Raw genomic sequence first — 41,556 nt, forward strand, 5'->3', positions numbered from 1 at the left:
GTAGAGGTACACTTTTTCAACGCTGGCATTGGGACGCATCATGGTGATGGGCTCCTGAAGAAAATCGGGAGCACAGCATCAGCCGTCAGCTATCCGCTTGGAATGTGGGGTTCACGGAGCGGATACCCTGTTTCGGGGGGGATCGGCTATTGACGCTGCTCATTCATGGGTGAGTGATTGGCTGATGCCATCTCACGTCGGTGACACCAAATCGCGCCGCAAACTCAACAACGGCTGAGTAGCGCCCATCCCAATTCGACGATCCTTCTCGTATAACAGCGCCTGAGTTAAGCAGCGCGTAACACACGGCGTAGTGCGGACAAAGATAGTTGAAAAGTGCTCGAACACCCTGTGTTGACTCTGGAAGGTGTAGCAAATCGTAAAGCCCATGACGCATCCCCAGCACACAAAGGTAATTGACTATCGGCTCTGAGGATTGTCACTGGGCAACAACTCAAAGGACAAAAAAAAGTCACCGCTTATTGGGATGCCGCCTATGCTCGTTTTCTATGACATCAACCCGCCCATCAGGGCAAAGTCCGATTATCGACAATGAGCCTGAGCTCCCATTTCGGTAGGCAGGCGTGGAGTAGGCACGAGGTATCGAAATTTCTGCCGGTACCACCACCCCTCCTGAGTAGTCGCACCATCTGGGATCACGGAGTTGACGAACATCGTGGAACCAGCGGGCAACCGGCAGGGTTGCCATTAGGTCTGGGGGTAGTCACTGACCGACGTGGCGCTATCTCCACATCAATTTAATCGGCGATATGTCACAAATACTCTTTTTGCCGTCTAATGAATTGTCCCAGCAAAGGGACTGCAAAGGAGTATTTACCATGTCGGTTTTTATAAATCAGACCAGACTCTGCCAAACTCGACAGCATTTGATTAACGTGACTGCTTCCGAAAGGTTTTTCTATTACCTCTTTGGACTTCATTGTCACATCCTGTACGGAGAACTCACCATCGCAGTGATCAAGCTCCGCAATTACTCCGAGTAGTTCTCGCTGCCGATCGGTTGCTCTCGCCCAACGTCCCACAAAGAAGTCGCTATCCAGCTTGCGAAGAATTTCATCTGCGGGCACCCCAGGGTTTTTACCATTGCCAATTTGCTGTATGAAGACGTCATAGACTTCCCTACATATAAATTGCACAAAATAAGGATATCCTCCAGATAGAGAGGCGATTTGTTGCATAGAAGATTTTGACAGCTTAATTGGGTAGTCCTTAAGAGGGATGCTTATGGCGTCGTGTACAGCTTGTTCGCTCAGCTTGTCGAGCATCACAACCCGGAACATCCGCTCTGCATAAGTCCGTGCTTCTACGAGCTTTGGAAACAGAGTCGGTAAGCCTGTCAATGCGAGCATGAACGGAACTCCCTTACGCTGGATAGACTGGAAAACATCTAATAGCATAGAAAGTGGAAACTGGTCTTTCTGCGCATGATCCGATAAGTTTTGAGCCTCGTCATAGGCAAAAATTATCCCAGCAACGCCTAGATTCTTGATGGAGTTCCAGACAATTTCTAAGACGCGTTTCACCTTGTCTTCTACAAGGCCAGGGGTCGTCTCATATATATTTTGAAGGGTTTGATAGTTTAATGTTTGATCTACGGTTGATTCAGTTCTGGAAAAACCTATGCCTTCGGAAACTTGAAACTCTCCAACCTTTACAGCAGAAGTCACAACAGAGAGGTCCGTTAGCAAGCGAGTAGCGATGCTCCCTTCATTCAGGCTTGCGCTTTCGGATAGATCAGTACCAACCCACAACCATTTTCCTTGCTGCGCCATGGGTTTAAAAGTTTCGAGTAACACCGTCTTCCCAGTACCCCTCAGTCCTGTTAGGACTAAATTCTCGAGAATCGTTCGTTGCTGTAGAAGGCGCGCGAATTCCTTTTTTTCATCCTCCCGACCTGCGAGGTAGGGAGGCATATGCCCCGCGCCTGGCTTGAAAGGGTTTTGAAGTGCGGCCATGATTAGCTCCAGCTATAAACTTAGTAAGAATGCTAAATTTACACTCAGGGCTGGAAATGTCAAATACCGTCTAGCGGGGTTTTGACGTTTCTAATAGCTTTTCGCTTGCCATGATGAGGTATTAGACGGGTTTGACGCCTTTATCACCCGCTACAGTTCGGCTCGGTCACACAGCATGGCTGAACAGTGAGGATTCTCTCTCGGGATCTACAGCCGCACTACCCTGAAGAATCACCGCTGCTCTGCGCCTTTGGCAAGCGCCCGCCTGCCATCCTTGGTTAGCTGGTCGAGTGCCTGGCTCTCGAATGCTTCGGCCATAGCGGTGGCCTTCCTGATAAACAGCAGCGCCAGCTCGGGCGGAAACCCGCGTGCAAATCTGTTGGCGGTACTCGTTGCCAAATGCGTACCAAACAGCGTGCTGATGCACAGGAGGGAAAGGTTTGAAACCACTGCCGCTATTACCTTTCGCATAATTATCAAAAGTTAACAGCTTGCGGACACAGAGATAGGCCAGTTGCGAGCAGTAAATTCAGGCGTTTTGCCAAAAAATTGATGCGTTTTAACCTCGCTTTTGACGCGGTGTAGCTTGCTAACGTTAACAACCTGTTCGTCGTTCTTTGGCATCACATTCTGTGAGTGAGAACAGCTCTCTCACTGGCGTACAAATCGATGCTACTCAGCAAATAGGGCTTGCTGAACAGATGCGGCAACCTGCTGGGCCGTGAATATGGGGTATTCGTATTCAATGAGGGCTTTTTCACGCTTCTTGCTCAGAATTCTTGATTCTACGGAGCTGGACAGCTCGTTAATAAGTCGCTCCAGCTTTCCACCTCCTCGCATTGATTCAAAAGCGCTTCCGTGATGCTTTCGGACAACTGCCAGTGAATCGCTCAACTCGACAGAAATGTCTGCCACCTTACCCAGCAATACACGGTCCATGCTCGCACCTTCCACGGCGATAGCTGTTACTGCCGCTAGGCCAGAAAGATATTTGTCGTTGTAGCTGGTCAGGACGCCCTTTAACACGCCTGTGATCATGGCCTGATTGCCTTCCTCTGGCGCTAGGCCAATGTCATCGGTGCGGCCTAGCAGGTAGTCCGTGGTGACGCAGTAAAGGTCTGCGAATCGTAAAGTGATCTTCAGGCTAGGTGCGCGTCTTCCGTTCTCGAAAAGGCTGATCATCGTCAGGTTGGTGTAGCCAAGGCGGTCTGCCACCGCAGCCATTGTAAAACCTGCCGCATGGCGCGCTCTCTTAAGGCGCTTGGCGACAATATCCCGCAAGGTTTGATCTTCCTCTTTGACGCGGTTCGATATGGTCATGCTCTGCTCTCTTATCGGGTATGAAGGGGCCAGGCTTCAAGAGCTATCTTGATTCTCCAAACGGCCCTCGGCAAGGCATCAGTCCGCTACGTTGAGTGGCTGATGTGAGATAGCCACTTTGACACGTTGCACATTTCGCAGATTGATCAACGAACACCGATCCGGTGTAGTTCCTAGGCCCCCAAGGCCTACGGGCCTCGAAGCAACTAGCTTCCGCTGTTTCCTCATGGATTTGTGCAACTTACGCTGCCAGCCGATACCTAGGCTCACCGTTTCCACATGAGCAATCTCAAAGTGATATCGTTGGGAATTCGACGAATGACATTAAGGATTGATGCTATGTTCAAAAAGATTTTCCTGCCAATGGCTTTGCTTGCGCCTGCTTTCGTCCAGGCGAACGAAATAAGCACGTATGTTCAGGAGAATGTCGCCGGTGTATACCGCGTCAATGTCTACGGTCTTAATCAGCAGCCAGGGCCAATACGTCTAGGTTATGCGGACGGTGACAGGCTGGCGATGGATCTATGGGGCAAAAAAAAGTTTATGCAGATCCACAGCGTGGATGCCGACGTTGGCGCGGTTAATTTGGTGGACGGCAAGGGGGATCTCTCGACGCTTTCCATGCAGTACGGCAACGGTAGCATGACCTTGGAAAACGGCGTGGAGCTGCACCTGAGCATTCTTCGCAGGCTCACGGACATAGACAAGGCGGCTCTACGGAAAGACACTCCCCCCGTCGCGGCCCTCATTACAAAAACCGTTTTGGCACCCGCTGAATTAGCATTGGCCGACAAGGCTCCTACTACTCACCCGATGCCGGTAGGCCCCATCAAGGCAAGTTTCGACTGTACCAAAGCATCGACGGCAGTAGAGGGGATGATTTGTGGCAACGCCGAACTAGCCGCACTCGATGTACGGCTTGCCGCCGCATACAAAGCATTGCGTAACGATGCCCAAGACAAAGCGGCCTTGAAACAAGAGCAAGTTGCTTGGATCAAACAACGTAACGCATGCCGCGTAGCCGACTGCCTCATTACCATCTATAGCGAACGCGCAGAGGCGATGGAAAGCGCACTTGCTCATAATGCTCACTAATAAAACGCCATGGTCGGTTTGTCAGCGCCAGCGATGATTGGCGGGATGTGATCTAGCAGGCCAGACAGCAGGGTTCATAACGTCACCTGGCCCGGATTTTTGATAATCACATGTTCCTGTAATTCAAAAAACACCGGCAACAGCGGCAACAGTGGCAACAGCCCCGGAATACGCGGGCTCCAGCCGTTTCAGATGTTGCCAATCTGTTGCCGCACGTGTTTTTTGTGGCAACGGTGATAACAAAAAACCGCAGGAGGAAAGCTCCCTTATATTGAAACGTAGGTGTGTTGCCAGTTGTTGCCACTTTTTTTATAGGGTGGCAACGGCTAAGAGGCCTGCCCTGCAAGGCCGTTGCCACTGTTGCCACTGTTGCCACCAATTCTAGGTTCCTATGAACTTGGGCATTCTGGGTGAGTGGTGTTTGAGTGACGTTCATGCGCCGCCACCTTCCATGTCCAATGCTTCTTGATCGACGACATGCAGGCGAGCTTGCCCGCCACCAGGTAGCCGGTAGTTTTTTGTATTCCGCCCGATATCGCGGCGCCCCAGAGCGCCAGCCCCCTCTAGTGCCTTGATAACACGATTAAATCCATACCCGTGCGCGGCCTCGATCAGTGCGGGTTTGTTGAACAGGTACAGTCGCTTCCCCATTGATAACTCCCAGAATCCGGCCCGGTTATGTACCTTGGTGTCGGGGGTCTGGTCGTTCACGTTGGTGAATCGGCTATCACCGTGCTTGGCGATGAAGTCGCTAACGCTAGACAGGATTTGCCTGTCTTCGGCATTGCCACTGCCCACACGACTTAACCACTCGCCATAGAGCAACTGGCAGTCAGCTATGGCGCTACCCTGCGCCCAAGGCAGCAGGCTGTAGGTGATAGCCATTTCCCCAGCCAGGGCAATGACGGCGAAGCGATCCGCAACACGCCCCGCCTGAGCGTTGTCCTCGATGAAGCTGGCGCGTATACGGGCGAAGTCTTCCAGCAGGCCGGGACGGTCATCACTGGCAAGTAGCTTTTCCACGAATGCTGGCCCGATGTGGCCATGGTGGGTGCCAACAGCAACGGTCAGCAGTCGGTGGAAGTCCGCGCCCGCCAGGCCGTGCAATTCGTCGAAGGCGCGGTGGGTGCGAGTACCGGCGTTCACGTCCACCATGCGAAGTTCAGCGCCAGCATGGGCCGCATTACCGCCGATGGACGCGTGTTCAGACAGGGAGCGCTCGCCACTCGACAGCGCCAGCAGACGCCACGACAGCTTGGCCCGACCTTCACGCTCACGGGTCATGGTGCCTTTACCCTGGCCGTTGGCGAGCGAGTAGGCCATTTCCTGTACGCGCTTGGGGTCGGCGCGCTTGATTTCGTCCAGAGGGAGCATGGTGTCATTGCGGCTCGATGCCTCGATTTCCAAACCGCCTTTGGTCATGTCCCAACTGGCGGCAAAGATTCCAGGGTCGCCCCATACCGAGGAACCAATCAGTTGTGCCAGCGATTTGCCGCTAGAACTGTCGCCCACCAGGTGAACGCCACCACCCAACACACCAACCAGACTCAGCAGCGGGCCAGCCAGCGCGCAGCCAATCGCCAGCGTCAGTACCGGGTTGCCTTCGCACTTGGCCGCGACTTCAGTTTTCCAGCCCTCCAGATCTCCGCGCAGGCTGAATAGGTTCTGTCCCTTGCCGCTGGCCTGATAACGCACCTTGTCGCTACCGATGGTGCGGCCAGGCAGTACAAAGGCGCCCGACTCATGCCAGCCCGGTCGGCAAGTGGTGGCGAACACCTCGGCGGGGCGCTGCTCAAGTAAGTACTCCATGAATGCGCCACGCTTTTTCAGCGCGATGATTACGCCCATGCCGAACAGTTGGCGCCTGGCATCCTCGCCACTACCGCCGAACACCTCCATGGGGATGATCCATTCCTTGATGCCGCTTTCTGTCACCAGTCGCAGTAGACGGCCTTCGCTACCATCGTCGCTATTGGTCGTCCGGGCCACTACGGTCACGGGGCTGGCGATCCACTCGTCAGTGATTGGGCGGTCTGTTTTGTCGTCGTCGGTCTCATCATCGGCGGCGGTGCGTTTAAAGCCGTGCCAATACACACCGGGTCGCAGCTTGCGGCCTTTCTCATTGGTAACCCAGTGTTCATACACGCACCAGCAAGGTCGCTCAGGAGGCCTAATCGTCGGGATTTCACACGTCAGAAACTTGGCCGAGACCTTTGACGCTTGGCTTGCGGTAGTTTTTGCCGTGTTGGCCCCGTCAGTCGCCCCTGCCGTGCCTCCTAGGTCAATCGTCTGGCTGGCTACGTTATTCGTTGGCATGGTCGGCTTCCCAGCGGTATAGATCGTTGAAGTCCGTCAGGGTGTCGGGCGCACTGTTCGGCCAGTCGGGAAACGCCACTAATCCACCCACTGCAATGGCGGCGGCATTGGCGGCGGTGCGTCCGGGATTGCCCTCGGTGCACCGGTCGTCGTCGCCCGCAATGATAATTTCGATGTTGTGGTGTTCGGCTTTAAGCACCAGCGCCACTGGTTTTAGGTTCCCGGCATTCATGGCGCACGCGACGGTGTAGCCGTTTTCGTGAAGCGTTGCGCCCGTGGCTAGCCCCTCACAAATGACCAGCGGGTTACCTGGTGTGATGCGACCCAGCGGTGAATAGGTGCCCTTGATCCGGCCACCGAACAGGAAGCGCTTACCACCGTCCGGAGCGATCCGTTGCAGGTTGGCCAGCACGCCATCGGCATACAGCGGCACCAGCAATTCGTCACCACGCTGGCGCAGACCGTGGGGCCGTACACTTTTGGCAATCAGGTACGGGTGATCGGGATCGGCACGGTGCGCATCACGCCACCAGCGTTGAGCAAGGTTCAAGGCCTTGAGCTGGCGCCGCTGTTGCTCGGCTTCGCGCTGGCGCCGTGCCTGCTCGATCCGCTGGCGCACCTGCTCGGCTTCCCGATAATCGACGGGCTCTCGACTGCTCCAAACGCGGGAACCATTCGTTTTCCAACTGCCGAACGCACCGGACGCGATGCCGTCCAGGTACAGCACGTACCAGCCGTTAAGCGTACCGGCCTTGTCGTCAGGCACGCGGAAACGATGAATCGCACCGTCAGGCACGGGAAGCCAATCAAGCGGGCCATAGACCGACTGGAGCGCGTCACGGAAAAGGATCGTCGCGTCTATCATGCGGCCTCTTTGGCAGCGCCAGCAAAGACCCGACAGATCCGGCCATTATTCACGGCGTGCCAGTAGGTCAGATCGTCCAGTGAATCAATTAGGCAGGCCGTCACTAAGGCATTAGAGCTACGCATAACTACGCGGGCGCACTCGACGTCGGCTTCGGTTAGGAACGGCCCTATCAGCGCCCTGGGAGCTTTCGGATGGGTCACATAAAACAGCTCGGTGACTTTCTTCGGGCAAGCCTTCGGCGTTCCCGCTTTTTTGCAGGTTGTTTTGATCATTGTGGTTATTCCGTTACGAGGCTCTCGGTGCTACTCGCTCCAGAGCCGTTAGGCAGACTGGAGCGCGTCACGAAAAAGAGTTACTGCGTCAGTCATTCACTGGCCTGCGAAGGATCAACTCGGGCGATTAAGGCCTTAAACTCCTCGATGATTTCCGATAGCCAGCCTGCTCGTCCGGAGCACTGCTCTAGCTCGTAAAAATCGCGAAGCTCAGAACAGGCCTCAATCAGCAGGGCTAAGCTATCGTCGTCGATGGCTGGTGCAGTGGGGTCGCAGAAATCGTCGCCAAGAGCCTCCGGTGTCCTGCTTGTGTTAGCAGCCGTATATGGTTTGCCATTCAAAGGCCTCACGCTACCCATGACGACAACTCCTGACTGTGTTTGATGGATGCGTTGCAATGAGCAACCAAGGCGCAAGAACTGCGCACTGTAACGTCCCTGGAGTTGATATAGGCATGGCTCAGAAAAGGTACCAACTGCGGCCCGTTCACTCCGCACCGCCTTGCACTTCCGAGGCGCGAGCAATGCTCATGCGGTTCGTTGTAGCGCTTGAGGCGAGTTGGCAGGCTGGAGTTGGCGCGGAGTGCGCTTAAGGCCATGCGACGGTGAGCAAGTGCGCGGATTTTGGACGGATAGAGGCTCATGCGAAAACCCCTGGCGGGTTGGAGCTGAGGTAATAAAGCGCGATCCCGCGATGTGTGCGGCCTTGCTCGTCAGTGAGCACAAGACGGTGAGTAATAATCTTGTGGCCTAGATCCCGCAGCTCGCAAATACGGGCGCCTGGGCGGAGAATATTCAATTCGCGGATGGCAGCTAACGTATCGATAGGCCCCATTTGCAGGCGCTTCAATAGTCGCGCGCACTGAGCTGTTCCGTTGTTTGTATTCATTTTAAAAAGCGTCCCGTGCTTCGATCTTGGCCTGGAGCCACGATTGAATTTCGGACACGACATAGAACGCGGCCGCTTGGCGGGTATCACTATCCTTGAGGGGGCGCGGAAAGGTTGGGTCTTTTTTGCGGAGCTTATCCAACCCGGACCGGGACAAGTCGAGCCAGTCGCACAGCGCTGTCTGACGGATAAGGGCTTTGCTTGGAGTTTCTTTGTGCATGGGTGTGTCCATATGTATATGAGGAAGACACCCGCTATTCTCCGCATACTTACTTAGGAAGCACCCATTTTAATTAGACCTTCGACACTCCTGATTTGCCGACCTTTGACAGCAGAGCACCTATTCGCTTGTCGTGTAGATACATTCCTGCTGCATTGAACGCCGCTCGGGTGAACTCCAGTCGTCCGGGCGCTTTTTTCTGTCTGCATCCCTGCCAGATCACTAGGCAGGTACGCGCTAGGGCAATCTGGTAGGGCTTTTTCTTTGGGCCTCTCGGACACTTTTTTACAGCTGCTGCGTTGAGGGCTTCCTGTACGGATCTCCTTATAGCTCTCGGGCCATACACCTGCCCGCTGCCTTCTTCACTCGATACCCAGTCAATGTCTTCCCAGAGGATGCGATTTTGAGCGACGTAGATATCTTCACGAGTCTGTGCGTCGCATTTGCTGAGCGCATCTAAGAGTGAAGCATTATCCAAAGTAAGCATGGCCCGTAGCGAACGAAGAGTATCCTTGTGCGTTGCGGCTCGCCGTTGGCCTTTTCTGTCTTCGTTTTTGGCCATTGCTACGGAGTGAATAAGATTCCAAAGATCGTCATTACTGATCGTGTGCTCGGTGTACTTATGGGCTGCGATAATGAGCTGACGGTTCTCTTCGCCGGAAACTGTTGCTTCAGAACCGAGCCTTGACCAATGCGTCCCCCTCTTGGGCCAGTTCACGCCAGCCATATAAGAACCTGCTTCATGCGCGTTTGAACTCCATGACATTGCCTGTAGCTAGCCTGTCCAGGTGATCGGCATACCACTGCATCATGGTCGTCCGCTGGGTCAGATATTGAGCTTTGTTGTATACCCCGGCAATCCCATCTTTGACGTGCGATAACTGGGCCTCAATGTGGTTTTCGTCGAATCCGTGTTCGTTGAGGATCGTGCTGGCGATGTGTCGGAATCCGTGGCCGGTCTGCCGACCTTCATAGCCAAGTCGGCGCAGGGCCATCAGGAAGACGGTATTGGAGCGCGGCTTTGTGGTATCGCTGCGACCAGGGAACAATAATGGATACGTGCCAGTGATTTTTTGCAGATCGCTTAGTAGCTCGATGGCTTGCCGTGGCAGGGGGAACACATGTTCACGACGACGCTTCATTCGTTCAGCGGGTATCGTCCAAAGGCCGGCGTTTAGATCAAATTCAGACCATCGAGCCTCCCGCAGCTCAGACGGTCGGCAGGCGAGCAGAGACAGTAAGTGCAGACCAATACGAATGTCGGCAGCGCTCGGGTACGCTCTAATGGCTCGTAACAGGGGCGGCAGCTCGTCGATTGAAACATGCGCATAGTTCTCGGCGGGCTTAGTCAGCAGGAACTTGTGCAGCCCCTCAAGCGGGTTGTGAGTGGCACGGCCGGTGACTCGGGCTAGGTCGTATATCTCCCGGCATATGGCTCGTACTCGGCTGGTCTGTTCGACAATGCCGGTCTGTTCCATGCCGCGTAGGAACTCCATCCATTCCATTGGCAGAACGTTTTGATAGGGACGCTTACCAAAGACTGGAAACACGTGAAGTTCCAAAGCACCTATGACCCTGGTAGCCGTCCCGGCACTCCAGCCTTTGCGCTTGTTGGCGTACCACTCGCGAGCCAGATGCTCGAAAGTATTGTTGGCTGCCTCGCGCTCCGCTGCCTTTTGGGCGCGCTGGGTGGCGAGCATGCTGCCATCTTTCGTTGTTCCGTCGCGTAGCTCTGCTGCTTTCTGGCGCGCCTGTTCGCCGGTCAACTGGTGGCTACCTTTGCCATAGCTTCCCAGGCCTAGCCAGGACCATTTACCATCGGCTTTTTTGTAGCGCAGCTCCCAGGATTTCTGGCCGGTCGGCTTCACTCGCAGATACAGCCCAGCGCCATCTAGCTCCCGGTAGGTGCTGGCCTCTGGCTCAAGGCTGGCCAGAGTGGTGTCTGCCATCGGACGGCGCTTAATCTCCGAACGCTTCATGCGTGTATGCCCCAGTTTCAAATTTTAGGCGAGCATACAAGCAGGCATACACGGGGCGCAATGCTGTGTGGGTTCATTCGTAGACATGCAGACACAAGAAAGCCCGCACAGTGCGGGCTTCTCGGGGTGTTTCCGATCATGTGGGAACATGTGAAAACTTATGGTTGGTGCACCAGGCGGGATTCGAACCCACGACCACTGCCTTCGGAGGGCAGTACTCTATCCAGCTGAGCTACTGGTGCAAGCGGGCGCCATGATACTCATAAGCGCTGCGGGCGTCCATGCTGCTGAATCGCCTGTGTTTTTTGGCCGCCGAGCGGGCGGTTGTCACGTTGATCAGAAAAAATGGGCAAAAGAGCGGTTTTCGTTCTTTTTTTCGAACAGGCTATTGTCCTTTACCCCCTTTGATCCTAGGATTCGTTTGAGATTTCAAACGCTCTTGTCTGGGTGCTGAACCGCGCGAGTCCAATCCGTGCGCTATTTATGTGCTTCAGCCCGGTGAATGATTTCCCTGACGGCAGCCTATAAGGCGCCTTTCTACAATCATAATTTGCTCCGCGCCCGGCGCGGTGCTGTTAAGGAAAGCCGACATGCAGCTTAAAGACACCCAGTTGTTCCGCCAGCAAGCCTTCATCGATGGCGCTTGGGTCGATGCGGACAATGGTCAGACGATCAAGGTCAACAACCCGGCAACGGGCGAAATTCTGGGCACCGTGCCGAAAATGGGCGCTGCCGAAACCCGCCGGGCAATCGAAGCCGCAGACAAGGCGCTGCCGGCTTGGCGTGCACTGACCGCCAAGGACCGTGCGAACAAGCTGCGTCGCTGGTTCGAACTGATCATCGAAAACCAGGACGACCTGGCTCGCCTGATGACCCTGGAACAGGGCAAGCCATTGGCCGAAGCCAAGGGCGAAATCGTCTACGCCGCTTCCTTCATCGAGTGGTTCGCCGAAGAAGCCAAGCGCGTCTACGGTGACGTGATTCCGGGCCACCAGCCAGATAAGCGCCTGATCGTGATCAAGCAGCCCATCGGCGTGACCGCGGCAATTACCCCGTGGAACTTCCCGGCCGCGATGATCACCCGTAAAGCCGGCCCGGCCCTGGCCGCCGGTTGCACCATGGTGCTCAAGCCTGCTTCGCAGACTCCGTTCTCGGCGTTCGCCCTGGCTGAGCTGGCCCAGCGTGCCGGGATTCCTGCTGGCGTGTTCAGCGTTGTTTCCGGCAGCGCCGGCGACATCGGCAGCGAGCTGACCAGCAACCCGATCGTGCGTAAGTTGTCCTTCACCGGCTCGACTGAAATCGGTCGCCAGTTGATGGCTGAATGCGCCAAGGACATCAAGAAAGTGTCCCTTGAGCTGGGTGGCAACGCGCCGTTCATCGTGTTCGACGACGCGGACCTGGATAAGGCCGTCGAAGGCGCGATCATTTCCAAGTACCGCAACAACGGCCAGACCTGCGTCTGCGCCAACCGCCTGTACATTCAGGATTCGGTCTACGATGCGTTCGCTGAAAAACTGAAAGTGGCTGTGGCCAAACTCAAGATCGGCAACGGTCTGGAAGACGGCACCACCACTGGCCCGCTGATCGATGAAAAAGCCGTGGCCAAGGTCAAGGAACACATTGCCGACGCGGTGGCCAAAGGCGCCACCGTGCTGTCGGGTGGCAAATCCATCGAAGGCAACTTCTTCGAGCCGACCATCCTGACCAACGTGCCGAACAACGCAGCCGTGGCCAAGGAAGAAACCTTCGGCCCGTTGGCGCCGCTGTTCCGCTTCAAAGACGAAGCCGAAGTGATCGCGATGTCCAACGACACCGAGTTCGGCCTGGCGTCGTACTTCTATGCCCGTGACCTGGGCCGTGTATTTCGTGTGGCTGAAGCCCTGGAATACGGTATGGTCGGCGTCAACACCGGGTTGATCTCCAACGAAGTCGCGCCGTTTGGTGGCATCAAGGCGTCGGGCCTGGGCCGTGAAGGCTCCAAGTACGGCATCGAAGATTACCTGGAAATCAAATACCTCTGCCTGGGCATCTAAGCGCGGCAGACGGGAATGCAATAAGCGGAAAGGGCACGAGAGCGCTGACCCTTTCTGCGTTTCAACCGGAATTTTCTCTGTGGCCGGGAAAGCTATGGCAGTCGATCATCGCATGCTGCCGTAGTTGCCTCCCCGCCGCATTTTCCTTGAACCACGCCGCCCGATGAGCGGCGAATGAGGACTTTATGAGCAAGACTAACGCTTCTTTGATGAAACGCCGCGAAGCCGCTGTACCACGCGGTGTTGGCCAGATTCACCCGATCTTCGCCGAGTCCGCGAAGAACGCTACCGTTACCGACGTTGAAGGTCGCGAGTTCATCGACTTCGCCGGCGGTATCGCAGTACTGAACACCGGTCACGTGCACCCGAAAATCATCGCCGCCGTGACCGCGCAGCTGAACAAGCTGACCCACACCTGCTTCCAGGTGCTGGCCTACGAACCGTACGTAGAGCTGTGCGAAAAAATCAACGCCAAGGTGCCTGGTGATTTCGCCAAGAAAACCCTGCTGGTGACCACCGGTTCCGAAGCCGTAGAGAACGCCGTGAAAATCGCCCGCGCCGCCACGGGCCGTGCCGGCGTGATCGCATTCACTGGCGCTTACCACGGTCGCACCATGATGACCCTGGGCCTGACCGGTAAAGTCGTGCCTTACTCGGCCGGCATGGGCCTGATGCCAGGCGGCATCTTCCGCGCGCTGTACCCTAATGAACTGCACGGCGTGAGCGTCGACGACTCGATCGCCAGCATCGAACGCATTTTCAAGAACGACGCCGAGCCGCGTGACATCGCTGCGATCATCATCGAGCCGGTTCAGGGTGAGGGCGGTTTCTACGTCGCGCCTAAAGAGTTCATGAAGCGTCTGCGCGCCCTGTGCGACCAGCACGGCATCCTGCTGATCGCTGACGAAGTGCAGACTGGCGCTGGCCGGACCGGCACGTTCTTCGCCATGGAACAGATGGGCGTGTCTGCCGACCTGACCACCTTCGCCAAGTCCATCGCTGGCGGCTTCCCGCTGGCGGGTGTGTGCGGTAAGGCTGAATACATGGACGCCATTGCTCCAGGCGGCCTGGGCGGTACCTACGCCGGTAGCCCGATCGCGTGCGCTGCTGCGCTGGCAGTGATGGAAGTGTTCGAAGAAGAGCACCTGCTGGATCGCTGCAAGGCAGTCGGCGAGCGTCTGGTCACTGGCCTGAAAGCCATTCAGTCCAAGTATCCAGTGATTGGTGAAGTACGTGCCCTTGGCGCGATGATCGCGGTCGAGCTGTTCGTAGACGGTGACAGCCACAAGCCAAACGCACCGGCAGTCGCCGCCGTTGTAGCCAAGGCTCGCGACAAAGGCCTGATCCTGCTGTCGTGCGGCACCTACGGCAACGTTCTGCGCGTACTGGTACCCCTGACTTCGCCGGATGAACAACTGGACCAAGGTCTGGCAATCATCGAAGAGTGCTTCTCGGAGCTTTGATCTACAGTGCTCGTATGAAAGTGTGAGCTGATCGACAAAAAAACCCGCCTAGGCGGGTTTTTTTTGTACGTGAAACCCACAGCGCTGTTTCCTGTGGCCTGCATTGAATATGGTGCATGCATTGAGAGGGGAGCCTGTTTGCATGAGAGCTGTTGAGTTACCCGCTGTACCTCGAGTGCTGATTGCCGAGGCGGATCCGTGGTCGCGGGATTTGCTCCAGCAAGTACTGCTGAACGTGCGCTGCGATGCTCGCATCGATCTCTGTGCCGATGGCCAGGACGCGTTGTCGCGACTCGCGGAAAACGCCTACGACCTGGTGATCGTCGACTGGGAGTTGCCTGGTGTGGATGGCTTGAATGTGTTGCGCAGCGTTCGCCAGCGCAAGCGCAATCCGCCGTTGCCGTTCATTCTGATGAGCAGCCGCAATGACAGCACCAGCGTGCGCGAAGCCTTACCGTTGGCACCTACGGCTTACCTGACCAAGCCGTTGAACATGGAAAACCTGACCCAGCGATTGCAGGATCTGCTGCTTGATGCCGGGCAGGAAGTTTTTTGTGAAGTGCCGGCCCTGGCGGCGGGCATGACCTTGGCGGTGTATCTGGAGCGCCGGCGGACTCTGGCTGACGGTGCACCACTGATGACCGATGTGGAGGTAGCGGTCAAACGCAGCCTCAACCCCGACGGGCTTGACCTGACCGTCCTCGAAGAGGGAACGCGTACCGATCCGCAGATTACCGCCGTGCTGATCGCTGCCGCCAACAGCGCCGCCCAACACCGCGGTGCTGCCGTGCAAACCCTGGCCCAGGCCCTGCATCGCCTGGGCTGCGGGCAGAGCATGAACCTGATTCTGGGGCTGACCCTCAAGCGCACCGCGCGGCTCAGCGACCCGTACCTGGCTGACTACGCCGAGCGTTATTGGGACCTGTCGCTGCATACCGCCGAATACGCGCGGACCCTGGCCCGTCTTCTCGACCTGGACCAGGAGCGCTGTTATTGCGCGGGCATGCTGCATCGGCTGGGTGACCTGGCCTTGCTGCGTTGTTTGCAGGAATGGAAGCAGGCCGGCGGCGAGCTGGGCGAGTTGGCTGAGGTCGACGAAGCGCTGAGTGGATTTGCGGCCGCTTACGGTTCGGCGCTGCGCACCCGCTGGCGCCTGCCGCTGGAGCTGCGAGAGCTGATCGCGGCGGTCTATCAGCTCGGTGGCGGGGTTTATTCCCGCGAAGCGCTGGTGATGAACATGGCGGCTCAACTGGCGGGCCTGGGCGAGGATGAGGGGCTTGAGGCGCTGGCCAAGGGGCGCACGGCGAGGTTGCTGCAGATCGGCCTGCCGGAGTTGGTGCGGTTGCGCAAAAAATAGCCACCCCCGCCCCGCAGGAGCTGCCGAAGGCTGCGATCTTCTGATCTTTGGTTAGCCCCAAATCAAAAGATCGCAGCCTCGTTTCTCTCGGCAGCTCCTACAGGGGGGCGAATCAGCCGGGGATGATCCGGTTCTTGCCCTGTCGCTTGGCTTCATACATCGCGGCATCCGCCCGGGAGAACAGGCTGTCGACACTGTCATCCTCAGGCAAGAGGCTGGTCAGGCCCTGGCTGATGGTGATGGTGAAAGTCCGGCTGTCGTGGCTGAAACTCAGTTGTTGAATTTCCCGTTGCAGGCGCTCGGCCACCTGCATGGCCACCCCGGGCTCACAGCCTGGAAACACTGCCGCAAACTCCTCTCCGCCGATGCGCCCGAACACGTCACCACGACGCAATGCGGCGCGACCGCACTCAGCGATGCGTTGCAACACGTTATCGCCTTCCTGGTGGCCATAGGTGTCGTTCACGGTCTTGAAATCATCGATATCCAGCATCAGGAACGACAGCGGGGTGCCCTGGGTTCGCGCCCGCTCGAACTCGTGGTTGGCGCATTCAAAAAAATGCCGGCGGTTGCTGCTTTCGGTCAATTCGTCGGTAGTGGCCAGGCGTTGCAGTTCGGTTTCGAGGTGCTTTTTTTCGGTGATGTCTTCAGCAATGCCGACGATGATCAAAGGCTGGCCCGGCTCGCCCTGGCGGTTGATAAAGCACTTGTCGCTCAGCCAGCGTACCTGGCCGTCGGCGGTAACGATTCGATACTCACGGTCTTCGACCGAGCCTTTGTCCAGCACGGAGGCCAGGCTGCGCTCGGCTTCTTCCAGGTCATCCGGGTAAACGCTGTCGCGCCACTGGTTGTAGTCGGCCAGCAACGGGTCGGTGGGGCGCCCAAAAATTCGTTCGTAGGCCGGGCTGACATAGAGCACCTCGCGGGTTTCCCAGTTGAATGCCCACAGCACCGCATTGACGCTCACCAGCAGCGAGCTCAACAGCTGTTCGCGTTCACTCAAGCGCGCGACCTCGCCTCGGGCCTGCATCAGCGCCATCAGGGTCTGGGCGGCCTCTGGCCATTGCGGCGGGGAAGAATCCTGCGGGTTTTTATCGACCATCGACACTAATCTCAAAGAGCGTGCCGCGAGTTCGGCAGCGGCTGCAACGAAGACCGCCAGGGTGGCGAAGTGCTTTTGAGATAGGGGATTTGGAACTAAGTTCCCGGGGCAGGGAGAGCAGGGGGATGCACCCGCCGGGCGGTAAGCTAAGGGTTTTATCGCGTGCAGCGGTTGTTCAGGGGGCGTTTGCTGCGCAAAAAGCGAGCGGGAGCAAGCATACTCGCCACAGGAGCGCGCCTTGCTGTCGCGGAGCACCTCGGGCGAGGTGCTCTGCGTGGGGTCAGGCGTTGGCGGGGCGCAAGGAGTAGGTTTTCAGCTGGTCGGCGAAGTCACGCAGGGACTGAATCCCGCTGGCTTCAGCCTCGTGAATCCATTCCTTGATGGCTGCCAGCATGTCGTGACCATTGGAACTGGTCTTGACCCAGATCTGCTGCAAAGCCAGGCGCTTCTCGTAAATGACTTTCAGGGCCTGACTGTGCTCGAGCATGGTCTGGATCCGCACATGGTGCTTGTCATCCAGCAGGCTGGTTTCACGCGACAACAGACGCTTGGCCCGGTGAAACTGGTGGCGAACGGAGTGATCGACCTTTTCCAGCTCTTGCTTGACCAGGGGCGCGATGACCAATTTGCGGTACTGGGCCATGATCTGGAAACGATTGTTGAGGATCGCCATGGCGGTATCCATGTCCAGGTTGCCTTTGCCTTCAACCCGATGGGCAATTGGCGCGACCCGCTGAACCTTGGCCAGGCGCAGGAAGCTGAAAACCTGGATCCAGGCCCAGCCGAGGTCGAACTCCCATTTCTTCACCGACAGTTTTGCCGAGTTGGGGTAGGTGTGGTGGTTGTTGTGCAGTTCTTCGCCGCCAATCAGGATGCCCCACGGCACCAGGTTGGTGGCCGCATCGCGGCATTCGAAGTTGCGATAACCGATGGCATGGCCCAGGCCGTTGACCACGCCGGCCGCCCACACTGGGATCCACATCATCTGGATGGCCCAGATGGTGATGCCGATGGTGCCGAACAGCAACACGTCGATGACACCCATGATTGCCACGCCCAGTAGCGGAAAGCGGCTATACAGGTTACGTTCGATCCAGTCTTCCGGGCAGTTCTTGCCATAGATGCGCAGGGTCTCCGGATTTTCCGCTTCGGCGCGATACAGCTCCGCACCTTTGCGCAAAACGGTGGACAGGCCCTTGACGACGGGGCTGTGCGGGTCATCGACGGTTTCGCATTTGGCGTGATGCTTGCGGTGGATAGCGGTCCACTCACGGGTGTTCTGCGCCGTGGTCAACCACAGCCAGAAGCGGAAGAAATGTTTCAGGCCGGCATTGAGCTCAAGGGAGCGATGGGCTGAATAGCGATGCAGATAGACAGTGACGCCGATGATTGTGATGTGGGTCATCAGCAGGGTGACTGCCACCAGTGACCAAGGCGACAAGCCAAGAAAACCTTCGTACCACATAGGCTGTAGGGCCCTCGATAAAGAAAAAAACAGCCCTCGCATTATCACCAAGCGCACAGATAAAACCAGTCACCCTTTCAGATAAGAGTGGCTGGATGTTTCTTTACCCTATAATTCCAATCATTTGAGGGACATGGACGACCGAATGTCTGCCACCTATCGCGACGCCCTGCGTGCAGCGCTGCTGTATCTGCTGCTTTCCGTCCTCTGGGTTTCGCTCAGCGGTTTTGCATTAAACAGTTTCTTCGATGATTCGGCCGAGGCGTTGCACTGGCAAACGATCAACGGCTACATCTGGCTGATTCTAAGCGCGGGCATTATTTTCATTGCCCGCACGCGTTTGTTCCGCTGCCTTGGGATCGGTGCGCAGTTGCGTGAGCGTTCTGCGGATAGAGAGCGGCTGCGTCAGGCGGCGGCCGTGTTCGATTGCACCCGCGAAGGCGTGCTGGTCACAAATGACAAAGGATTGATCGTTCACGTCAACCGGGCGTTTATGCAGATCACCGGCTATCAGCGCGAAGAAGTGATGGGCCAGCAACCGAGCCTGTTCAAATCCGGTCGCCATCCGGCGAGCTTCTACCAGGCCATGTTCAAGACGCTCAACAGTGTTGGCGAGTGGAGCGGTGAAATCTGGAATCGGCGCAAAAGCGGGGAAATCTACCCGCAGTGGCAGACGATCCGTATCGTTCGCGACGATGATGGACGGGTCAGCCAATACGTGGCGGTATTTTCCGACATCAGTGCAATCAAGAACTCCGAGAATGAGCTGACCCATCTCGCCCATCACGACCCATTGACCGACTTGCCCAATCGCCTGCTGTTCACCGACCGCGCCGAACAGGCCGTGGCATCGGCACAGGTGCACAAGCGCGGCTGCGCCCTGCTGGTGATCGACCTGGATCACTTCAAGATGATCAACGACAGCCTCGGTCACACCGTGGGCGATCAGATGCTCAAGGCCGTGGCCGAGCGGCTGCTGGCGATGTTCGGGCCAGGCATTACCCTGGCCCGCCTCGGGGGCGATGAATTTGCAGTCCTGGCGGAAGGTTGCCCGCAACTGGTCCATGCGGCGGCGCTGGCCCAGCGGATCATTGACGGCTTCAAGGAAGCCTTCGTGATCGACGGCAATCAGCTGTTCATCAACGCCAGCGTGGGCATCAGCCTGTTTCCCAGCGACGCCCTGAGTGCCGCGCAGTTGCTGCGTAATGCGGACGCGGCCTTGTTCAAGGCGAAAAATGCAGGCCGCGACAGCTATGCGCTTTATACCGAAGAACTGACGGCCCAGGCCCAGCAGCGGGTCGAGACCGCGTTCGAATTACGCAGGGCGCTGGAGCAGGATGAGCTGCGGGTGTATTACCAGCCGGTCCACGACCTGAAGACCAGTCGCCTGATCGGCGTCGAGGCGCTGGTGCGCTGGGAGCACCCTCTGCGGGGTTTGGTCTCGCCTGCCGAGTTCATTCCCATCGCCGAGCGTACCGGCCTGATCGCGGAAATCGATGCCTGGGTCATGCAGCAGGCGTGTCAGCAAATGTGCCAATGGCAGCAGTCCGGCGTTGTGTTGTCGTTTGTTGCGGTGAATGTGTCTGCGCGGCTGTTTGCCCGTCGTGAGCTGTACCAGCAGGTGGCGCAGGTGCTGCGCGACACAGGGCTCAACCCGGCGTTTCTGGAGCTGGAGGTGACAGAAAGCGCGGTAATGGATGACCCGGAAGTGGCGCTGGAGCAGATGCATCGCTTGCGTGAGCTGGGCGTGCGCCTGGCGATCGATGATTTTGGCACCGGCTATTCATCCTTGCTGCGGCTCAAGCGCTTGCCAGTACAGAAACTCAAGATCGACCAGGGTTTCGTTGCCGGGCTGCCGTGGGACGACGACGACGACGTGGCGATCGTGCGGGTCATTATCGCGTTGGCCAAGAGCATGGGCATGCAGGTGCACGCCGAAGGGATCGAGCAGGTCGAGCAGGCCAGTTTCCTGCTCGAGCACGACTGCGATCTTGGCCAGGGCTACTGGTTCGCGCGACCAATGCCTGCTGCGCAGCTCGACTGGGCGCGGGCGCCGCTTATCGGTTAGACGTTCTTGTGGTCCCCTTGAAAGATTGCGCAGCATCAATCGCAGCCTCGTTTCACTCGACAGCTCCTACGGGGCGGAGGATGGGCGGTGTTCGTCATGAGTACTTCTGGTTATATAAACATTCTTAAATAGTCTTTTTAAGAATATCCGCACCTATCTACTATTGGTCTCACGCCGCAAGCAGTGCCGCCACTGCCAGGCAACCTCTCAGTCGAAGGAGCAGCACCATGAGCGCATCCCTACGTAGCGTTGACGGCCAGGACGAAGCAACCATCCTGCGCGAGATCCAGAGCGCACTGCGCGACCTGCGGTTCGGGGCAGTGGAAATCACTGTGCACAACGCTCAGGTCGTCCAGATCGAACGCAAGGAAAAATTCCGTCTGCAGCAGCCGGGCAACAAGCCGGGCTGATCAATGATCACGCACTTGGCCGAACGATCTTTGAGCCGTACCGCGATTCCATAAAATCAAAAAAAGCCAACACAATCAGAATTCCAGGAGCTTTCACCATGTCGTCGATTCGTCATTTCGCTTTGGCCGCCCTGGCCAGTGCCCTTTTTGCTGGTTCTGCGGTTGCCAAGGACTACGAGCTCCTTAACGTGTCGTACGACCCGACTCGCGAGCTGTATCAGGAATACAACGCAGAATTCGTCAAATTCTGGCAGAAAGACCACGCCGGCGATTCGGTGAAAATCCAGCAGTCCCACGGTGGCTCGGGCAAGCAGGGCCGTGCGGTCATCGACGGTCTGCGTGCCGACGTGGTGACCCTGGCACTGGCCGGCGACATCGATGAAATTGCCAAACTCGGCAAGACCTTGCCAGCCGACTGGCAGAAGCGTCTGCCGGAGGCGAGCACCCCTTACACTTCGACCATCGTGTTCCTGGTGCGCAAGGGCAACCCGAAAGGCATCAAGGACTGGGGCGACTTGGTTAAAAATGATGTGTCGGTGATCACCCCGAACCCGAAGACCTCCGGCGGCGCACGCTGGAACTTCCTCGCGGCCTGGGCTTATGGCCTCAAAGCCAACGGCGGTGACGAAGCCAAGGCCAAGGAATATGTGCAGACGCTGTTCAAGCACGTCCCTGTGTTGGACACCGGCGCTCGCGGTTCGACCATCACTTTCGTCAACAACGGTCAGGGCGACGTGTTGCTGGCTTGGGAAAACGAAGCGTTCCTGGCTCTGAAGGAAGATGGCGGCGCCGACAAATTCGAGATCGTCGTGCCTTCGCTGTCGATCCTGGCCGAACCTCCAGTGGCTGTAGTCGACAAGAACGCCGAGAAAAAGGGCAACCAGCAGATCGCCGAAGCCTACCTCAAGCACCTGTACAGCCCGGCCGGCCAGGAAATTGCAGCGAAGAATTTCTATCGCCCACGTGACAAGGAAGTCGCCGCCAAGTATGCCCAGCAGTTCCCGAAACTGGAGCTGGTGACCATCGACAAAGACTTCGGCGGCTGGAAAACTGCCCAACCGAAATTCTTTAATGATGGCGGGGTGTTCGACCAGATCTATCAGGCGCAGTAATCTCACTCGAAACGAGCCCCAACATGTGGGAGCGAGCTGGCTCGCGAAGGCGGTATTTCAGTGACAGGGATGTTGACTGATTCTTCCTCTTCGCGAGCAAGCCCGCTCCCACATTGATGCGTTTTTAACCAAGGACTTTTATGTCGCGTCGTATCTCCCCCGTCATACCCGGCTTCGGGCTGACGCTGGGCTACACCTTGGTGTACCTCAGCCTGATTGTGCTCATTCCACTGGCGGCGATGTTCGTGCACGCCTCTCAACTCACCTGGGATCAGTTCTGGGCAATCATCTCCGCGCCTCGAGTGCTGGCGGCGTTGAAGCTGAGCTTCGGCACTGCGCTCTATGCCGCGATCATCAACGGCATCATCGGCACGCTGCTCGCCTGGGTGCTGGTGCGCTATACCTTCCCGGGGCGCAAGATCATCGATGCGATGATCGACTTGCCCTTCGCCTTGCCGACCGCCGTAGCCGGCATCGCGCTGACTGCCCTCTACGCGCCTAACGGCTGGGTTGGCCAGCTGGCGGCGGATTTGGGCTTCAAGATCGCCTACACCCCCCTGGGTATCACCCTCGCGCTGACATTCGTTACGCTTCCATTCGTGGTACGTACGGTACAGCCGGTATTGGCCGATATCCCTCGTGAAGTCGAAGAAGCGGCGGCGTGCCTGGGTGCCAAACCCCTGCAGGTGTTTCGCCATATCCTGGTGCCAGCGCTGTTGCCAGCCTGGCTGACCGGCTTTGCCCTGGCCTTTGCCCGGGGGGTTGGCGAATACGGCTCGGTGATTTTCATCGCCGGCAACATGCCGATGAAAACTGAAATCCTGCCGCTGCTGATCATGGTCAAGCTCGACCAGTACGATTACACCGGCGCCACGTCCATCGGTGTGTTGATGTTGGTGGTTTCCTTCGTCCTGTTGCTGCTGATCAACCTGCTGCAACGCCGTATCGAAACCCCATAAGGAGGCGCACACATGTCCCAATCGTCTATTGCTGCTGCTTCCTCGAACGCTGCCCGTCGTGGCAGTGCCAGTTCCCGTCGGGTGCTGATCGGCCTCGGCTGGCTGGTGTTCGCCCTGTTCCTGTTGCTGCCGCTGATCATCGTGGTCTCCCAGGGTTTGAAAATGGGTATCGGTGCATTCTTCACCGCGATCTTCGAGCCTGATGCGCTCTCCGCGCTGAAGCTCACCCTGATTGCCGTATTGATCTCCGTGCCCCTGAATGTCGTGTTTGGTGTCAGCGCCGCGTGGTGCGTGAGCAAGTACTCATTCCGTGGCAAGAGCATGCTGGTGACCCTGATCGACCTGCCTTTCTCGGTCTCGCCAGTGATCGCCGGTCTGGTCTACGTGCTGATGTTCGGCGCCCAAGGGCTGTTCGGGCCGTGGCTGCAGGATCATGACATCCAGATCGTCTTCGCCTTGCCGGGCATCGTGCTGGCGACGATCTTTGTCACCGTGCCATTCGTGGCGCGGGAACTGATCCCGCTGATGCAGGAACAGGGCACCCAGGAAGAAGAAGCCGCCAGGCTGCTGGGGGCCAATGGTTGGCAGATGTTCTGGCACGTCACCGTGCCCAACATCAAGTGGGGCCTGATCTACGGCGTGGTGCTGTGTACCGCACGGGCCATGGGTGAGTTCGGTGCGGTGTCGGTGGTCTCCGGGCACATTCGCGGGGTGACCAACACCTTGCCGTTGCATGTCGAGATCCTCTACAACGAATACAACCACGTGGCCGCGTTCGCGGTAGCGAGCCTGTTGCTGATCATGGCGCTCTTCATCCTGCTGCTGAAGCAGTGGAGCGAAAATCGTATTAACCGCCTGCGCGCCAGCGCCGCGGAGGAATAATTCATGTCGATCGAAGTGCGTAACGTCAGCAAGAATTTCAACGCGTTCAAGGCGCTGGACAACATCAGCCTGGACATCCAGAGCGGTGAGCTCGTGGCGCTGCTCGGCCCCTCCGGTTGCGGCAAGACCACGCTGCTGCGGATCATCGCCGGCCTGGAGACGCCGGATCAGGGCAATATCGTGTTCCACGGTGAAGACGTTTCCGGCCACGACGTGCGTGATCGTAACGTCGGCTTCGTGTTCCAGCATTACGCGCTGTTCCGCCACATGACGGTGTTCGACAACGTCGCGTTCGGCCTGCGCATGAAGCCGAAAAACCAGCGTCCGAGCGAAAGCCAGATCGCGGTCAAGGTTCACGAATTGCTCAACATGGTGCAGCTGGACTGGCTCTCGGATCGTTATCCGGAACAGCTTTCCGGTGGTCAGCGCCAGCGTATTGCCCTGGCCCGCGCCCTGGCGGTAGAGCCCAAAGTCCTGCTGCTCGACGAACCGTTCGGGGCCCTCGATGCCAAGGTCCGCAAGGAACTGCGGCGGTGGTTGGCGCGCCTGCACGAAGATATCAACCTGACGTCGGTGTTCGTGACCCACGACCAGGAAGAAGCCATGGAAGTCGCCGACCGCATCGTGGTGATGAACAAGGGCGTGATCGAGCAGATCGGCTCACCGGGTGACGTCTACGAGAACCCGGCCAGCGATTTCGTCTACCACTTCCTGGGGGATTCGAACCGGTTGCACCTGGGCGAAGACAATCACGTGCTGTTCCGTCCTCACGAAGTGTCGCTGTCGCGTCATGAGCTGGAGGATCACCATGCGGCCGAAGTGCGCGATATCCGCCCACTGGGTGCGACGACCCGGGTGACGCTGAAAGTCGAAGGCCAGAGCGAGCTGATCGAAGCGGAAGTGGTCAAGGACCACGACAGCCTGACCGGGTTGGCGAAGGGGGAGACGCTGTTCTTCAAGCCGAAGGTCTGGCAGAAACTCGCCAACATCTAAAAGCATCGCGGGCAAGCCCGCTACCACAGGGTTTGAGGTTGGTCACAAGTTTTGTGTTCAACACCCATCCACTGTGGGAGCGGGCTTGCTCGCGAAAGCGATCTACGCCGCTGCGTTTTTCTGACGCAGACGCACACCCCCCGCACGCGTCTCGATCTGCTCTTTAAGGTCATGTCGCAGCCCCAGCAGAAACGCCAACTCCGCCACCACAAACAACGGACCGACAATCAACCCCGTCACATCATCGACAAAGGCCGGTTTACGTCCTTCATAGTGATGCCCCACGAACTGGATCGCCCAACCCACCACAAACATGCCGATGCCGCTGGCCAGCCATACCGGGGTGCTTTGCTGGGCTAACACATGACCGGCCCAGACGCACAAACCCAGGAGTATCGTCATCAGTAGCCCGAGACGCAGTTCCAGGCGCAGGTAGAACCAAGCCGACGCCAGCGACACCAGCACCGCCGGCGAAAGCCAGCCTCCAGCCCATTGCGGGCGGGACAGCAACACCGCTACCGCGACCACAATCAGCGGAATTCCGATGAAATGACTGGCGATGTTTCTCGGGTCGCGGTGATAAGCGGCATATTGACTGAGGTGGTCAACCAGGCTTTTTTTCATTGTTATTCCTCCTGTAGGGTGAGTGATCATCCACCGGTTGGATGTTTTGCTCTGTCAGCCAGGCGACAATCTCGAGGAGTTTTCATGGACATGCAGGTCTGGCGTGCGCGCTTGATGAACGGCCAGTGGTTCAGTCATCTGCCCGCTCCTCTACAGGATAGTCTGCTGGCAGCGGCCCGGCTGCGACGCTTGTCTGCGGGGCAGCGATTGTTCAAACGTGGTGACCCGCCATGCGGGCTGTACGCGGTGCTCGAAGGTGCTGTGCGCATCGGCGCGGTTAACGAGCAGGGCAAGGAAGCGCTGTTGAGTCTGGTAGAGCAGCCGCACTGGTTCGGTGAAATCTGCCTGTTCGATGGTCAGGCGCGCACCCATGACGCTTTTGGCCTGGGCCAGTGCACCCTGCTGCATATCCCCCAGACGGCGCTGTTGGCGATGCTCGATGAGCAGCCTCTGTATTGGCGGCAACTGGCATTGCTGATGAGCCAGAAACTGCGCCTGACCTTTATCAATCTCGAACAGCTGAGCCTGCTGCCAGCCCCGGCACGCCTGGCGCACCGCTTGCTGATGATCGCCGACAGCTATGGCGAAATCGATCCGCCACGTCGTGTGCTGCACCTGCCACAGGAGCAATTGGCGTCGATGCTGTCACTCTCGCGCCAGACGACCAACCAGTTGCTCAAGGAGCTGGAAGGACAGGGTGTCGTCAGCTTGAGGTACGGCGAGATAGAAATTACCGATGCCGAGCGGCTGCGGGCATTGGCGGTCATCTTTTAGTGGGTTTTGTCCCCGAACGCGCATAGCCTGTAGCGACGACAAATGAGGTGTGCCATGCGTGTGTTGTTAGTAGAAGACGAGCCGGAGACCGCCAAACTCCTGGCCAACGGCCTGGGTGAAGCGGGCTATACGGTCGATGTAGCGCTGAACGGGATGGATGGCCGACGTTTCATCGAGTCCGGCGCGTACGAGATGATCATCCTCGACGTCATGCTGCCGGGCCTCAACGGCTGGCAGCTGCAGCAACAGATCCGCAAACTCGGCGACACGCCGGTGTTATTCCTCACCACCAGGGACGGCATCGAAGACCGCCTGCGAGGGCTGGAACTGCACGAAGAAGACTACTTGCTCAAGCCTTTCAAGGTGAGTGACCTGGTGGCGCGGGTGCGCAAATTGTTGCGCCGGGATCGTGGGCGTTAACATCACCGCAATCCATCGCGAAACTGCCCCGGTGTCATCCCGGTCCAGCGCTTGAAGGCGCGGCTGAAGCTGCTGGTGTCGGCAAACCCCAGCAGGTAGCTGATCTCGCTCAATGAGCATTGCGGGTCCCGCAGGTGCAACAACGCCAGGTTCTCGCGGCTTTCGTTGAGCAACGTGTCAAACCGGCAACCTTCATCTGCCAGGTGCCGCTGCAGGCTGCGCAAACTCAAGTGCAGCGTGTGGGCGATGTGTTCTGCGCTGGGCTCGCCTTCGGGCAGTTGTTCTTCTATGGCGTCGCGGACCTTGCGTTCCCAGGTCAGCGGCTTGAGTTGCGCCAGGGTGCGCTTGAGCACGGTTTCGTTGTGCTCGGCCAGCTCCGGGTTGGCGTCGTCCAGATGACTTTCAAAGTCCACCAGGGAAAACTCCAGGCGGTCCTCGTCGGCGGCGAAGTGCACCGGTGAGCGGAAAACCTTGTGCCATTGGTGCGCATCAGCCGGTTCCGGACGCCGCAGGTACACCGCCATCGGCGCGTATTCGCGGCCCAGCCGGTTACGGCAGGTACGCACATAAATCGCAGTGAAGGCATCAATGGCTTCATAGGCCGGCGCCGGGCTGCCCGGCGGGACTTTCAGGCGGAAGCGATAACGATCCTCGCAACGGGTCAATTCGAGTTCAAGGGCATCGCTGACCACTTGGTGATAGCGCACGATGCGTTCGAAGACTTCGCGCAAGCTACCGCTGGCCACCAGCGCGTACCCGAGTGCGTGAAAGGTGGTCGGGCTGACAAAGCGTGAAACCCGCAGGCCGATCGCCGGGTCCCCACTGACCTGCACGGCAAGTTCCCACAGCCGCGTGGTGCCGGACAACGGATAACGGGCGTTAGGGTCGTCCATCCACAGCGGGTCGAGCCCCGCCTGGTGACACAGGGCGGTGCTGTCGAGGCCCAATGCGTCCAGTTGCTTGCGCAGGGCACGGGTCCAACTGGCGAGGGAGGTCGGTTCAGTCATGCTGATTGGCGCTTCCGGTCAACAGGTTGGCGTTCACGGCTACTGCCTTGCGAGGGTTCGCAAGGCAGGATGCGAACATCAATAACCAGAGGATGGAAGCATGGACCGTACTTCTGCAAGTCCCCAACGACTGAATGCATCCCAACGATCAGCGCATATTCGCGAAGTGGTGTTGGCCAAGGGCGTTGAATTGCGTCAGCGCTACCCCCTTCTCAATCATCAAGACGCCTTGGGCGCGGGGATTCTGGCCTTTGCGCTGGCCGGGATGATCGGTTCTGCAGCGCTGTACATCAACGGTCATATGGCCTGGTGGGTGTGCCTGCTGCTCAACGCATTTTTCGCTTCACTGACCCACGAACTGGAACACGATCTGATCCACAGCATGTATTTTCGCAAGAAGCGCATCCCGCACAACCTGATGATGGCTCTGGTGTGGCTGGCGCGGCCGAGCACGATCAACCCATGGATCCGTCGCCACCTGCACCTCAATCACCACAAGGTGTCCGGCACGGAAACCGATATGGAAGAGCGTGCCATCACCAACGGCGAGCCTTGGGGTTTCGCGCGATTCCTGATGATCGGCGACAACATCATGTCGGCGTTCATTCGCATGCTGCGGGCCAAAACCTGGGCGCATAAATTCAGCATCATCAAGCGCACGCTGAAAGTGTATGCGCCGCTGGCGTTGGTGCACTGGGGCGCCTGGTACGTGTTTCTCGGGTTTCATGCAGCCAATGGCGTCGCACATCTGATAGGCGCACCCATTGAATGGTCGGCCACCACGTTGTCAGTAATGCAGGTGATCGATATCGCCGTCGTGGTGATCATCGGCCCGAATGTGCTGCGTACTTTTTGCCTGCACTTCGTCAGCTCGAACATGCACTACTACGGCGATGTGGAGCCGGGCAATGTGATGCAGCAGACACAGGTACTGAATCCCTGGTGGATGTGGCCGATGCAGGCGTTCTGCTTCAACTTCGGCAGCAGTCACGGGGTTCATCATTTTGTGGTGAAGGAGCCTTTCTACATTCGCCAGATGACGGTGCCGGTGGCGCATAAGGTCATGCGCGAGATGGGGGTGCGTTTTAACGATTTCGGCACGTTCAGGCGGGCGAACCGATTTGTGCGTGAGGAGCAGGTGGCAGGCGCGAGGACACGTGCTGCTCAAGTCTGATTTATGCCTGTGGCGAGGGGGCACGCTCACATCTTTTTGACAGCGTGCCCGCGCGCAAGGGGGCTTGAACTGCAACGCTAAGCTGATGCTTATCCACCGCCACCAATGCCGCAATCATCGCCCGTGCCGCAGTCGATAACCGGTACCCCGTTCGACTCACTACCGCACATCGCGCATTCAGTGTTTCGATGTTCTGCGGCAAATTTCTCCAGTGCAACGGCACCAGGGAGCCCTTGGCAATGTCTTCGGCAAATGCCTCCTGGGTTCCCACGCCAATTGCATTCGACTGCAGCACGATTTTCACCAGCGCTGGAAAATGCTCGGTTTCGATACTGGGCGAAAAATCCATGCGCCCGCTCAGGTTGGCCAGCAACTTTCGAATGCCTGGGGCAATCCGCGTGGTCGCCAATGGATAGTCGAACATGTCATTGGTCGACAGGCTTTCCTTGGCCAGCAACGGATGTTCCTGCCTGCAGCAAAATACGCCGCGCCTGGGCGTCAGCGCGTGCGTCTGGAAGTTGGGGTCGGCTTCGAAGTGACGGATGTCGGCGATGAAGAATTCGATCTCTTCGCGGCCCAATGCGCGGCTGAGTTTTTCCCAGTTATCCACCTGGAAACAGGTACGAACTTTCGGGTGGGCGTTGATGAATTGCGCCACCGCGTCCGGCACCAGTCCCACCGCTGCCGCAGGCGCGCAACCGAAGTGCAGTTCGCCGGCGTCGAGCTTGTTCATCTGCGTCACTTGGGCGCTCAGCATTGCAGCCCCCTGCACCAAGGTCAGTGCATGTTGCAGCACTACCTGACCCTCGGGCGTCGGGCGCAAGTCCTTGTTACCGCGGTCAACCAGCACGCACCCGAACTCCTGTTCAAGTCCCTGGATACTGCGGCTGAACGCCGGTTGCGTGATTCCCATGGCGTCGGCTGCGCGGACGAAACTGCGATGATCATTGAGGGCGATGAAGTAACGCAACTGGCGAAGATCCATATGCTTTTTCGGCGTCCTGAAAATAGCTCGACGGCATTCGCGACGAGGCGGGATGACAGAGGTTTTAAATGCAAGCCATTATTCCGTCAATAAAGGATTCCATTGTTAGTTAGACCTAAATTGAATATGGATAGAGCGCGTATTACTGCTCACATCTGTAGCAGTCAGACGAGGGTCTTCCCGCTGTTCATCGCGTCTGAACATCCCTTCCACCATGCCTCTGGGGAATATTTTCCATGCCTTGAAGGCATGTTGCCCGGGAGCGTCTTCCATAGCCCTTGAAACACGAGGGCTGCGGACTCTTGGTTATTCTCTATATTCGATATTGATCTATCTATAACGATAAAGATTACTTTAAGAGATAAGCGTCTAGCTCAATGATCTGTCCGTCGATACGTCGTACGGGGGATGTCAGGTCCGGCCTATCGGGTTATTCGCAAAGAGACCGCAGGAGTAAAGCAATGGGTAATGTCCAGACCGCCGCCAGTGCACAAGAGGTGCTGTGGCGCCAGGGGCCAGGTGGCGAGTTGGTCGACCTCGGCCGGGTACATCGCGTGCCTTTGGGGCAGCAGCGTTTGCAGCGCGCCCCAAGGGGCATCCTCAGCCGCCGGGAAACGATTTTGCTGGGTGTGCTGGCGCTGCTCGTGCACGGTGCCGTGATCTATTGGGTCAACCAGCAGCCGACCGCCGTGTTGCCGGTAGTGCCGCCGGAAATTCCACCGATGACCATCGAGTTTTCGCAACCGGCACCGCCCGTGGTTGAGCCGCCACCACCGCCGCCACCTGTTCAAGAGGTGGTCGAGCCACCACCGCCGGTTGAAGACGAACTGGCAGTGAAACCGCCGCCACCGAAACCGATTCCCAAGCCGAAACCGGTCGCCAAACCGATTCCGAAACCGGTGCCCAAAGCGGTTCCACAACCGCCATCACCGCCACAACCGGCCGCGCCTGTCGCGGCACCAGCACCACCCGCTCCACCTGCGCCAGCGCCCGTGACGGCGGCCTCGGCCAACGCCGGGTACCTGAAAAACGCGGCGCCGCAGTACCCGTCGCTGGCCCAGCGTCGCGGTTGGGAAGGGACGGTGTTGTTACGGGTCCATGTGCTCGCCAGCGGCAAGCCGGGTGAGGTCCAGATTCAGAAAAGCAGCGGTCGCGAGGCCCTCGATGAAGCGGCCCTGAGCGCCGTGAAACGCTGGAGTTTCGTGCCGGCCAAGCAGGGTGATGTCGCCCAGGATGGCTGGGTCAGCGTGCCCATCGATTTCAAGATTCATTAAACAGAAACCTATTTCACGCGAAACGTTTACACGAGGAATTCATCATGACGTTATTGGCATCTCCACTTGAGTCCATCGAAAGCGCGGTGATCTGGCTGCTGGTGGTTTTTTCCGTGGCCACCTGGGGTCTGGCCTTGCTCAAGGGCGTGCAGTTCGGCCGCCTGAAAGCTCAGGATCGCAAGTTTCACAAGCAGTTCTGGGCAGCGTCGAGTCTTGATTCAGCGGCGGAGTTGGCCGAGACCCAGCCAGGTGCTGCGGCGCGCGTAGCCCAGGCTGGCTACGCGGCGATCCAGGTCGGTGAAGCGCCACACGCGGCGGATCTGAGCCAGGCGATCAACCATCAGGATCGCCTCGAGCGGGCCCTCCGTCAGCAGATCGTGCGTGAGCGCCGCTCGCTGGAAACCGGGCTGGCAGTGGTGGCAAGTATTGGCAGTACGTCGCCGTTCATTGGTTTGTTCGGCACGGTGTGGGGGATCATGGAAGCGTTGAAAGGCATCAGCGCGGCAGGCTCGGCCAGCCTCGAAACCGTGGCTGGGCCGATTGGCGCGGCACTGGTTGCGACCGGTGTGGGGATCGCCGTCGCGGTGCCGGCAGTACTGGTTTACAACTACTTTTTGCGGCGCCTGAAACTGACGGCGGCGGACCTGGACGACTTCGCCCATGACTTCTACAGCCTGGCGCAGAAGAGTTCGTTCCGTGTGCTGGTCCACCCGACGGCGCACAAGGCTGCTGCGCCGGGCAACGCGCAAAAAGTGAAGGAGGCGTCCTGATATGGCCTTCTCTACGCAAGACAGCGATGAGGTGCTGAGCGAGATCAACGTCACGCCGCTGGTAGACGTCATGCTGGTGTTGCTGGTGGTGTTTATTGTCACCGCCCCGCTGCTCACCAACGCCATTCCGATCAACCTGCCCAAGACCGAAGCCGTGGCGCCGGTAGAGCAGAAGGACCCGCTGGTGGTGAGCATCGATGGCGCCGGCAAGCTGTTTATCAATAAGGATGAAATCCAGCCTGATTTGCTGGAGTTCAACCTAAAGTCGGCCAAGGCCAAGGATCCTGAAGTGCGTGTGCAATTGCAGGCGGATGACGGGGTGAATTACGGCGAAGTGGCGCGGGCGATGGCATCGATTGAACGGGCAGGTATTACCAAGCTGTCGGTGATCACCGCTCGCTAACAGTTTCAAGTTTTCCGGGGCCGTCTCCTTGGCAGGGTGCGGCCCCTTTTTTTGCCTGAAAAAACACCTCGTAGGAGCTGCCGCAGGCTGCGATCTTTTGATCTTGCTTTTAAAAGATCAAAAGATCGCAGCCTGCGGCAGCTCCTACGGGGTTATTCGATAGTGATCTTAATAAATAGCTTCTTATTCCTTAACGGATATAACTCCACTCCCTATACTCGCTCAGGAACAGACACGCAGCAGGAGAGTTCCCCCATGCGCAACGAATCAATTCGCTACCTGATTGTGCCGGGCTGGCAAGGATCGCCAGATGATCATTGGCAGAGCCACTGGCAGAACAGTTTGCCGAACAGCGCACGGGTGGAGCAGGCCGACTGGCTGACGCCCCGCCGTGAAGATTGGGTCGCGGCGCTGGCCGAGGCGATTGCTGCGGACAGTACGCCGGTGATCCTGATTGCTCACAGCCTGGGCTGCATCACGGTCGCCCACTGGGCGGCTGCCGCGCCCGTGCAGTTTTTGCGACAGGTGCGCGGCGCGTTGCTCGTCGCTCCGGCAGACGTGGAGCGCCCGGCCTGCGTGCCCGCCTTGCGCAACTTCGCACCGATTCCGACCGACCTGCTGCCGTTTCCGAGTCAGGTCGTCAGCTCCGACAATGATAGTGCCGTCAGTGCCCCGCGAGCGCTGGAACTGGCGCGCACCTGGGGCGCCGAGGCGGGGATCCTGGCGGGGGCAGGGCACATCAATGTGAAGTCCGGCCACCAGCGCTGGGAGCAGGGTTTTGCCTACCTGTATCGCCTGCAAAACCGTATGGAACATCACGCCCTGCGTCGCGCCTGATTTTTCCTTTTTTAAACGCCCCCGCCCTCCGGCGGTTTTGGGCGGGAGCCTGCCATGAGTTTTGAAGCCTTTGGTCAGCCGCTGCTGACCTTCCCCGACGCAGAAAAAAGCCCGCTAAGTATCCGCGCCAAGGCGCTGGTGTTTGTTGATCCACGCTCGCGGCAGTTACGCCAAGAGCTCGAGCAATTGGCGCCGCGTGCGATTTGCGTGCTGATTCGTGGCGAGACCGGTAGCGGCAAGGAGCTGCTGGCGCGGCACATCCATCGCGCCAGCGATCGCAGCGGGCTTTTCGTGTCGGTCAATTGCGGTGCAATCAGCCCGACCTATGCGGATGCCGAATTGTTCGGTTACGCAGCCGGCAGCTACACCGGGGCAGCGAGCAGCCGCGCGGGCTGGTTTGGGTCGGCCAACGGCGGCACCTTGTACCTGGATGAGATCGGCGACCTGCCGCTGCCGATTCAGATCAAACTGCTGGCGGCCCTGGAAAATCACGAAGTCACCCGCGTGGGCGCTCAACAGCCAAGCCCGGTGGACGTGCGATTGGTGGCCGCCACCAGCATTGACCTGGCGCAAGCCGTAGCTGCCGGGAAATTCCACGAACGTTTGTATCACTACCTCAGCGAAGGCCAGTTGGAGCTACCGGCGCTGCGCGAGCGGGTGGGCGATATTCTGTCGTTGTCCGAATACTTCCTCGGCATCTATAGCCAGCGCCTGGACTTGCCGGTGCCGTTGATCAGCGAGGCGGCGCAGCAAGTGCTGGAGCAGCACAGTTGGCCGGGTAATACCCGGGAGCTGGAGAACGTCATTCATTTTGCGTTGCTGGTCAGTACGGGCGACGAGATTCTGCCGGAGCATTTGAATTTGCCAACAGTGCCGAGTGCGCTTGAGCAAATCGAACGGCAGCTCAGCCATGTTCTCGCGAAGGGTTCCAATGCCGACAAGGCTGCCTTGAAACTGCTGCTCCAGAACCACTCCGTCCTGTAGTAGTAAAGCTTGCTCGCGATTGGCCTCATTGGTGCAGACCGAGCCGCCCGGATCGCGAGCAAGCTTTGCTCACACATGTGTATGAACAAAATGGAATATCAAAGTAAATAAAAGATATTGTTAAGGAATAAAAAATCCCGGTATTGTCCGCGTCACGCCAGCGATAGCACTTCACTGGCACTCGTACTCTTAGCCGTCGTCGATGACGATCGCGATTTTCGATAAGGACACTGCATGAAAAAGGTTCTGTTGTTCACCGCATTGGCGGCTGCCCTGACCGCGGGCCTGGCCCAGGCCGGCGAAAAACTGGTAGTGGCGGCGACTCCGGTTCCACACGCCGAGATTCTGGAACTGATCAAGCCAACCCTCGCCAAAGAAGGCGTGGACCTGGAAATCAAGGTCTTCACCGACTACGTCCAACCCAACGTACAGGTCGATCAGAAGCGTCTGGACGCCAACTACTTCCAGACCCTGCCGTACCTGAACAGCTTCAACGAAGGCAAAGGCACTAACCTGGTGACCGTGATCGGCGTGCACGTCGAACCGTTCGGTGGCTACTCCAAGAAGGTCAAAAGCCTGGCTGAACTGAAAGACGGCGCGACCATCGCTATCCCGAACGAAGGCAGCAACAGCGGCCGTGCCCTGATCCTGCTGCAGAAGGCTGGCCTGATCGAGTTGAAAGACCCGAAAAACGCTCTGGCCACTCCGAAAGACATTGCCAAGAACCCGCATAACTTCAAGTTCAAGGAACTCGAATCGGCCATGCTGCCGCGGGTTCTGGATCAGGTCGATCTGGACATGATCAACACCAACTACGCGCTGGAAGCCGGCCTGAACCCGGCTAAAGACGCCCTGGTCATCGAAGGTGCCGATTCGCCTTACGTGAACTTCCTGGTGGCCCGTCCGGACAACAAGGACAGCGTTGCCATTCAGAAGCTGGCCAAGGCGTTGACCAGTCCTGAAGTGAAGGCTTTCATCGCGAAGAAATACAGCGGCGCGGTACTGCCTGCGTTCTGATTTGTTCGCTAACCGCATCACGGTTGCAAACGCCGACGGCTGATAGAGCGTCGGCGTTTTTTTATGCCCCCGAAAAGCATCTCTGGCAGGTGTCAGCCACTGGATTTGAGTGCGGGCAATGGTCATCGGACCTCCAACCCGGTAATGATACGGTTCAAAAGCCCGGGAGGTAGTAGCGTAAGGGGTTTATTTGACGCCCATCAGAGGCACCCTTGGAACCCTGTTCTAAGCTCACAGTCGTATCGACAATCGCACGCCCGTACTACGCAAAGGAGTCTGCATGGCTGGTCCTGGAATAAAACTGGTGGTTGGGCTGGGCCTGTTGGCTTTGTTGACCGCCTGCGGTGACGAAAAACCGGTCGAGAAGGACCGCCCGCGGGTGTTCGTGCAGGAGGTCAAACCGGCGGATTACGCGGCCTCGGTGACCCTGACGGGGGATGTCCAGGCACGGGTCCAGACCGAACTTTCGTTTCGGGTCGGCGGCAAGATCATCCAGCGCATGGTCGATGTCGGGGACCGCGTGACGGCCAGGCAAGTGTTGGCCAAGCTGGACCCCAAGGACCTGCAGACCAATGTCGACTCGGCGCAGGCCCAGGTCACCGCCGAACAGGCGCGGGTCAAACAGACTGCTGCGGCGTTCGTGCGCCAGCAAAAACTCCTGCCCAAGGGTTACACCAGCCAAAGCGAATACGATTCCGCCCAGGCCGCCTTACGCAGCAGCCAGAGCGCGTTGACGGCGGCCCAGGCCCAGTTGGCCAATGCCCGTGAACAACTGAGCTACACCTCGTTGATCGCTGACGCACCGGGCGTGATTACTGCGCGCCAGGCCGAAGTCGGCCAGGTGGTGCAGGCCACGGTGCCGATTTTCAGCCTGGCCCGGGATGGCGAGCGCGATGCGGTGTTCAACGTCTATGAGTCGCTGCTGACCGAAGCCCCGGAAGACAAGACGGTGGTCGTCAGCCTGCTGGACAACCCGGCAATCAAGACCACCGGCACCGTTCGCGAAGTCACGCCTGCGGTCTCTGCACAAACCGGCACCGTACAGGTCAAGGTCACCCTTCAGGGTTTGCCGGATGGCATGCAACTGGGTTCTGTGGTGAGCGCCACGGCCAAGACCCCGGGCAAGTCTGCCGTGGTGCTGCCGTGGTCGGCGCTGACCAAAAACATCAGCGAGCCTGCGGTGTGGCGAGTGGACGGTGAAGGCAAGGCGCAACTGCACACGGTCACTGTCGGCCGATACCTGACCGGTAAAGTCATCATCAGCGACGGCTTGAATGCGGGCGACAAAGTCATCATCGCCGGCGGGCAATTGCTGCACCCTGGGGTAAAAGTGGAAATCGCCGAGAACACCTACAAGGATCTGGAAGTGGGGAACCAGCCATGAAGCGCCTGTTGCTGGTATTGGCCGGGGTCATGTTGGCAGCCTGCTCGAAGAAAGAACCACCGCCGGAGCCGGTGCGCCCGGTGCTGTCGATCAAGGTCCAGGTGCTCAACGAGGAAACCCTTGGTCGCTTCGCCGGCAGTATCCAGGCGCGCTACGAGAGTAACGTCGGGTTCCGCGTGCCCGGGCGCATCGCCAGCCGTAATGTCGATGTGGGCGCCGAAGTCGAGAAAGGCGCTTTGCTCGCCACGCTCGACCCCACGGATCAGCAGAACCAGTTGCGCGCTGCCCAGGGTGACCTGGCGAAGATCCAGGCCCAGCTCATCAACGCCCAGGCCAATGCCCGGCGCCAGCAGGAGCTGTTCAATCGCGGAGTCGGCGCGCAGGCTCAGCTGGACATTGCCCTGACCGACCTGAAAACCACTCAGGCGTCCCTTGATCAAGCCAAGGCCGCCGTCAATCAGGCCAAGGACCAACTCGGCTACGTCGAGCTGCGCACCGACCACAAGGCCATCGTCACCGCGTGGAATGCCGAAGCCGGCCAGGTCGTCACCGCAGGTCAGCAAGTGGTCACACTGGCCCAACCGGATATCAAGGAGGCGGTGATTGACCTGCCGGACACCCTGGTCGACCAGTTGCCCCCGGACGTGGTATTCCAGGTGGCCGCGCAGCTGGACCCGAGCATCACCAGCACCGCCATCGTTCGCGAAATCGAACCGCAGGCGCAGAGCGCAACCCGCACCCGGCGCGCGCGCCTGACCCTGGCCGATTCACCCCCTGGCTTTCGCCTGGGTACGGCCATCAGCGTGACGCTCAGTTCGGCGATCAAGCCGCGTATCGAATTGCCGGTCACCGCCTTGCAGGAAGTCGATGGCAAGACGCGAATCTGGGTGATCGATGCACAAAGCCAAACCGTTTCCCCGCGAGACGTCAATGTGATCAGCCGTACGGACGACTCGGTGGTGCTGGCCGATGGCGTGAAATCTGGTGAGCGCGTGGTCAGTGCCGGCGTGAACAGCCTGAAGCCCGGGCAAAAAGTGAAAATCGACGAGGAAAGCCCACAATGAAAGGGAGTTTCAATTTATCCGAATGGGCCCTCAAGCATCAGTCGTTTGTCTGGTATCTGATGTTCGTCGCGCTGCTGATGGGCGTGTTCTCCTACATGAACCTGGGTCGCGAGGAAGACCCCTCGTTCACCATCAAGACCATGGTCATCCAGACCAACTGGCCGGGGGCGACCCAGGAGGAAACCCTCAAGCAGGTCACTGACCGCATCGAGAAAAAACTCGAAGAGCTTGATTCCCTCGACTACGTCAAAAGCTACACCCGGCCCGGCGAATCCACGGTGTTCGTCTACCTGCGCGACACCACCAGTGCCAAAGACATCCCGGAAATCTGGTACCAGGTGCGCAAGAAGATCAACGACATCCGCGGTGATTTTCCGCAGGGTATTCAAGGGCCGGGATTCAACGACGAGTTCGGTGATGTGTACGGTTCGGTGTACGCCTTCACCTCTGATGGTTTGTCGCTGCGCCAGCTGCGCGATTACGTTGAGCAGGTTCGCGCGCAGATCCGCGACGTGCCAGGGTTGGGCAAGGTCGAAATGGTTGGCGAGCAGGACGAAGTGATTTACCTGAACTTCTCCACGCGCAAACTCGCGGCCCTGGGCATCGATCAGAGCCAGGTGGTGCGGAGCCTGCAATCGCAGAACGCGGTGACCCCTGCCGGTGTGATCGAGGCAGGCCCTGAGCGGATTTCGGTGCGCACGTCCGGCCAGTTCGATTCGGAAAAAGACCTGGCGGACGTCAATCTCAAGCTCAACGATCGTTTCTATCGCCTGGCTGACATCGCGGACATAAGCCGCGGCTACGTCGACCCGGCGACGCCCGAATTCCGTTTCAACGGCCAGACCGCCATCGGCCTGGCCATCGCCATGAAGAAGGGTGGCAACATCCAGGAGTTCGGCAAGGCCCTGCATCAACGCATGGAAGAACTGACCGCTGACCTGCCGGTCGGTGTGGGCGTGCACAGCGTCTCCGACCAGGCTGAAGTGGTGGAAAAAGCCGTCGGCGGCTTCACCAGCGCATTGTTCGAAGCGGTGGTGATCGTACTGATCGTCAGCTTCATCAGCCTCGGCGTGCGTGCCGGGCTGGTGGTGGCGTGTTCGATTCCGCTGGTGCTGGCGATGGTCTTCGTCTTCATGGAGTACAGCGGCATCACCATGCAGCGGATCTCCCTCGGCGCCTTGATCATCGCCCTTGGCCTGCTGGTGGACGACGCCATGATCACGGTGGAGATGATGGTCACGCGCCTGGAGATGGGCGAAACCAAGGAGCAGGCGGCGACCTTCGCCTATACCTCCACGGCCTTCCCGATGCTCACCGGTACGCTGGTAACCGTAGCCGGCTTCGTGCCGATCGGCCTCAACGCCAGCTCGGCGGGCGAGTACACCTTCACGCTGTTCGCGGTGATCGCGGTGGCGATGCTGGTGTCATGGGTGGTGGCGGTGCTGTTTGCCCCAGTGATCGGCGTGCATATTCTCAGTGCCAATGTGAAGCCGCACAACGCCGAACCCGGCCGTATCGGGCGGGCGTTCAATGGCGGGATGTTGTGGGCCATGCGCAATCGCTGGTGGGCGATCGGCATCACCATTGCGCTGTTCGCGGCGTCGGTATTCTGCATGCAATTCGTGCAGAACCAGTTCTTCCCGTCCTCGGACCGTCCGGAAATTCTCGTCGACCTGAACCTGCCGCAAAACGCTTCCATCGCCGAAACCCGCAAGGCGGTGAACAAGCTCGAAGAAACGCTCAAGGGCGACCCGGATATCGTGCGCTGGAGCACCTATATCGGCGAAGGTGCGATCCGTTTCTACCTGCCCCTCGACCAGCAATTGCAGAACCCGTACTACGCGCAACTGGTCATCGTCAGCAAGGGCCTGGAGTCGCGCGAGGCCCTGAGCCAGCGCTTGCGTGAACGCCTGCGCAAGGATTTCGTCGGCATCGGCAGCTACGTCCAGGCCCTGGAAATGGGCCCGCCGGTCGGGCGGCCCATCCAGTACCGGGTCAGCGGCAAGGACATCGATCAAGTGCGCAAGCATGCGATCGAGCTGGCCACCGAGCTGGACAAGAATTCGCACATTGGCGAGATCATTTACGACTGGAACGAGCCGGGTAAAGTCCTGCGCATCGACATCGCCCAGGACAAGGCACGGCAGCTGGGGCTGTCCTCGGAAGACGTGGCCAACCTGATGAACAGCATCGTAGTGGGCGCCCCCGTCACCCAGGTGGATGACGATATCTATCTGATCAACGTGGTGGGACGCGCAGTGGACGCCGAACGCGGCACGCCGGAGACCCTGCAGAACCTGCAGATCGTGACTTCCAGTGGTACGTCGATTCCGCTGCTGTCGTTCGCCACCGTGCGCTACGAACTTGAGCAGCCGCTGGTGTGGCGTCGCGATCGCAAGCCGACCATCACCATCAAGGCGGCGGTGCGGGACGAGATTCAGCCCACCGACCTGGTCAAGCAACTCAAGCCGGCCATCGAGCAGTTCGCCTCGACATTGCCGGTCGGCTACAAGGTCGCCACCGGTGGTACGGTCGAGGAAAGCGGCAAGGCCCAGGGCCCGATCGCCAAGGTCGTGCCGCTGATGCTGTTCCTGATGGCGACATTCCTGATGATCCAGTTGCACAGCGTGCAGAAGCTGTTCCTGGTGGCCAGCGTCGCGCCGCTCGGATTGATCGGCGTGGTACTGGCGCTGATCCCCACCGGCACGCCGATGGGTTTCGTGGCGATCCTGGGGATTCTTGCGCTGATCGGTATCATCATCCGTAACTCGGTGATCCTGGTGACGCAGATCGAGGCTTTTGAGAAAGACGGCTACTCGCCGTGGGACTCGGTAGTGCAAGCCACGGAGCATCGGCGCCGGCCGATTCTGCTCACGGCAGCAGCAGCGAGCCTTGGGATGATCCCGATTGCCCGGGAAGTATTCTGGGGGCCGATGGCCTACGCGATGATCGGCGGGATCATCATTGCGACCTTGCTGACGCTGCTGTTTTTGCCGGCACTGTATGTGGCCTGGTACAAGATTCGCGAGCCGGAACCAGAAGCGCAGTAAAGCGAGCGCTCCGCGCTCATCGCGGGCAAGCCCGCTCCCACAGGTATCAGGGAGGATCACAGAATTTGTGGTCCTGCCTTAATGCACAGGTATCAGGGAGGATCACATTTTGTGATCCGACCTTAATCACTGTGGGAGCGGGCTTGCCCGCGATGGCGTCCTGCCAGATTACCCGGGCTTACGCCACACACTCGCCAACCACGGCTGCTGCTCCTGCGGCAGCCCTGCCGGGCGATAGTAATGCTCCAACTCCACAAACCCCGCCTCGGCCAGCAATTGCTGCCACGTCTTCCAGTTATGATAGGCCCCATACCGCGGCCCGTTCCAACCTTCCTCGTTCTGCCCGCGAGGATTTGAGCTGAACAACACGCCTCCTGGCTTCAACGCCCCGCGCAACGCCTTCAGCACCCTCGGCAGCTCTTGGCGCGGGATGTGAAACAGCACGGCATTGGCAAAAATCCCGTCAAAGCGTTCACCGGGCAAATCCAGCTTCAGAAAGTCCTGCTGCCAGACCTCACAGCCACTGTCTGCACGCGCCATCTGCGCGAACTGCTCCGAGCCGTCCAGGCCCACAGCCGTGTGGCCCATGCGGGAAAACGTCTGCAGATCGCGCCCCGGGCCACAGCCGAAATCGAGAATATCGAAAGGCGCGCTACCCTGGATATGCCGCAGCAGAGCGTCGATGTTCTGGCTGACATCATGATCGCGAGTACCTTCGCGAAACTCCTCGGCCACCGAGTTGTAATGGCCCAGTGTGGTGGAGGTGATTTTTTCCAGGTCGTCTGGGGTCTGCTTCATGGTGGGCTGCGCGGCAATGGGGGTGCGCCGAATATACGCCATCAGGCTGGTGGCTGCCGCGCAGCCATTCGCGAGCAAGCCGCATTCCCTGTAGGAGCGAGCTTGAACTGGTCAAGCAATCCCGGACACCGTTTACGGTGCTTATGCCGCTTTTTGCTCCATAGCTATTGGCGACAGGTAGTTGTTGTAGCTGTGGAGCCTGGTGCGGTTGTA

37 protein-coding genes, 1 tRNA gene and 1 pseudogene are annotated in these 41,556 nt (G+C 58.5%); 22 read left to right on the forward strand and 17 right to left on the reverse strand.

Annotated elements, in window-relative coordinates; genetic code table 11:
- Window positions 1–773: 773 nt before the first annotated feature.
- Both IMW75_RS23505 and IMW75_RS23510 read right to left on the reverse strand, forming a co-directional pair.
- On the reverse strand, window positions 774–1,976 hold the full coding sequence (locus tag IMW75_RS23505; protein WP_237142324.1) for an ATP-binding protein: 1,203 nt from the start codon (window positions 1,974–1,976) through the stop codon (window positions 774–776).
- A gap of 672 nt (window positions 1,977–2,648) precedes the next feature.
- The gene (locus tag IMW75_RS23510) at window positions 2,649–3,296 is read right to left on the reverse strand and encodes a helix-turn-helix domain-containing protein (RefSeq protein ID WP_205893911.1); all 648 of its coding nucleotides are present in this window, start codon (window positions 3,294–3,296) and stop codon (window positions 2,649–2,651) included.
- A 339-nt stretch (window positions 3,297–3,635) separates the two neighbouring features.
- On the opposite strand from IMW75_RS23510, the gene IMW75_RS23515 reads away from it, so the two are divergent.
- Window positions 3,636–4,391 carry a lysozyme inhibitor LprI family protein gene (locus IMW75_RS23515; protein ID WP_205893912.1) on the forward strand — a complete coding sequence of 252 codons (756 nt, stop codon included), beginning with the start codon at window positions 3,636–3,638 and terminating at the stop codon, window positions 4,389–4,391.
- A 432-nt stretch (window positions 4,392–4,823) separates the two neighbouring features.
- Here IMW75_RS23515 and IMW75_RS23520 read toward each other — a convergent pair whose 3' ends face one another.
- The 9 genes from IMW75_RS23520 to IMW75_RS23560 form a co-directional block, all read right to left on the reverse strand.
- Complete coding sequence (locus tag IMW75_RS23520) at window positions 4,824–6,587, reverse strand: DUF927 domain-containing protein (protein WP_205893934.1); 1,764 nt, start codon at window positions 6,585–6,587, stop codon at window positions 4,824–4,826.
- Between the two features lie 106 nt (window positions 6,588–6,693).
- A complete protein-coding gene (locus tag IMW75_RS23525; protein WP_205893913.1) occupies window positions 6,694–7,572 on the reverse strand; it encodes a toprim domain-containing protein in 879 nt (292 codons plus the stop codon).
- Window positions 7,569–7,847: a hypothetical protein gene (locus IMW75_RS23530; RefSeq protein ID WP_205893914.1), complete on the reverse strand. Its 279-nt coding sequence runs from the start codon at window positions 7,845–7,847 to the stop codon at window positions 7,569–7,571. The genes IMW75_RS23525 and IMW75_RS23530 overlap by 4 nt, the downstream gene beginning before the upstream one ends.
- Window positions 7,848–7,939: 92 nt before the next feature.
- Window positions 7,940–8,206: a hypothetical protein gene (locus tag IMW75_RS23535; protein WP_205893915.1), complete on the reverse strand. Its 267-nt coding sequence runs from the start codon at window positions 8,204–8,206 to the stop codon at window positions 7,940–7,942.
- Window positions 8,207–8,486: 280 nt separating this feature from the next.
- Entirely contained in the window at window positions 8,487–8,798 is a 312-nt protein-coding gene (locus IMW75_RS23540) for a helix-turn-helix domain-containing protein (protein ID WP_336512441.1), read from the reverse strand.
- Entirely contained in the window at window positions 8,737–8,955 is a 219-nt protein-coding gene (locus IMW75_RS23545) for a helix-turn-helix transcriptional regulator (protein WP_205893917.1), read from the reverse strand. The genes IMW75_RS23540 and IMW75_RS23545 overlap by 62 nt, the downstream gene beginning before the upstream one ends.
- Window positions 8,956–9,028: 73 nt before the next feature.
- The gene (locus IMW75_RS23550; RefSeq protein ID WP_205893918.1) at window positions 9,029–9,682 is read right to left on the reverse strand and encodes a hypothetical protein; all 654 of its coding nucleotides are present in this window, start codon (window positions 9,680–9,682) and stop codon (window positions 9,029–9,031) included.
- 13 nt (window positions 9,683–9,695) lie between these two features.
- Window positions 9,696–10,934, reverse strand: coding sequence for a tyrosine-type recombinase/integrase (locus IMW75_RS23555; RefSeq protein WP_205893919.1), 1,239 nt, complete (start codon window positions 10,932–10,934; stop codon window positions 9,696–9,698).
- A gap of 165 nt (window positions 10,935–11,099) precedes the next feature.
- Window positions 11,100–11,176, reverse strand: a tRNA-Arg gene (locus IMW75_RS23560).
- Window positions 11,177–11,524: 348 nt separating this feature from the next.
- Between IMW75_RS23560 and gabD the strand changes: the two genes are divergently transcribed.
- The 3 genes from gabD (at window position 11,525) to IMW75_RS23575 (ending at window position 15,787) form a co-directional block, all read left to right on the forward strand.
- Window positions 11,525–12,967 carry an NADP-dependent succinate-semialdehyde dehydrogenase gene (gene gabD / locus IMW75_RS23565; RefSeq protein WP_045059478.1) on the forward strand — a complete coding sequence of 481 codons (1,443 nt, stop codon included), beginning with the start codon at window positions 11,525–11,527 and terminating at the stop codon, window positions 12,965–12,967.
- A 185-nt stretch (window positions 12,968–13,152) separates the two neighbouring features.
- Complete coding sequence (gabT, locus tag IMW75_RS23570) at window positions 13,153–14,430, forward strand: 4-aminobutyrate--2-oxoglutarate transaminase (protein WP_045059477.1); 1,278 nt, start codon at window positions 13,153–13,155, stop codon at window positions 14,428–14,430.
- 142 nt (window positions 14,431–14,572) lie between these two features.
- On the forward strand, window positions 14,573–15,787 hold the full coding sequence (locus tag IMW75_RS23575; RefSeq protein WP_205893920.1) for an HDOD domain-containing protein: 1,215 nt from the start codon (window positions 14,573–14,575) through the stop codon (window positions 15,785–15,787).
- A 112-nt stretch (window positions 15,788–15,899) separates the two neighbouring features.
- Here the strand turns inward: IMW75_RS23575 and IMW75_RS23580 are convergent, their stop codons facing one another.
- Both IMW75_RS23580 and desA read right to left on the reverse strand, forming a co-directional pair.
- On the reverse strand, window positions 15,900–16,889 hold the full coding sequence (locus IMW75_RS23580; protein WP_205893921.1) for a GGDEF domain-containing protein: 990 nt from the start codon (window positions 16,887–16,889) through the stop codon (window positions 15,900–15,902).
- 280 nt (window positions 16,890–17,169) lie between these two features.
- A complete protein-coding gene (gene desA, locus IMW75_RS23585) occupies window positions 17,170–18,354 on the reverse strand; it encodes a delta-9 fatty acid desaturase DesA (RefSeq protein WP_205893922.1) in 1,185 nt (394 codons plus the stop codon).
- 145 nt (window positions 18,355–18,499) lie between these two features.
- On the opposite strand from desA, the gene dibA reads away from it, so the two are divergent.
- From dibA to IMW75_RS23615, 6 genes are all read left to right on the forward strand, one after another.
- On the forward strand, window positions 18,500–20,422 hold the full coding sequence (gene dibA / locus IMW75_RS23590) for a phosphodiesterase DibA (RefSeq protein WP_205893923.1): 1,923 nt from the start codon (window positions 18,500–18,502) through the stop codon (window positions 20,420–20,422).
- Between the two features lie 227 nt (window positions 20,423–20,649).
- Window positions 20,650–20,832 carry a sulfur starvation response protein OscA gene (gene oscA, locus IMW75_RS23595; RefSeq protein ID WP_007975618.1) on the forward strand — a complete coding sequence of 61 codons (183 nt, stop codon included), beginning with the start codon at window positions 20,650–20,652 and terminating at the stop codon, window positions 20,830–20,832.
- A 98-nt stretch (window positions 20,833–20,930) separates the two neighbouring features.
- Window positions 20,931–21,944, forward strand: coding sequence for a sulfate ABC transporter substrate-binding protein (locus tag IMW75_RS23600; RefSeq protein WP_045059472.1), 1,014 nt, complete (start codon window positions 20,931–20,933; stop codon window positions 21,942–21,944).
- Window positions 21,945–22,084: 140 nt separating this feature from the next.
- Window positions 22,085–22,903: a sulfate ABC transporter permease subunit CysT gene (gene cysT, locus IMW75_RS23605; protein ID WP_045059471.1), complete on the forward strand. Its 819-nt coding sequence runs from the start codon at window positions 22,085–22,087 to the stop codon at window positions 22,901–22,903.
- Between the two features lie 12 nt (window positions 22,904–22,915).
- The gene (cysW, locus tag IMW75_RS23610; protein WP_045059470.1) at window positions 22,916–23,785 is read left to right on the forward strand and encodes a sulfate ABC transporter permease subunit CysW; all 870 of its coding nucleotides are present in this window, start codon (window positions 22,916–22,918) and stop codon (window positions 23,783–23,785) included.
- 3 nt (window positions 23,786–23,788) lie between these two features.
- Window positions 23,789–24,778: a sulfate/molybdate ABC transporter ATP-binding protein gene (locus IMW75_RS23615; protein WP_045059469.1), complete on the forward strand. Its 990-nt coding sequence runs from the start codon at window positions 23,789–23,791 to the stop codon at window positions 24,776–24,778.
- Window positions 24,779–24,880: 102 nt separating this feature from the next.
- On the opposite strand, the gene IMW75_RS23620 is transcribed toward IMW75_RS23615, so the two are convergent.
- Window positions 24,881–25,402 (reverse strand): Mpo1 family 2-hydroxy fatty acid dioxygenase, encoded by a 522-nt coding sequence (locus IMW75_RS23620; protein ID WP_045059468.1) that lies wholly within the window; start codon window positions 25,400–25,402, stop codon window positions 24,881–24,883.
- Between the two features lie 84 nt (window positions 25,403–25,486).
- On the opposite strand from IMW75_RS23620, the gene IMW75_RS23625 reads away from it, so the two are divergent.
- Together IMW75_RS23625 and IMW75_RS23630 are read left to right on the forward strand one after the other, a co-directional pair.
- Window positions 25,487–26,176: a Crp/Fnr family transcriptional regulator gene (locus IMW75_RS23625; protein WP_205893924.1), complete on the forward strand. Its 690-nt coding sequence runs from the start codon at window positions 25,487–25,489 to the stop codon at window positions 26,174–26,176.
- A gap of 54 nt (window positions 26,177–26,230) precedes the next feature.
- Window positions 26,231–26,596 (forward strand): response regulator, encoded by a 366-nt coding sequence (locus tag IMW75_RS23630; RefSeq protein WP_045059466.1) that lies wholly within the window; start codon window positions 26,231–26,233, stop codon window positions 26,594–26,596.
- A 2-nt stretch (window positions 26,597–26,598) separates the two neighbouring features.
- Here the strand turns inward: IMW75_RS23630 and IMW75_RS23635 are convergent, their stop codons facing one another.
- The gene (locus IMW75_RS23635; protein ID WP_045059465.1) at window positions 26,599–27,603 is read right to left on the reverse strand and encodes an AraC family transcriptional regulator; all 1,005 of its coding nucleotides are present in this window, start codon (window positions 27,601–27,603) and stop codon (window positions 26,599–26,601) included.
- A 100-nt stretch (window positions 27,604–27,703) separates the two neighbouring features.
- Between IMW75_RS23635 and IMW75_RS23640 the strand changes: the two genes are divergently transcribed.
- Window positions 27,704–28,777: a fatty acid desaturase gene (locus tag IMW75_RS23640; RefSeq protein ID WP_205893925.1), complete on the forward strand. Its 1,074-nt coding sequence runs from the start codon at window positions 27,704–27,706 to the stop codon at window positions 28,775–28,777.
- Between the two features lie 67 nt (window positions 28,778–28,844).
- Here the strand turns inward: IMW75_RS23640 and IMW75_RS23645 are convergent.
- Window positions 28,845–29,762 (reverse strand): annotated as a pseudogene (locus tag IMW75_RS23645) (LysR family transcriptional regulator); the annotation flags it as partial.
- Window positions 29,763–30,223: 461 nt separating this feature from the next.
- Here IMW75_RS23645 and IMW75_RS23650 point away from each other — a divergent pair.
- The 9 genes from IMW75_RS23650 to IMW75_RS23690 all read left to right on the forward strand — a co-directional run bounded on the left by IMW75_RS23650 (window position 30,224) and on the right by IMW75_RS23690 (window position 40,545).
- Window positions 30,224–31,036 (forward strand): energy transducer TonB, encoded by an 813-nt coding sequence (locus IMW75_RS23650; protein ID WP_205893927.1) that lies wholly within the window; start codon window positions 30,224–30,226, stop codon window positions 31,034–31,036.
- Window positions 31,037–31,080: 44 nt separating this feature from the next.
- A complete protein-coding gene (locus IMW75_RS23655) occupies window positions 31,081–31,806 on the forward strand; it encodes a MotA/TolQ/ExbB proton channel family protein (protein ID WP_205893928.1) in 726 nt (241 codons plus the stop codon).
- Between the two features lies 1 nt (window position 31,807).
- Entirely contained in the window at window positions 31,808–32,209 is a 402-nt protein-coding gene (locus tag IMW75_RS23660) for an ExbD/TolR family protein (protein WP_003220570.1), read from the forward strand.
- Between the two features lie 255 nt (window positions 32,210–32,464).
- On the forward strand, window positions 32,465–33,046 hold the full coding sequence (locus tag IMW75_RS23665; RefSeq protein WP_045061288.1) for an alpha/beta hydrolase: 582 nt from the start codon (window positions 32,465–32,467) through the stop codon (window positions 33,044–33,046).
- Between the two features lie 54 nt (window positions 33,047–33,100).
- Window positions 33,101–34,030 carry a sigma 54-interacting transcriptional regulator gene (locus IMW75_RS23670; protein WP_205893929.1) on the forward strand — a complete coding sequence of 310 codons (930 nt, stop codon included), beginning with the start codon at window positions 33,101–33,103 and terminating at the stop codon, window positions 34,028–34,030.
- Between the two features lie 234 nt (window positions 34,031–34,264).
- The gene (locus IMW75_RS23675; protein ID WP_045061290.1) at window positions 34,265–35,047 is read left to right on the forward strand and encodes a MetQ/NlpA family ABC transporter substrate-binding protein; all 783 of its coding nucleotides are present in this window, start codon (window positions 34,265–34,267) and stop codon (window positions 35,045–35,047) included.
- A 280-nt stretch (window positions 35,048–35,327) separates the two neighbouring features.
- Window positions 35,328–36,431, forward strand: a complete 1,104-nt coding sequence (locus IMW75_RS23680) for an efflux RND transporter periplasmic adaptor subunit (RefSeq protein WP_205893930.1) — start codon at window positions 35,328–35,330, stop codon at window positions 36,429–36,431.
- Window positions 36,428–37,495, forward strand: coding sequence for an efflux RND transporter periplasmic adaptor subunit (locus tag IMW75_RS23685; RefSeq protein ID WP_045061292.1), 1,068 nt, complete (start codon window positions 36,428–36,430; stop codon window positions 37,493–37,495). Before IMW75_RS23680 ends, IMW75_RS23685 begins: the two co-directional genes overlap by 4 nt.
- Window positions 37,492–40,545 (forward strand): efflux RND transporter permease subunit, encoded by a 3,054-nt coding sequence (locus IMW75_RS23690; RefSeq protein ID WP_205893931.1) that lies wholly within the window; start codon window positions 37,492–37,494, stop codon window positions 40,543–40,545. The genes IMW75_RS23685 and IMW75_RS23690 overlap by 4 nt, the downstream gene beginning before the upstream one ends.
- A 168-nt stretch (window positions 40,546–40,713) precedes the next feature.
- Here the strand turns inward: IMW75_RS23690 and IMW75_RS23695 are convergent, their stop codons facing one another.
- Window positions 40,714–41,343 (reverse strand): class I SAM-dependent methyltransferase, encoded by a 630-nt coding sequence (locus IMW75_RS23695; RefSeq protein WP_205893932.1) that lies wholly within the window; start codon window positions 41,341–41,343, stop codon window positions 40,714–40,716.
- Window positions 41,344–41,556 lie beyond the last annotated feature (213 nt).

The organism is Pseudomonas gregormendelii (assembly GCF_017114825.1).
Classification (GTDB): Bacteria; Pseudomonadota; Gammaproteobacteria; order Pseudomonadales; family Pseudomonadaceae; genus Aquipseudomonas; species Aquipseudomonas gregormendelii.

Bases quoted from the DNA above. Each gene is read 5' to 3' on its own strand.
- IMW75_RS23505 (WP_237142324.1), bottom strand. From the start codon at position 1,976: ATGGCCGCACTTCAAAACCCTTTCAAGCCAGGCGCGGGGCATATGCCT.
- IMW75_RS23510 (WP_205893911.1), bottom strand. From the start codon at position 3,296: ATGACCATATCGAACCGCGTCAAAGAGGAAGATCAAACCTTGCGGGAT.
- IMW75_RS23515 (WP_205893912.1), top strand. From the start codon at position 3,636: ATGTTCAAAAAGATTTTCCTGCCAATGGCTTTGCTTGCGCCTGCTTTC.
- IMW75_RS23525 (WP_205893913.1), bottom strand. From the start codon at position 7,572: ATGATAGACGCGACGATCCTTTTCCGTGACGCGCTCCAGTCGGTCTAT.
- IMW75_RS23530 (WP_205893914.1), bottom strand. From the start codon at position 7,847: ATGATCAAAACAACCTGCAAAAAAGCGGGAACGCCGAAGGCTTGCCCG.
- IMW75_RS23535 (WP_205893915.1), bottom strand. From the start codon at position 8,206: ATGGGTAGCGTGAGGCCTTTGAATGGCAAACCATATACGGCTGCTAAC.
- IMW75_RS23540 (WP_336512441.1), bottom strand. From the start codon at position 8,798: ATGTCGTGTCCGAAATTCAATCGTGGCTCCAGGCCAAGATCGAAGCAC.
- IMW75_RS23545 (WP_205893917.1), bottom strand. From the start codon at position 8,955: ATGCACAAAGAAACTCCAAGCAAAGCCCTTATCCGTCAGACAGCGCTG.
- IMW75_RS23550 (WP_205893918.1), bottom strand. From the start codon at position 9,682: ATGGCTGGCGTGAACTGGCCCAAGAGGGGGACGCATTGGTCAAGGCTC.
- IMW75_RS23555 (WP_205893919.1), bottom strand. From the start codon at position 10,934: ATGAAGCGTTCGGAGATTAAGCGCCGTCCGATGGCAGACACCACTCTG.
- gabD (WP_045059478.1), top strand. From the start codon at position 11,525: ATGCAGCTTAAAGACACCCAGTTGTTCCGCCAGCAAGCCTTCATCGAT.
- gabT (WP_045059477.1), top strand. From the start codon at position 13,153: ATGAGCAAGACTAACGCTTCTTTGATGAAACGCCGCGAAGCCGCTGTA.
- IMW75_RS23575 (WP_205893920.1), top strand. From the start codon at position 14,573: ATGAGAGCTGTTGAGTTACCCGCTGTACCTCGAGTGCTGATTGCCGAG.
- IMW75_RS23580 (WP_205893921.1), bottom strand. From the start codon at position 16,889: ATGGTCGATAAAAACCCGCAGGATTCTTCCCCGCCGCAATGGCCAGAG.
- desA (WP_205893922.1), bottom strand. From the start codon at position 18,354: ATGTGGTACGAAGGTTTTCTTGGCTTGTCGCCTTGGTCACTGGTGGCA.
- dibA (WP_205893923.1), top strand. From the start codon at position 18,500: ATGTCTGCCACCTATCGCGACGCCCTGCGTGCAGCGCTGCTGTATCTG.
- oscA (WP_007975618.1), top strand. From the start codon at position 20,650: ATGAGCGCATCCCTACGTAGCGTTGACGGCCAGGACGAAGCAACCATC.
- IMW75_RS23600 (WP_045059472.1), top strand. From the start codon at position 20,931: ATGTCGTCGATTCGTCATTTCGCTTTGGCCGCCCTGGCCAGTGCCCTT.
- cysT (WP_045059471.1), top strand. From the start codon at position 22,085: ATGTCGCGTCGTATCTCCCCCGTCATACCCGGCTTCGGGCTGACGCTG.
- cysW (WP_045059470.1), top strand. From the start codon at position 22,916: ATGTCCCAATCGTCTATTGCTGCTGCTTCCTCGAACGCTGCCCGTCGT.
- IMW75_RS23615 (WP_045059469.1), top strand. From the start codon at position 23,789: ATGTCGATCGAAGTGCGTAACGTCAGCAAGAATTTCAACGCGTTCAAG.
- IMW75_RS23620 (WP_045059468.1), bottom strand. From the start codon at position 25,402: ATGAAAAAAAGCCTGGTTGACCACCTCAGTCAATATGCCGCTTATCAC.
- IMW75_RS23625 (WP_205893924.1), top strand. From the start codon at position 25,487: ATGGACATGCAGGTCTGGCGTGCGCGCTTGATGAACGGCCAGTGGTTC.
- IMW75_RS23630 (WP_045059466.1), top strand. From the start codon at position 26,231: ATGCGTGTGTTGTTAGTAGAAGACGAGCCGGAGACCGCCAAACTCCTG.
- IMW75_RS23635 (WP_045059465.1), bottom strand. From the start codon at position 27,603: ATGACTGAACCGACCTCCCTCGCCAGTTGGACCCGTGCCCTGCGCAAG.
- IMW75_RS23640 (WP_205893925.1), top strand. From the start codon at position 27,704: ATGGACCGTACTTCTGCAAGTCCCCAACGACTGAATGCATCCCAACGA.
- IMW75_RS23650 (WP_205893927.1), top strand. From the start codon at position 30,224: ATGGGTAATGTCCAGACCGCCGCCAGTGCACAAGAGGTGCTGTGGCGC.
- IMW75_RS23655 (WP_205893928.1), top strand. From the start codon at position 31,081: ATGACGTTATTGGCATCTCCACTTGAGTCCATCGAAAGCGCGGTGATC.
- IMW75_RS23660 (WP_003220570.1), top strand. From the start codon at position 31,808: ATGGCCTTCTCTACGCAAGACAGCGATGAGGTGCTGAGCGAGATCAAC.
- IMW75_RS23665 (WP_045061288.1), top strand. From the start codon at position 32,465: ATGCGCAACGAATCAATTCGCTACCTGATTGTGCCGGGCTGGCAAGGA.
- IMW75_RS23670 (WP_205893929.1), top strand. From the start codon at position 33,101: ATGAGTTTTGAAGCCTTTGGTCAGCCGCTGCTGACCTTCCCCGACGCA.
- IMW75_RS23675 (WP_045061290.1), top strand. From the start codon at position 34,265: ATGAAAAAGGTTCTGTTGTTCACCGCATTGGCGGCTGCCCTGACCGCG.
- IMW75_RS23680 (WP_205893930.1), top strand. From the start codon at position 35,328: ATGGCTGGTCCTGGAATAAAACTGGTGGTTGGGCTGGGCCTGTTGGCT.
- IMW75_RS23685 (WP_045061292.1), top strand. From the start codon at position 36,428: ATGAAGCGCCTGTTGCTGGTATTGGCCGGGGTCATGTTGGCAGCCTGC.
- IMW75_RS23690 (WP_205893931.1), top strand. From the start codon at position 37,492: ATGAAAGGGAGTTTCAATTTATCCGAATGGGCCCTCAAGCATCAGTCG.
- IMW75_RS23695 (WP_205893932.1), bottom strand. From the start codon at position 41,343: ATGAAGCAGACCCCAGACGACCTGGAAAAAATCACCTCCACCACACTG.